The organism is Hydrotalea sp. (genome assembly GCF_049968455.1).
Taxonomy (GTDB): Bacteria; Bacteroidota; Bacteroidia; order Chitinophagales; family Chitinophagaceae; genus Hydrotalea.
On the sequence record NZ_JBMFQT010000003.1, the window covers coordinates 190,824 to 233,758 of the forward strand.

Here is a 42,935-nt window from a genome sequence, read left to right on the forward strand (position 1 = left end):
ATTTCTTTGTGAAGCCGAATACAAGGCCCGCACCAATCAGAACCTGAGAAATTTAATAGAATGAATTTGTGCTGTTTTTGAGCTAAAACTTTTGCTTCATTAAAATTATTTTGCCAGTGTATAGATAGTGACAATAAAATTATACCCGAAAGCAGAGAATTCCGAATCATATTGTTTCATTTTAACAGGTGATATAGTTTAATTATTTCATGAGAGATAAACATCTGTTTATTTTTGATGCTTGCATCATTCATTAAATTAAGCTTAAAGCACAATTACTTGCAATAAAAATTAAATGTGTAATAACGCAAACCTTTGCTTATTTCGGTAAAAAAATTAGTAAAGCTATAGGGCAACCCAACCAATAATCTTAATTTTATTGCCTAAACATTGATTGCCATGTCATATCCTTATCAAATTAAAACCTTTGAACAATACCAAGCCGATTACAAAAAAAGTGTAGAGAATCCGGAAGCATTTTGGGGTGCTATTGCTGAAAACTTTGCTTGGCGAAAGAAATGGGACAAAACCTTAGAATGGAATTTTACAGAACCCAAAATTGAATGGTTTAAAGGCGGAAAATTGAATATTACAGAAAATTGCTTAGACCGCCATTTAGAAAAAATGGGCAACATACCCGCCATTATTTGGGAACCCAATGATCCCGAAGAACATCACAGAGTGCTTACTTACAAAAGATTATATGAAAAAGTTTGTCAATTTGCCAATGTTTTAAGAAACAATGGTGTACAAAAGGGCGATAGAGTTTGTATTTACATGGGCATGATTCCTGAATTAGCCATTGCAGTGTTAGCCTGTGCACGAATTGGAGCCATTCACTCTGTAATTTTCGGCGGATTTTCTGCACAAAGTATTGCCGACCGTTTAGAAGATGCAAAAGCTACGTTCATTATTACCTGCGATGGGGCTTTTAGAGGTGCTAAAGATATTCCTTTAAAGAGTGTGATTGATGATGCACTAATTGGCAATAAAACAGTTAAAAGAGTAATTGTGGCTACCCGCACCCGGACTCCTATTTCTATGTTAAAAGGACGTGATGTTTGGTGGGAGGACGAAATTAAAAAAGTAGAAACCTTAGGTCTTACAGATTGCCCCGCTGAAGAAATGGATGCAGAAGATCCTTTATTCATCTTGTATACATCTGGTTCAACCGGAAAACCTAAGGGTGTTGTACATACCTGTGGGGGATACATGGTGTACACTAATTATAGTTTCGTAAATGTATTTCAATACCAACCCGGCCAAATTCATTTCTGCACAGCCGATATTGGTTGGGTTACCGGACATAGTTATATTGTATATGGTCCTCTTTCAGCCGGGGCAACTACTTTAATGTTTGAAGGTATTCCTACCTGGCCCGATGCGGGTAGGTTTTGGGAAATTGTAGACAAATACAAAGTAAATATTTTATATACCGCACCTACTGCTATAAGAAGTTTAATGGGATTTGGCTTGGGCCCCTTGGCAGGTAAAAATTTGTCATCCTTACAAGTGTTGGGCACGGTAGGCGAACCCATAAATGAGGAGGCCTGGCATTGGTATGATGAAAATATTGGAAAAAAGAAATGTCCTATTGTTGACACTTGGTGGCAAACAGAAACGGGGGGTATTTTAATTTCAAATTTAGCCGGTGTAACCCCATCAAAACCAGGATGGGCTACCCTGCCTTTGCCGGGAGTACAAGTTACATTGGTTGATGAAAATGGGAAAGAAATAGAGCAGGGTGATGCCGACATTATTTCCGGTAATTTATGTATTAAATCTCCTTGGCCGGGCATATTGCGCACAACTTATGGCGACCATGAACGATGCCGAACCAATTATTTTGCCACGTATCCGGGAATGTATTTTACAGGCGATGGAGCAATGCGAAATAAAGAAGGCATGTACCGCATTACCGGACGGGTGGATGATGTTTTGAATGTAAGTGGACACCGAATTGGTACTGCCGAAGTTGAAAATGCTATTAACATGCACGCCGGAGTTGTGGAAAGTGCAGTAGTTGGTTTTCCGCATGAAGTAAAAGGACAAGGCATTTATGCTTTTGTAATCTATCAGGGTTCGCATGGACAAGATACACATGGCACTGGCGATTTGGTTAGAAAAGATATTACCCAAACTGTAACCCGTATTATTGGCCCCATTGCCAAACCCGATAAAATTCAATTTGTGAGTGGTTTACCCAAAACAAGAAGCGGAAAAATTATGCGCAGAATTCTCAGAAAAATAGCAGAAGGCGAAACAGATAATTTAGGAGATACCACTACTTTATTGGATCCGGGAGTTGTTGAAGAAATTAAAAAAGGACGATTATAATTTTGAATTGAGTGTACTTAATTGTTTTGCAGGCATTAATCCCAATGCCTGCATTTTTTTGTGCACCAGGTAAAACCATATTGGCGGTATTAAACTTAAAAGCATCATACCCGGATAACCTGTTGGCATTTGTGGCGATTGTTGCTGATGTCGCAAAATTTGGTATTTACGAGATGCCAAATAATGATGATCGCTATGACGACTTAATTCAAACAACATCAATCGCCCAATTACATGATTACTATTCCAACTATGCCAAGGCATTGTTCTTTCAAACTGCCCATTGGTTTGTAATTTGCGAAGCAGACCATAATGTTCTATATAATTCACTGTTTCCAGCAACAAAAAACCAATTATGGCGGCAGCTATGTAGTATAATGTAACAATTCCACCAACCGTTACATACAAAAATGCCAGCCATAAAACTTGCATCAATTGCAACTGTAACATTTCGTTTTTATAGTGTATAATGGGCAATTCTTGCTTTTTCATTTGCTTGTTTACTATTCGCCAAGCATTTATATAAGTACCTGTTACACTTCTTAACCAAAACCGGTAAACTGAAGTATGCAAGGGGGCCGTGCTGGGATCATGTGGAGTAGCTACCCATTTATGATGTCCACGATTATGTTCAATAAAAAAATGGGTATATAAGCTGGTTAATAATGCAGCTTTTGCCAGCAATTGCTCATAACGATTAGAACGATGCCCCAATTCATGCGCCACATTTATACCGAACGTACCACATAATAAACCCATGGTAGCAATGCGAGCAATAATAACCTGTACAGGCAAATTGGGCATTTGCATACTTCGTAAAAATTGTACAAGTAACAAATAATGTAATACAACTGCTATGTACAATATAATATCGTACATACGGTTATTTTTAGCTACTTGCTCCTCTTGTTCTGAAAGATTGGTGATATCTGGCTTTAATGTAAGTTCTACCAAAGGAATTAATACCCAAGCATATAACAACGCACTCCAACACCAAAAATTGGTATGTGTGAATGCCATAAAAGCCCAAAAAAACAATACGAATGAGGTAGTATATTTAAGCCAATGCTTCATAACGAAGGTTAATTTACGAAAATTTGGTTCGTGAATACAGAATTCCAATATCTTTAAAACTTTAAAATTGCACTATGAGTGAATTAAAAGAAACGATTGCCCCTAAACCCCGAATGCCAAAATCGGTGCCCTACATTATAGGTAATGAAGCAGCCGAACGCTTTAGTTTTTATGGCATACGATCAATTTTAGCAACTTTTCTGGTTGCCCAATTTTTTAATCCTACCCACAATCCGGCATTAACCGCCACTGCAGAAGCACAGAGTAATGAGCTTACCCACATTTTCGTATCGCTTGCTTATGTTATGCCTTTAGTAGGCGGTATTGTTGCAGATTGGTTTTTTGGCAAATACCTGGTTATTTTCTATGTATCTATTTTGTATTCTTTAGGAAATTTAACATTAGCGCTTTCCACCCATAATCTTTCCTTATTCAATATTGGATTGGTAATTATTGCAGTAGCTGCAGGGGGAATAAAATCTTGTGTTTCAGCCAATGTTGGCGACCAATTTGACAAATCGAACCAGAGCCTAATGAGTAAAGTTTATGGCTGGTTTTATTTTAGCATTAATGCTGGATCGGTATTTTCAACCATGATAATTCCTATTCTTTATAAATCATTTGGGCCCTCGGTAGCCTTTGGTGTACCGGGCATTTTAATGATGTTAGCTACATTTATTTTTTGGTTAGGAAGGAAAAAATATGTTAGGGTTACTCCTTCCGGCATTAAAAAAGAAAATTATTTATTTATTATGGTTACCTATCTCATTAAAGCCCTCAGTAACAGAAAAGGCAAAACCGTTTGGGAAGCGGTAGGCGAAAAGTATAGCCCTGAAGCCATTGATGGTGTAAAAGCAGTAAACCGGGTATTGATGGTATTTGCCTTTGTGCCAATTTTTTGGGCAATGTGGGACCAAAGTCTTTCTGAATGGGTATTACAAGCCACAAAATTAGACCTGAATATATTCGGCAAAACTTTCTTGCCTGAGCAAATTCAAACTGTAAACCCTTTGTTTTTATTAATGATGATTCCCATTTTCACCTATGGTATTTATCCATTTGTTGAAAAAATTGGTATTAAAGTAACTCCACTTCGAAAAATTGGCGCAGGCTTATTTTTAACCGGTGCATCGTTCGTCATTATTGCATTAATTCAAACCAATATTGATCATGGTGGAAAGCCCAGTGTTTGGTGGCAAATATTAGCTTATGCGGTTCTATCCGCATCTGAAGTAATGGTTTCCATTACCGGTTTAGAATATGCCTATACCAATTCACCCAAATCAATGAAAAGCACCATGAGTGCTATTTGGCTGCTAACCGTTGCTGTAGGTAATTTATTTACTGCATTTGTGAATAGTAGTATCGCCTCCGGAGGTATTTTTTCTAAATTCACAGGAGCCAGTTATTTCTGGTTATTTATAGCCATCTTAGCAGGATTTTTAATTGTATTTATGGCGGTAGCTAAAATATTACCCGAAAAAAATTATGTATTGGAGGAAGCCAATTCAAATACATAAAATTATGAATTCAACTTAAAAAGCAGCCTTTCAGCTGCTTTTTTAATGCCTTGTTGTATGGCGGTGTTGAAGAATATTCAGCTACCTTTCACAGAACGCACTAAATTCGCAACCGATGGTAAAGAAGATTGAAAATTTTATCATTATTAATTAAATGAAGAAAGCTTAGCCAGCAAGCAATTTATCATTAGCAGTCCATAAAACAACAGTTTACATGAACATTTTATTATTAGGCAGTGGAGGTCGCGAACATGCATTAGCAGAAAAAATTGCAGAAAGTTACCATTGCCAACAATTATTTATAGCACCCGGTAATCCTGGTACACAACAAGTAGGTATTAATGTAAACATCAGTATCAATGATTTTGAAGCTATAAGAAATTTTTGCATTGAACAGAACATAGATATTTTAGTAGTTGGCCCAGAAGAACCTTTGGTAAATGGCATTTATGACTTTATGCAAGAAAATCAAATTGATGGCCAAAAATATTGGGATGGAATTGTGGTTGGACCTTCTAAAAAAGCCGCACAATTAGAAGGCAGTAAAGAGTTTTCAAAACAATTTATGCAGCGGCATAATATACCCACTGCTGCCTATGCCAGTTTTACTAACGAAAATTTTGCAGCAGGCAAACAATATATTCAACAACATAGCTTACCCATAGTATTAAAAGCTGATGGCCTTGCTGCTGGAAAAGGGGTAGTTATTTGCAATGATCATACCACTGCTTTACAAGTATTTGAAAACATGATTCAACATGCGCAATTTGGCAATGCCTCGAAAAAAGTGGTGATAGAAGAATTCCTCACAGGCATTGAATTGAGTGTGTTTGTACTTACCAATGGGGAAGATTACCAAATAATTGGTCATGCCAAAGATTACAAACGCATTGGTGAAGGCGATACGGGTTTAAATACCGGCGGCATGGGTTGCATTAGCCCTGTACCATTTGTAGATGATGCATTTATGAAAAAAATTGAAACCACTATTATTCAACCTACCATTAAAGGTTTACAAGAAGAAGAGCTGGTTTACAATGGCTTCATTTTTTTTGGTTTAATCAAAGTTGATAATAAACCCTTTGTAATTGAATACAATTGTCGAATGGGCGACCCAGAAACGGAGGTAGTAATGCCCCGTCTACAAACCGATTTGGTAGCTGTTTTTGCTGCTATGCACAATGGCACTTTAGGAGATGCTAATATTAACATTGATAGCAGAACAGCAGCAACCATTGTTGCGGTAAGTGGTGGTTATCCCGAAGCTTATGCTAAAAATGTTCCTATTTATGGCTTAGAAAACATACCCAAACAAGAAAACATTAAAGTGTTTCATGCCGGCACAACCTTTAATAACAGTCAATTGGTAACCAACGGTGGAAGGGTTTTGGCAATAACGGCATTAGCCCATCAATTACCGGAAGCTATTGATTTGTGTAAACAAACCTTACAAAACATTACATTTAAGGATATTTATTACAGAAAGGATATTGGTTTTGAATTTTTATAAAACTGGCATGATTATTCGTATTCTCAGAGCCAATAAAACAACAAAATTTGCGTTAGGTAGGTTAGAATTGTTTTGCCAATCAGCATTTTAACACTTACTTCTTTTTTTGTGAAAAAAACTTTTTTCAATAAAACAAAAAATGCTAGTAATAAAAATGCAAATGGCTTTGATAGTTCACTTTTTTTCACACACCTTTGCAACTAATTTATTCAACCATAGAGAATCACTATTTACATGGGAGTTTTTAACTTTTTAACCCAGGAAATTGCCATCGATTTGGGTACTGCTAATACCCTTATTATTCATAACGATGAAATTGTTGTGAATGAGCCTAGTATTGTTGCCTTAAACCGTAATAACCCCAAGGAGGTTTTAGCGGTTGGAAAAAAGGCCTTACTAATGCACGAAAAAACCCATGAAAGTATTAGAACCGTTAGGCCGCTAAAAGATGGTGTAATTGCCGACTTTAATGCTGCCGAATTAATGATTCGGGAATTAATAAAATTAGTATATCCCAAAAAGCCACTTTTTCCACCCAGTTGGCGCATGGTAATTTGCATACCTTCATCTATTACCGAGGTTGAAAAACGTGCGGTACGCGATAGTGCTGAACAAGCCGGAGCCAAAGAAGTGTATATGATTCACGAACCGATGGCTGCTGCACTTGGTATTGGTATTGATGTTGAAGAACCCGTAGGAAACATGATTATTGATATTGGTGGTGGCACTACTGGTATAACCGTTATTGCTTTAGCGGGTATTGTTTGCGACCAATCCATACGTATAGCAGGTGATGAATTTACTGCAGATATAATGGAAGCGCTTCGCCGTTACCACAGCCTACTTATAGGTGAACGTACTGCTGAACAAATTAAAATAAATGTGGGTGCCGCCATGAAAGACCTTGACAATCCACCGGATGATATGCCCGTAAATGGTCGTGACTTGGTAACCGGTATTCCCAAACAAATAATGGTAAGCTATCAAGAAATTGCAGAAGCATTAGATAAAAGTATTTTTAAAATTGAAGAGGCCATTTTAAAAGCATTAGAAACAACCCCTCCGGAATTGGCTGGCGATATTTACCGTCGCGGACTTTACTTAACAGGCGGTGGAGCGCTTTTACGTGGGCTAGATAAACGTTTAAGTGCAAAAATTAAATTACCAGTTCATGTAGCTGACGATCCTTTAAAAAGCGTTGTACGTGGCACAGGGCTGGCACTAAAAAACTATCAGCGTTTCCCATTCATCATGCGTTAGCCGTATAACTGAACATAGTAAGCACTTTAAATTTGTGTTGAAAATGTAATTTTATCGGTTTTTTAAAGTAGCTTCCACATTTCGGAAAATGAAAAATATTTTTCTTTTTATACGGCGCTTCTTCGTGTTTATCTGCTTTATCATTTTACAGATAATCAGCATGATATTTCTTTCAAAATATAGCCAAACGCACGAAGCTTTTTTTAGTGCCGTAACAGGCGATGTTACCGGAAAAATATATACAAAGTTTAATGATGTGAACAGCTATTTTTCTCTTCGCAAAATAAATCAGCAACTAGTAGAAGAAAATGCAGCTTTAAGAAACCGCCTCAAATCTGATTTCCAAATACCAGATACAGGAAAATTCATTTTTACTGATACTTTGAAAATTGATTCATTACAAAAAAATCGCAAATATTTATTTCTACCAGCTCGAGTTGTAGGTAATTCAGTTAGTTCACAAACCAACTATTTAACCTTACAAAGAGGAAGTAATGGTGGGGTAAAAAAAGGCATGGCTGTAATGGGCCCGCAAGGTATTGTTGGTGTTGTGGTTGATGTAAGCCCCAACTACAGTAGGGTTATGAGCTTACTACACCGCAATAGCCGCGTAAGTGCCATGCTAAAAAAAGATAATAGCTTTGGTAGCATTGAATGGGATGGCGATAGCCCTAATGAATTAACATTACGCAATATTTCTAAGGGTACTACCGTAAACAAAGGCGATACCGTTGTAACCAGCAGTTATTCGGCCAATTTCCCTCCCGGATTAATGATTGGAACAGTAAGTGGTACAGAAAATGAGGCCTCATCTAACTTTTACACTTTAAAAGTAAAACCGGCTACCAATTTCTTTACTCTTCAATTCGCGTATGTAATTGCCAATAAATACTATAATGAGCAAACCAGCTTGGAAAACAATAAACTGAAAAATGAGTAACCTCATCAGAAATATTATCCGTTTTATACTGTTTATTTTGGTGCAGGTATTTGTGCTGAATCGTATTCCGCCTATACACCAGTTTATTGTACCTTACGTTTATTTTTTATTTATTCTTTGGTTGCCATTTTCAATCAATCGCCTTTTCTTGCTGTTCACAGGTTTTGTTTTTGGCCTTTGCTTAGATTATTTTACCGGCACACCCGGGTTACATGCAGCTTGCTGCACTTTAATTGCTTATATACGCCCTTTTTTACTAAACATTTTAATACCACAGGAAACCACCGAGCAAAGCTATTTAGAACCATCCATCAAAAGCATGGGATGGGCACCTTATAGTTTATATGTATTGTTACTGACCTTCATACACAACACTTATCTAACCTTAATTGAATGGTTGCAATTTGGAAATCTATTGTATTTTTTAGGAAAAGTTATCGGTACTACAGCCATTAGTTTGTTACTCATTTTCATTACCGAAATGTTGTTTTTCCGAAAAGCCAAATACCGCACCAATGCTGCTTAAATTTCATTCAACACAGGTTTAGTTCCAAAAGTCAATTACACCTAAAATTAAATATGTTTTTAGGAAAAGATTATACAGCCATGTGTTGCTTTTGTGCATCTTTGTATTTCTTTATTTAAATTTCAAAATTTCAACAATCAATGCCGGTATTTAACCAAAGCAGAAGCAGGGTTATACAAATTTTATTTGGGGTGGTGTTTATTATCATTGCGGCGCAACTGGTGAATCTGCAAGTATTTTCAAAAAAATATAAACTGCAGGCAGAAAACAATGCTATTTACCGCAAAGTAATTTACCCCGACCGCGGCATTATTTTCGATAGAAAGAAAAGAAGTCTATTGGAAAATAGCATTATGTTTGATTTGGTTGTTACCCCCTCAGAAGCAAGAGGAATTGATACTTTAGCGCTTTGTAATTTATTAGAAATAGATACCGCAGAATACAAAAAAAGAATGCGGGATATTATTTTTAAGAACACTTCCGTAAGACCAAGTGTGTTTGAACCATTGCTTTCACAGGAATTGTATGCCCGACTAAGTGAAAACATATACAAATTCCCGGGCTTTGAGTTAAGTGAGCGTTCTGTTCGCAGTTATCCTTTACACATTGGTGCAAATTTTTTGGGTTATACGGCTGAAGTAAACCCTGCCTTTTTAGCAAAACATAAAGATGAAGGGTATGAAATGGGGGATTATACGGGTATGACCGGACTTGAACGCACTTATGAAAAGGTATTAATGGGTCAGAGAGGTATTAAGCGCTATATTAAAGACAACCGTAGCCGCATACAAGGCTCCTATGAAAATGGATTATTTGATACTGCTGCCATTGCCGGTAAAAACTTATATCTAAGCTTGGATGCTCAATTACAGGCATTGGGCGAAAAATTAATGACCAACAAGGTGGGAAGTATAGTAGCCATTGACCCCAAAACCGGTGGAATTTTGTGCATGGTAAGTGCCCCCAGTTATGATCCCAATTATTTAACAGGAAGTGAACGCAGCAAACATTTCAATAAATTATACAAAGACCCTCGCTTGCCATTACTCAATCGCGCTATTTATACTACTTATTCCCCGGGTTCAACTTTTAAAACTGTTGTAGGTATTATTGGTTTATCGGAAGGGGTTATCAATGAACGATTTTCTGTAGTTTGCAATGGTGCTTTTTGGGGTTGTGGCAATGGCAGGCCAAAATGTTTAGATAAGGGAACCTTTAACCTTACAACAGCTATTGCCCATAGTGACAACACCTATTTTGCTACGGTGTATAAACGCATTCTTGATCAACAACGTTATGGAGGTGCAGATAGTGCATTAAAAGTTTTTAATACCTATGCCTATACTTTTGGTCTCGGTCACAAGTTGGGAATTGACCTTCCCGGAGAGCAGCCGGGCAACTTACCTATTTCATCATACTACCGTAAAATTTTTGGCAAAAACTGGAATTCATGTAACGTTATTTCTAATGCCATTGGACAAGGGGAAGTAAGTACTACTGTTTTACAGTTGGCGAATGTAATGGCCACTATTGCCAACAAAGGATGGTATTATACGCCACACATGGTTGACTCGATTGAAGGCAATGAATTTGACGACTTATTGGCACGTTTTAAAGAAAAACACCTTACTGATCGTGAAATTCCCGACTCTGTATATGATGCTGTTCAAAATGGTATGCAAGGAGTAATGGAATATGGTACTGGCGCAGCTGCACAGGTACCGGGTATTGTTGTGTGTGGCAAAACAGGTACCGTGCAAAATTTTTATCATGGAGTTGCACAAAAAGACCATGCCTTTTTTGGTGCTTTCGCTCCGCGTAATAATCCTAAAATCGCCATTGCCGTATTATGTGAAAATGCCGGATTTGGAGCACAATCTGCCGCTCCTATTGCCAGTTTAATGATTGAACAATATTTAAAAGATTCAATACCAGAACCCGACAGAAAACAAAAGGTGGAAGACATTGCCAAGTTAAACTTAATACCTGCACGAATGCGGGCTGAAATGAATAGGCTTGATTCCATTAAAATGAAAAAAGAAGAGGAAGAACAAAACAGACAAAATATTCAAGAGCAAATTTTGGATTCTACATCAGCCGAAACATCAATGGATACTCAAGCTATTGTTGAACCAACTCAAAATTCACAATCCCCGCATGAGCTTCCTAACACCCATTCAAAATCATGGATGGCCAATTTGATTACAACCGAACATAAAAAAAAGAAAACCATTTATATCAATGCCTAAAAGATACACCGCTACACAAACCATAACACCTGGTATTGACTGGACAGTAGTAATACTTTACCTGATATTGGTATCGATAGGTATTCTTTGCATTTTTATGGTGGAATATAAACCTAATACAGACGTATTGGCAACCTTTATTAGTGGCAAAACCAATTATAGCAAACAACTCATTTTTGCGGGTGTCTGTATGGTTGCTGCTATCTTTATTCTGCTCACCGATAGTAAAATTTATACCGCCTTTGCCAATCTTTCATACACCTTTGGAATAATATTAATGCTGGCAACATTTGTTATTGGCAGAAGCATTAACGGTTCTAAAAGTTGGATTCCCATTGGTGGCGGCTTTAATTTACAACCGGCAGAATTATGCAAAATTTTTACTGCACTGGCTTTAGCCAAGTATTTATCTCGACAAGAAACAGACTTTTCAAAAATTAAATCGCAATTAATTGCAGGTGCCATAGCAATGGCCCCGGCAGTACTATCTGTTTTTCAAAATGAAACCGGGTTAGCACTCGTTTATCTTTCATTCTTCATTGTAATGTATCGGGAAGGATTACCACCAGGGTTATTAATATTTGGACTTTCATTTGGCGTGTTGGTAATTGCTACTTTAATTGTTGAGCCCAATATTTTGGCAATGGTATTAACCGCCATTGCTATTATTGCTATTTACATTTTGCGAAAACAATTTAAACGTAATAGAAAATTATTAACCATTATCATTGTTTTATGGGCATTAAGCGTAGGTATACAACGTTTTGCGGTTCCTTACATTTTCAATAATGTTTTTCAATGTTATCAAAGTACCCGCATTTACAGCATGGTTGGCAAGGATTACGATTGTAGCAAAAACCACCACCATACCAATGCTAACAAAGCCAATTATAAACCACCACGCAAACCAGATGATTACAATGTAAGGCAAAGTAAAATTGCCATAGGTTCAGGTGGTATATGGGGAAAAGGTTTTTTAAAAGGTACCCAAACACGTGGTAAATATGTTCCCGAACAACACACTGATTTTATTTTTACTTCGTTAGGTGAAGCATTTGGCTTAGTGGGTAGTATTATTTTCTTACTGATTTATCTTTTTTTACTGCTGCGAATTATAGTAATTGCCGAAAGACAAAGAAGTACATTTAGTAGAGTTTATGCATATAGCGTAGCCAGCATTCTATTTTTTCATATTGTGGTAAATGTATGTATGACTATTGGTTTATTTCCAATCATAGGGATACCGCTGCCCTTAATTAGCTATGGGGGTTCCTCATTACTTACCTTTACCATTTTAATTTTTATTATGCTTCGTCTTGATGCTGACCGACAAATGGTTTTACGCTAATTCATTTATAAGCAAGATATTTGCGGAATAATTATTACGACTACTTGCCAACTATATAATGCCATTTTATTGAATGAAAATTTAAACACGCATGCAAATTATACCATTATCCGAAGGCAGTTTTACAATAGATAAATCAAAAATTTTTGTTCCTTTTAACCTGAATTCAGATGAACTGCAAAGTAGGCCAGTAGGAAGTTTACTGGTAGAAGTACAACCTTTTGTTATTATTTCCGCAAACGATGTATTGTTGCTTGATACAGGATTGGGATTCAGTTATAACAATCAATTACAATTGGTTCAAAATTTAATAGCTCACAACATTCAACCCCAACAAGTTACCAAAGTATGGTTAAGTCATTTGCATAAAGATCATGCAGGAGGCATCAGCAAAAAAAATCATTTGGGTTTTTATGAATTAACTTTTCCCAATGCAAAATATTATGTACAAAAAAAAGAATACGATTTTGCCCTTAGTACCGGCTTCCCTTCATACATGACGGAAGAAATTGAAGTATTGCAAAACAATCCGCAGGTAGAATGGCTAAATGGCAATGGCAAGTTAGCTTTTACTGATTATAGTATTGAATATGAAATTACTGGTGCACATAGCCCCTATCATCAGGTATGTACCATTAAAACAGCACAGCAAACCATATTTTTTGGTGCAGATGATGCCCCACAATTACAGCAAATGAAAAGTAAGTTTATTGCCAAATATGATTTTGATGGCAAAAAAGCCATGCAATTAAGACAACAATGGTGGGAACAAGGAAAAAATGAAAAATGGGCATTCTTATTTTACCATGATATTAATACCCCCATTTTTCAATCCTAATAAATTTATTCAAACATGTTTTTTTTATTGCTGAGGAGGAGTACCTCTTTGTTGCCGACGTTTTTCCAATTCATTTCTCAAAACCATTCTGAAATTTCTTTCACATAAATAAACCTTATTGGCACGTTCATTTGAACCCAGGATTTGTTTAAACTGATTATAATAGTTTTTTCGAATATTCAAAGTAGCCTCATCTAATGCCAACACATTAGTGCTATGCATATTATTTTTTCTAGCCTCTTTTAATTCATCTAAGTACGAATAATATACCGGCCAAAATTGCTGCGCTTCTGTAGTTGATAAATTTAATTGCTTGGTTATATATGCCACTTTTAACCCCTGAATGTTCGCATACCTATTGTTATTAGCAGGTTGCGCAATTAATGTAAACCCGATAAATACAAACACCATGGTTAAACCTATAATAACAAACTTTTTCATCGCCGTAATTTCAATATATTTTAAAAATTAAATGCCACTCTCTTTTTTTGTTTCTGCCGCCGGGGGTACATTATTGTTCTCTTCGGTTGATTTTAAATATCCGCTTAATTCCTCATCACTAATATTTTGGAGCCCTTGTTGCACATCGGGCAAAGCTTCATCAGAATCAATGATAGAAGTATCATTAATGTAGTTTGAAGCAGTGACGTCATTATTCAAATAATTTTGAATAGCATCATCGCTAACATTGGTTATTTCTTTGTTTAAACTGAAAACATTTGAACTATAGGTAAAGCTTGAATTATTCCATAAAGCACCGGTAATGAGCACTCCGGCAATAATAGCTGCAGCAGCGTACGAAAACCATTTTCGGGTATTTCGTAGGCTAATTACTTTTGCGGTACCATTGCCATTGTTATTTTTTTCAGCACCTTTAGCAATTGCTGTAAAATTGATTTTTTCAAAATAATGAGCCGGAACACTAAAAACAGGCTTTTTTGAGATATTTAGTAATGCTGGGGCAATTTGTTCCAATTCTTCCGAAACAGACAATGACTTATCATGCGCTTTAATCTTATTAAGAATTTGCTGCGGTAAATTTTCAAAATAGCCATTAGGAACAGAAAACGGTTGTTGAATAGCCGGTAATGTTACAGATTCAACAGTAATATAAGGTATGTTTTCTAATAATTGTTCTGCAAATTTGTCAAAATAGCCATTGGGAACCTTATATACCTGAATTCTGAAAGCGGGCAACAAAGCCGGAAAATGTTCTTTCAATTCCTCCAATATCATATCACTTCGTAACATCATGGTGTAAAGACTAATTTTAAGCTGGTTCGTTTAATCTGTTACATATTTTTAATAATTTCCTCAATTTTTTTGGCAGCATGGTGATAACTGGCCTTTAAAGCCCCTTCACTGGTTTCTAATACCTTGCTCATTTCTTCATAGGGCATTTCATCAAAATAACGCAAATTAAACACCACTCGTTGTTTTTCCGGCAGTTGTTGAATAGCTAATTGTAATTTCCACTCTAATTGATTGGCATTAAAATTTTCATCCGCTTTAATTTTATTACTTAGCCCACTCTCCATTTCATCAAAACTTAAAGCACCTTTTCTTTTTTGTTGTTCTAAATAAGTAAGGCTTTCGTTAGTAGCAATGCGATATAACCAGGTGTATAATTGACTATCTTCTCTAAAATTTTCTAACCCTCGCCATGCTTTAATAAACACATTTTGCAGTACATCATTGGCATCTTCATGATTTACCACCATTCTTCGTATATGCCAATAAAGTTTTTCCTGATATTTTTTAACGATAGCGGTAAAAGCCCTTTCTTTTGTAGCAGGCTCTTTAAATTCATATAATAATAAAGCATCATCATTTTGCATGCAGGAAAATTAATAAAAATTACATTAAGTTGCTAAGACGTTACTTTATTTAAAAAGTTTATTTTAGCTATAAAACCAACCGAATTTTAAACTCTGAAATCGTATTTATATGAAGAAAAGATATTTTTTATTCCATTTACTTTTGCTTTTCATTACTTATTTGCCTGCACAAACTACTAAAGCAACTAAAGCCATTACCGAAATTTTGCAACGACAAGAGAATGCCTGGAACAATGGAAATTTAGATGATTTTATGTTGGGATATTGGCAGAACGACAGTCTTCAATTTATTGGCAAAAACGGACCTGTGTATGGATATAAAACTACTTTGAAAAATTATAAAAATCATTATAGTACAAAGGCCGCAATGGGACATTTCACAAGTACCATTTTACAAATGAAACCCCTTGGAAAAAAGTTTTACTATGTAACAGGCAAATGGCAGCTGGACAGAACTATAGGTAATGTAGAGGGTTATTATACACTTCTTTTTCAAAAAATAAATGGCCAATGGGTTATTATTTCCGATCACAGTTCTTAATAAGGTTGCCGTATTTTATTACGCCAAAGTCGCTTCACATAAACAATAACCACTATGCCCGTTATCAAAGCCCATATATAAAACAACCAATTTACCAACGAAATATGGGTATTAATTTCTGCCATTCTTAATTTTAAACCCAAGGCCACATTAATAAATAACCAAAGCAGAATAACTGCTATTGTATTCACGATTCTTAAAAAGAAAGCTTTAATTTCTTTATCCATCACCATTATTTTAAACATTAACCTTTGATGCTATGTCATCATTAATCTAAACTTTGGTTAGCAGTTGCAGCCAGTTTCAAAATTCTATCAAACTGAGCCGGGGTTAAATCATTATAAAAGTAATAAATGGGATCAACAGGCTTACCATTTTTATGCACTTCATAATGGCAATGAGGCCCCGTACTTTTACCTGTGCTTCCAACATAGCCAATTACTTCACCCCGCTTTATTAACTGACCCGGATGTGCCTTTACTTTAAACATGTGTCCGTATAAAGTTTGATACCCATACCCGTGATTAATGACTACCTCATTTCCATATCCACCGGTATTAAAACCAGCATTTTGCACCACCCCATCGGCTGTTGCATAAATGGGGGTTCCTAATGGAGCAGCAAAATCCAGCCCAGCGTGAAACTTTGTTACTTTATATACAGGATCAATTCTATATCCAAACCCACTGGCAATTCTGTCTAAATTTTTGTTACTTACAGGTTGTATGGCAGGAATAGCCAATAACAATTTTTCCTTGTTTTTAATCATGTTATTAATATCGTTATAGCTTTTACCCTGATAAGCTACCCGTAAGGTTAAATTGTTCAATTGGTTTTTTATATTATTCACCAGCTCTGTTTCCGTTTGCCCTTCAATTAATTTAATTTCATTTTTGGTTTCCATAATTTTTGTACGGGCACTATCCGGAATGGGAGTTGATTCGAAGATGGTACGATACACATTATTATCCCTATTCTCTAATTCTTGCATTTGTAATTCCAACTGTTTCACTCTTTCTTGAATTAAAGAATAATTTTCAGCCAAATCTTTATTTTGTTGCCTTAATAATTTTTCTTTCGGGCTATCTACAAATTGAAATACCAACAACATCAACAAAAGACCCGTTACTAATGAAGCTGCTATAAAACCAATTACTTGTAAAATTCTTACCCTTAATGGAACCTCAAGTTTTTCAAAACGTAAAGTATGTGTATTATAATAATATTTTATTTTTCGCATATCTAATTTGTTTTTAAACACTGCATTTGTTGCAGTTAGCTGGTTTATACAAGGTACAGCGCATAGAATATTGAATAAATTGTTAAATACTACCTTTCACCACATGAAACGTCTTGCCAAAAATCAATACTGAATTAATTGCAATACGCATTATAAAATGATTCATTAAATACATTAACAAAAAAATGTATTCATGCGCCTGCATATACCAAAAAATTTATTCGTTAAATTTTAGCTATTGGCTACGGTAAGGGTTATGGTTTATACTTACCTTTGACCACTGCCAAACAATTGGCAAAGGTAATTATAAAGATTGCTAAACTTTTAGTAAAATTTAAACGCAATATGTTAACATCGGCTGAAATACGTCAACAATTTTTAGATTTTTTTGCTTCAAAAGGGCACAAAATTGTGCCTTCGGCACCCATTGTTTTAAAAAACGACCCCACTTTATTGTTTACCAATGCGGGAATGAACCAATTTAAAGATGTATTTCTGGGTATTGCCCCCCCGGCAGCCCCTCGTGTGGCCGATACGCAAAAATGTTTACGTGTAAGTGGTAAACACAACGATTTGGAAGAAGTTGGGGTTGATACTTACCACCATACCATGTTTGAAATGCTGGGCAATTGGAGCTTTGGAGATTATTTTAAAACTGAAGCCATTGCCTGGAGTTGGGAATTATTAACTGAGGTTTATAAAATAGATAAAGATCGGCTATATGTTACTGTTTTCAAGGGCGATGAAGCAGAAGGACTACCGGAAGATGTGGAGGCCAAAGCAGAATGGAGTAAATGGATTAGCCCCGAAAGAATATTACCCGGAAATAAAAAAGACAATTTTTGGGAAATGGGCGATACCGGCCCTTGCGGTCCTTGTACAGAAATTCATATTGATTGCAGAAGCAATGAAGAACGCCAAACTACTGATGGTAAATTATTAGTGAATAAAGATCATCCGCAGGTAATTGAAATATGGAATAATGTATTTATACAATACAATCGCTTAAAAAATGGGAAGCTGGAACCTTTGCCGGCAAAACATGTAGATACCGGTATGGGCTTAGAAAGATTAGTGCGGGTTTTACAAAACAAAAACAGCAATTACGATACAGATTTATTTACACCCACTATTCAACTAACAGAAAAAATTACACACCAACAATATAACAATACACAATCTAAACAAGATATAGCTTTTAGAGTAATAGCCGACCATATTCGCGCTATTGGATTTACCATTGCTGATGGACAATTACCCTCGAACAACGGAGCCGGCTATGTTATACGACGTATTTTGCGCAGAGCTGTTCGTTATTATTTTTCGTATTTACAATACAAACAACCCTTACTATTCCAATTACTTCCTTCTTTGGCAAAACAGTTTGAAAATGTTTTTCCTGAATTACAACAACAAATTGACTTTGTAGTAAAAGTAATTAAAGAAGAAGAAGAGGCCTTTTTACGAACACTTGATAAGGGCTTGAAAAAAATGGATGAATTAATGCAGCAAGCCCAGAAAAACAATGCAGTTGTTGATGGGAAAAATGCATTTGAATTGTTTGATACCTATGGCTTCCCTATTGATTTAACTAAATTAATAGCTGCAGAAAATAATTTACAGGTTGATGATGCAGGGTTTGAAGCGGAAATGCAACAACAAAAAAATCGTTCTCGTGCAGCAGCAACTGTTGATGCAGATGATTGGGTAGTTTTACAACCTCAAGCATTTACCGAATTTGTGGGATATGATACATTCAATATTGAAACACAAATTGTACAATACAGAAAAATAAAAACAAAGGGCAAAAATGCTTACCAAATTGTATTAAATGCAACACCTTTTTATGCAGAAAGTGGTGGGCAAGTTGGTGATACAGGTTGGCTTCAATCAGAAAACGAAAGTATTGCTGTAATGGATACCCGTAAAGAAAATAACCAAATTATTCAATTTACAGAAACCTTACCTACTAACATTCATGCGAACTTTACAGCAAACATTGATGTTGAAAGAAGAAAAGCAATAATGGCACACCATACGGCTACCCATTTGTTGCATGCTGCTTTAAGAAAAGTGTTGGGTACGCATGTTGCACAAAAAGGTAGTTTGGTAAACGAACAAAATTTGCGTTTCGACTTTTCGCATTTTGCTAAAGTTACCCCCGAAGAATTAAATACAATAGCCGCTTTGGTAAATGAAAAAATTAGAAGTAATATTCCTGTAGTAATTAAAACACTTCCTAAAGAGGAAGCACTGCAATTGGGCGCTATGGCTTTATTCGGAGAAAAATATGGCGATTTGGTTAGGGTAGTAATTATTGACCCTAATTACTCCATTGAATTGTGTGGAGGAACCCATGTAGCCAATACAGGAGAATTGGGATTATTTACTATTCAGCACGAAACTGCCGTTGCCGCCGGCGTTCGACGCATTGAAGCGGCCTGTGGTATTGCATCTGAAAAATGGGTAATGAATCAATTAGAGCAGCTACAGCAGGCAAAAACATTGCTTAAAAATCCAAAAGATTTATCCAAAGCTATTGAACAGCACATTGAAGAGAATACACAACTAAAAAAACAACTCTCATATTTAGAACAAAAAAATATAGACCAAATAGAAGCAAGTTTACTTCAGCAAGCCATTACCGTAAACGGAACAACATTTATTGGTCAACAAGTAGAAGTGCTACAACCCGACATGTTGAAAAAAATATGTCTTCAGTTAAAAAACAAACTAACCGATTTATATGTAGTTGTTTTAGCTGCTAATATCGCAGGGAAGCCATTTGTAGGGATTCTTGTTTCAGAGAGTTGGATACAGCAGAAACAAATGGATGCTAACCATTTAATTAAAATCCAAATTGCACCCATTATAAAAGGAAGCGGCGGAGGACAAAAAACTTTAGCTACCGCCGGAGGACAAGATGCTAGTAATATTCCCAACATTTTTACTGCAGTTCAGGCCGTTTTATAATTACCAAAATTATTTACTTAGTTAAACCGGTATGCCTTACAGGTCATTACCGGTTTTTTTTATAGGATAGAAGATCTTTTTTTAACATTTCCGAAGCTTTTCGTAATTCAGAAATTGCATTACTTTTGGTCTACTAAATTTTTCGTACACTTAAAATTAGCCGTTATGAATAAAAAAATGTTCATTCTACCCTTATTATTAATGGGAACAACATTTTGTTTGCAAGCACAAACACAACAAAATGAAGACATTGTTATTCACAGAAAAGGGAATCCACAACAAAAAACAACCATTGTTATTGATGGTAAAAACATTACCGTAAACGGCAAACCCGTTGATCAATGGAAAGATGGTTCAGTAGAAATAATGAAAACAGATAGCAGCTACAATATCTTTAATTTAAATAATCTTCAATCAGGATTGGAAAAAATGTTTGGCCAAACAATGCCAAAAGGTGGTGTACAGTTTTTTAGAAGAATGGGGCCAGGTATTAATAATATTACAACCAACAAAGCTAAATTAGGTGTATACACTAACAAAGCTGAAAATACAAAAGGAGTCGTAATTAAAGAGGTAAGTGAAAATTCTCCCGCAGATAAAGCTGGTTTAAAACAAGGCGATATTATTTTGAAAGTAAACAATACAGATATAGAAACCAGCGAAGATTTATATAAAACCATAGGGAAATATAATGCCGGAGATACAATTAATATTACGTATTTACGCGATGGCAAAACCAGCAACACCCAGGCAGTTTTAGAAAAAAATAATTCATTTCAACTCGATAATGAAAATCAATGGGGTATGAGAAATTTTAATTTTTCCATGCCGCCCATGCCCATGAACCCCGATTTTAATTTTATGCCGAACAACAAACCGATGCTTGGCGTACAGATTGAAGAATTAAATGATAATTCAGGTGTGAAAATAAATGAAGTGAACAGCAATTCACCTGCTGAAAAAGCCGGATTGGAAAAGGGCGATATTTTAACACAAATGGATGGTAATGCCGTAAAAAGTATTGAAGATTTAAAACAAGCTTTGAGCAACAAAAACGTAGGTGATTCTGTAGAAATTAGTTATTTACGTAACGGTAAAAAACACAATGCTACTGTAGTTTTCCCTAAACCCATTAAAAAAGCAACTTTATAACAATAACATTCATGCACCCCCAACATAGTAGCTTACAGCCATGCCTTTAAAAGCATGGCTGCGCTATTTTTATGAGTTAACCGATCAATACCCGATAAAATGATACCTTTACGGCAACAATTTTGATGTGTAATTTTTTAAAAGCGAATGGATTATTCAAAATATGAATCTGTAATTGGCCTTGAAGTACATGTGCAATTACAAACTAAAAGTAAGCTATTTTCAAGTGATGCCAACCAATTTGGCCGACATCCCAACACTCAAGTAAATGCTATTACTTTAGCACATCCGGGTACTTTACCTAAAATAAACAAAAAGGCTGTTGAATATGCAGTTAAAATGGGCATAGCTTGCAATTGTAACATTGAATCACTGAACTGCTTTGCCCGAAAAAATTATTTTTATCCAGATTTACCCAAAGGTTATCAAATTTCACAACACACAACACCAATTTGTGTGGGTGGTTATGTTACTATCATTGTTAATGGGGAAGAAAAGCAAATACAATTAAACCGAATTCATTTAGAAGAAGATGCGGGTAAAAGCATTCACGATGCGGTAGATGGATTTACTTGTTTGGATTATAACCGAGCTGGAACTCCACTTATTGAAATTGTTACAGAACCATGCATTCACTCTGCTGAAGAAGCATTTCAATACTTAACTGAAATAAGAAAATTAGTTCGCTGGATTGAAATTAGTGACGGCAATATGGAAGAAGGCAGTTTACGATGCGATGCCAATATTTCAATTCGACCAACAGGTTCTTCAGAATTGGGAACAAAAGTGGAAGTAAAAAATCTAAACTCAATTCGGAATGTTAAAAAAGCCATAGAGCATGAAATAGAGCGAATGATAAAGCTGGTTGAAGAGGGGGGAATGGTTACACAACAAACGCGCAGTTTTGATGCTACTAACGATACCACCTTTGCGATACGTGAAAAAGAAGAGGCAAACGATTATCGCTATTTCCCTGATCCTGATTTAGTTCCCTTTTTCATCAATCAATCGTATATACGGGCTATTGAAAAAAGTTTGCCGGCACTACCTCATGCATTAAAAAGTTCATTTCAAACAAACTATGGCTTAAGTACTTACGATGCGCATCAGTTATGTGAGGATAAGCACACCGCTTTTTATTTCATGGCTACCACTAATTATAGCCGTAATTATAAAGCCATTGCCAACTTTATACTTGGGCCTCTGAAACAACATGTAAATGAACTAGGTATTGATTTTGAAAAACTATCGTTATTTCCTGAAACTTTAGCGGGTGTTATTGCTTTAATTGATGATGGGAAAATTAATTTTTCTACTGCAGCCAATAAACTTTTACCTGCAATTATCAACAACAATAACAATCCAGCACTAACAGCAGAAAAATTAAACTTAATACAAGTTTCTAGCGAGGATGCAATTATTACTTGGGTACAACAAGTAATTAATGCCATGCCGGACAAAGTGAATGAGTACAAAAAAGGGAAAAAGGGTTTAATGGGTTTATTTGTAGGTGAAGTAAAAAAAATTAGTAAAGGCAAAGCAGATCCAAAATTAACCACCAGCACTTTCGAAAAAATTTTAAATCAGCAATAGTGTATCATTCAAACACAGCAATCACTAAACAATTATTTATGAAACAATTTTTATCCGTTGTTATTTTGGGTATGGCGTTAATAGCTTGCCAACAAAAAAAATATGGTGCTTTTATTGTAAGTGGTAGAATTCAAAATTCACCTTCCAATAAAATTTTATTGGAATCATTGCCTTTTGGAGCCCAACAACCGGTTGTGGTTGATTCAACTACGTTGGCATCAAACGGCAATTTTGAATTAAGAGGAACCGCAAGTGCAGAAGGTTTATATTTATTAGCCATTGATAATGGTCCACAAATTCTATTTATCAATGATAGTAAGGATATTAAAGTTGAGATGGATGCACACAATTACAAAGCTTATACCACTAAAGGTTCAGCCGCATCAACTGCATTACATCAATTTTTAGAAGCATACAGCAACAAATTTGGCCCATTAGCAGATGCCTATTTACAAGCAGATTCTTTGCAAAATATCCCTCATCCTGACAGTGCCTTAATAGCTTCTGTTAATTTACGAAAAGAAACGCTCTTAAATAATTTCAACAACTTTTTAGCACAAACCATTAAAGAATCTAACAGTGCTGCCTTTACGTATTATGTAATTGGTAAAGCATTTAAAACTATGCAACCGGATGCTATTAAACAATTGGTAGATGCATCTGCTAATAAATTTAAAGATAATGCAGGCATACAAAGGTTGCAGGAAATCATCAATGCACAAATGGCCTCCGATCCAAAAGTTGCTTTATTAAACAAACCGGCTCCCAACTTTACTATAGCAGATACTTCCGGCAAAATGGTATCACTCAATAATTTTAAAGGCAAGTATGTTTTAGTTGATTTTTGGGCCAGCTGGTGCAGTCCTTGCAGACATGAGAATCCTAATGTAGTTGCTGCTTATAATAAGTTTAAAGATAAGAATTTTACCATATTAGGTGTTTCATTAGATAATGATAAATCAGCGTGGTTAAAAGCCATACACGATGATAAGTTAACTTGGACACAGGTAAGTGATTTAAAGCAATGGCAAAGCAGTGTGGTTGATTTGTATAAAATAAGCGGTATACCTTTTAATGTGTTGGTGAATCCTCAAGGAATAATAATTGGTGTGGAATTAAGGGGTCAAGAATTACAAGATAAGTTAGCTGAGGTGTTGAAGTAGTATTAAATATTGAGATAAAGCAATGAAAGTTTATGCTTCGAAAAATTACAGCTAGAATAAATTCAACAAATATAAATTTAAGATTTAAATGAAGAAGCTAGCATAAAGAATAAACCAGTTATAACCCTGCAAAATATTCAATTTAAGACTGCATTTTTGATGTACAAACAAAGCTTTAATCCATCATATAAAAAATGCATAAATAAAATAAAAGGGAGGTTTTCGTATTAAAGAAAACCTCCTTTGCTTATTAAATAAGTTGTTAAACTATCGTGCTAACACAGTGGTAAAGTTACCAAAGCTACCTGCACTTACCGTCAACTTATATTGGAAAGTAAAGGTATTGTCACAAGAAGAAAATGTTCCAGTTCCATTAGGAGCTACTGATAATGCACCGTACCCATAAAAGTTTGAATTAGAGATAACCTGTGTCGGAACGGTAGTTTTAAAGTTAGCAGGATCAGTCCAATCCAAATTAACGGTAATATTATTAATGGGATAAGGAGCAATTTCCTCATAAGAGAAATTTGCAATAACCATAGTTGCAGTAGTCGCAGAAGTTGGTGTAATACTTAATATTTGCGCTGTATAAGGACCATAAGATCCGGTATTATCAATATCCTGGCTATTATTGTAGTTACCTAAGAATGAATTAGGTACAACAGTACAATATTTACGCATTACTAACTTGTAAGTATTATTATAATCAGAAGGAGGAATATCCCCACCTGAAATTTTAAATACCAAAGTATCTACCCTATTTCCTGAAAATCCAGAAAATAATCCATAAACAGGTAAAGAATCTAATGCTTTACCTGGGCCAATTTGTACTGAAGTAGAGGGTAAATTATATTGTACACCTGCTGCTGCATTGGTTGGAGAAGTAACACTTACTGTAATGGTACGAGTTGTATTAGTAACATTCGTGGTTCCTACCGGTATTTTGAATACAGAGTTTGGATCATTCATAACAAAATAAGAACCATCTGTTTTGTTACTAAAAGTAGCTTGCGCCGGAGGTGTAATAGTAGGGTAAGGATTATTTTTATTGCATGCTACAAATGAAGCACTTGCAAACAAAATACCCATAAACAATTGAATTTTATGATTGATTTTCATACTAAATTATTTTAATTTTTCAATTAATTATAGCCTGGGTTTTGCTTCATGTTAGGATTCGCCAATAATTCATATTGAGGGATTGGCCAAGTAAAACGATAATCACCATTAGGTAAAGTTTGCCAAGTAGTACTGGTTACATCAGTAGCACCGCGTTGTACAGGTAAGTTATTACGTTTCAAATCAAAAAATCTGAAGCCTTCAAAACAAAGCTCTTTAAATCGTTCATCTAAAACGGCATTCACCAAATCAGAAGCTGATGTAAAAGTTTGATTAGTATACCCTGTAATACGCTGAGCACGAAGTGCATTTAAATCAGCAGCACCCAAAACCAAATTAGGGGTAGCTTGTCTAGCATAAGCTTCTGCACGAATTAAATACATTTCTGAAATACGACAAGGTTTCATATCTACAGCGCGACCACCACGAGACGAAGTGTAGTATTTATTTAAGTAAGTTTTACCTGAACCCGTAGCTATATATGCAGCTTTACGAATATCTGAACTAAGATATGAATTCACTAATTTGTCTGAAGGAGATATGTACACTAATCCACCTGTAGTAGTCCATAAACCACCCACAGCAGTGCTATTAGCATAACGAATTCTAAATAATGTTTCATTGTTATTCGCATCAGTCCAAATACCGGAAAAGGCTGTACCTGTTACTAATGGCTTTACATTTGAATTAATTACAGAAGTGGCATATGATATTGCATTAGCATAATCACCCTTAAACAAAGCTACTCTTGCTCTATATGCATTAATATTCACCTGATTCATTACTGTATCAGTAAATGTAGAAGAAGTAACTGCAGGTAAAAGTGCATAAGCATCACTTAAATCCTTCTCAATTTGAGCAATTGATTCTGCAACGGTATTACGTGCAGGCCTTGCTGTAGGATCAGAAACCAACATCAATGCAATGCCCATGGGATCAGTTGGATCATAGGCTTTGCAATAGGCTTGTAATAAACTAAAATGTGAAATACCACGTAATGCCAATAACTGACCCTTTAAAATATTACGGCGAGGTTCTTCGGCTGGAGTTGCAATTACATTAGGTAGTTTTGCTAATGTTCTGTTTACTTGATCAATTAAGTAATAAAATCCACCATATGCAGCAGTAACATCACCACCGGTAGTTCCATCGGCACTAAATTGGTAGCGAAAAGTTAAGGCACCTTGCCCTGAGTTATCTACACCTAATTTCGCCTCATCGGAAACTAAAGCATTTGCATAAATTATGTTCAAATAAGTACCGTATCGACCATACGCTTCATTGGTAGCCAATTGTGCATCGTTAATAGTTCTAAATGCATTAACATCAGTAAATTGGTCGGTCGGTAACAGATTTAACTGTTTGGAGCAGCTACTAAATAAAATAGCAGCTATTGCAAACAACGTTAATATATTTATTTTTTTCATATTAAATTCATTTTTCAATTAAAAAGTTACATTCAAACCTGCAGTAAGAGCACGGGGATTGGGATATTCACTTAGGTTTATATTAGACGGTCCAGCTTCTGGATCCATTCCTCTCCAATGAGTCCAAATGAATAAGTTACTACCTTGCACATAAAAGGTAGCTTTAGAGATAAACTTAATTTTTTGAACAGTTGACTCCGGTAGTTTATAAGTAATCATTAAATCACGGAAGCGAAGGAATGATGCATCGTGAATAATTTTAGATGAAAAATTTGTTGAATATAAAGGACTAGGAGTAGTAGCAATGTCTCCGGGTTTTTTCCAAAAATTCAAACTGCTAGATTGATTATATCCACCAGATAAAAATCCAACCGGATTTTCAACAAAATATTCTAAGTTATCTACTTTAGTTGCGCCTTGTTGCCAACTAAACAATATAGAAACACCAAAATTTTTATAATTTAAATTAGTGCCAAAACCTCCTTTCCAAGGTGCTTCCCATGTTCCAAATTCCTGTACTTTGTTATTGGCGCTATAAACGGGTGTAATCTTACCACTTAAATCATAGTATAAAGGTGCACCACTTGAAGCGTCAACTCCTGCCCATTTAACTTCAAAATGAGAGCCTAAAGGTTTACCTACTGTAACTAAGGATGTACCTACAGTATAAGAATTTAATCCTCCTAAGCTTAACACATTATTTTTGTTATAAGCAGCTTTACCATTAATAGTCCATGTAAAATCTTTACTTTTAACTACGTCATAACTAATGTCAAGTTCAATTCCTTTGTTTTGTAATACGCCCCCATTTACTAAAATACTGTAACCCCCCGCTTCAGCACTTAATTGTTTTTGCACAAATAAGTTTTTGGTTCTTTTATCATACACATCAATACTACCATATAAACGTTTATTAAATAAAGAGAAATCTGTACCAATATTTAGCTGATAGGTGGTTTCCCAAGTTAATAAAGGATTTCCTACATTACTTACATATAAAGTAGTTAAACCGGCATAGTTGCCATTTGCTGCATAAGTTGGGAAATAACCATAATCACCATATCCTGATGGGAAGTTATCGTTATCACCAGAACCTCCATAGCTGGCACGGAGCCTCCATTCATTCAGCCAACGAGTATTCATTAAAAAGTTTTCTTTACCTATATTCCAAATACCACTAACAGAATAGAATGAAGTCCATCTGTTATTTGAAGGTAATTTGGAAGAACCATCATAACGGAATGAACCTGAAACAGTATATTTATCATTTAAAGTATAAGTACCCATAGCCAAACCAGAGGTTAAGGCATTTTGAGATTTTCCACCACCAACATTCGCATATAGTTGATTATCGGCATTGCCTTGAGTAATAGCAGCAGGGGTATTTGGTGTTCTGGGGTCAATACCATATCCGGTTAAACTAAATGATTTCACAGCCTGTGTTAAATATTCACCATACACACCAAAACTCACTTTATGCTTATCTCTAAAAATGTTGGAATAATTGATAGATGGACGAACATCTGCCTGGAAGAACCTAGCTAAACTTTCACTTTGAAATCCAGCCTTGCCAGTAGGGGTAGTAGAAGTTAATCTAATAAAGGCCAATTGGCTACCATAATTCGTGCCCTGAGTTTCTCTAAAGTCAATACCAGTGGTTAATGATGCTACTACATTCTTCATAATTTTATAGGATGTAGTAGTCCCTAATACTGCTTTTAATTGGTCATTATAATTTCTATCCCAATATGTTAAATCTAACTGATTGGCTCCAACAAAACTAGTTCCAACCCCTGTTGCGTAAGTACCATCAGGCTTATAAACTAGTGCATATGGAGTAGTGATATTTACAGCCAAAAAAGGATTTCCCGTGCTATTTGTAACAGTGCTTTGTTGAAAATTACGACGAACATAAGATAAGCTACTTGATAAAGAGAAAGATAATTTGTCATCAGCATAATCAACATTATTCCTTAATGAAACTCTCTTCATGTCAGTACGCGGGGTTGTACCAGTTTCATTGTACAATTCTAAACTGCTATAAATACGAGTTTTACCTGCACCACCTGATAAAACCAACTGATGATTGCTGAATGGACCATTTCTAAACATATAATCAGCCCAGTTGGTGTTGATTTTAGATATGGAATCTAAAGTTTGATTTGCGGCCGCTTGTTGTGCGGGTGTTAATGTTGCATAACGAGGATTAACAGGAGAATAATACCATCCTGGTATTGCAATTCCGCCACCTGCAATTTTTCCATAATCTTCCTGAGCTTTCAATAACTCTGCAGTTGTCATAGGTCTAAAACCAAATTCAGGCTTTGATTTAATACCCATTTGAGCATTATATGACAATCTCATTTTTCCGGCCACGCCTCTTTTAGTGGTAATTACAATTACACCGGCAGAACCTCTAGAACCATACAAAGCTGCGGCTGCTGCATCTTTCAAAATGTCTACTGTTAAGAAGTCGTTCGGATTTAGACCCTGAAACACACTTGCTTCAACAGGTATACCATCTACTATGTATAAAGGAGTTGACCCACCCGCAATTGAAGTGGTACCTCTAATAATTACATTAGTGGCATTACCCGGCTGTCCACTTTGTGTTAATGCTAATAAACCAGGTACTTGTCCTTGAAACAATTGGTCGAAAGAACCAACAGGTCTATCTTCTATATTTTTTTGAGTAATGCTGGATACAGCTCCTGCGTATTCAGATTTCTTTTGTTTAGCGATACCAGTTGATACGACTACCTCATTCAATTCATCGTTTTTACTTTCTAACCTAACATCAATAGTATTTTTGTTTGAGATGTTAATTTCCCTAGAAAGAAAATTTAAAGAGGAAATGACAATAAACTTAGTAGTAGGAGCAACATTGGTCAAGGTAAAATTACCTTCCGCATCGGTAGTAGTTCCTTTTGTAGTTCCTTTTACCACAACAGAAGCTCGTTCAATGGGTTTACCATTTTCATCTAACACCGTGCCATGTATGGTACGATTTTGTGCCCACAATTGACCCACAGTCAACAATGCACACATGAGAAGCATTAGCAGTTTTCTCATAATTCCCTGTGTTTTAGTTTTAAAAAAGTTAAAAAGGATTTCAAATATAAGTTAATGAAACATTAAAGACATAAATTTTTAATAAAAAGTTGCAATAAAATTTATTTTACATTAAAAAATTGTTCTTAAAATTAATTTTAAATAAAAAAGCTTGATTTTTTTTGAAATTTTCAAAAAAATCAAGCTTTAACTATTGTATTATTCAGGATATTCTTAAAAAATTTTCACCCAAATTAATTATCGGTACATAAGTTGTTTAATGCCAATTCATTAGCTGAAATTGGCCAAATGTATCCAACATCATTGGGGCCTTTAGATTGTGCACTACCTTTAGCAGGAATAGTTTGTAACAAACGCATTAAATCATTATTACGTAACCCTTCCCCTAAAAACTCAATTCTTCTTTCTTTCAAAATGGCATTAATTAAATCATTAGCAGAAGCAAAGCTGGCAACTGTATAAGTAGTAGCAGCATCTGATCGGTTACGCACTGCATTTAACAATGCAACTGCTTGAGGATCAATAGTATTATTACTGCGTACCCTTGCCTCAGCAAGATTTAATAGTACTTCAGAATATCGAATTACGGGCACATAATCGGTATAGGGGCTTGGCGCTTTATACTTATTTAACCAATATTTCACTGATGCGCCAGAGCCAGATTGAAGTATAAATGTTCTTCTTGCATCAGTGGGTAACCAAGTCGGATCGGCAATAATCCCATTTACATTTAATGAATATTCTCCATTACCAACTCCACCTGATGCAGCAACAGGGGTATAATAATATGCCAATTGATTTTGGGTACCAGGATTATCACCGGCAGTAGATGTCATGGGCATAGACAATATAGATTCTGTTGTTGTGTAAGGCGTTTTAAAAACTTGGGTAATGTCAGCTTGTAATGCATTAGCTACTCCTGAAGTGGCAGTAAATGGGGCATTGGCTGAAACAATTTTATTGGCTTCTGTAATAACAGCGGAATAGTTTTGCATGCTTAAATAAACCCTAGTTTTCAAAGCAATAGCAGTATTGCGGTGGGCACGGGTCGTGTTGTTATAAGCACTACTGTAGCTCAATGGTAAACCGGCTTCAGCATCATTCAAATCTTTTATCACTTGTGCATAAACATCAGCAACTGTGCTACGGGCCAGGTTTGACTGACCGGCACCTTTAATACCTGTTAACCTAAGTGGCAAACCGGGTTTGCTGCCATTACCATCTGCATAAGGACGAGCATAATATTGTAATAATGAATAATAACAAAGCGCCCTAATTAATTTAGCCTCAGCTATATAATTTGCTGATAGTGTTGGCCCGGCAATAGTGGAACCGCCTGCATTCATTCCATCAATAAATATATTACAACTATTAATGGTATAATAAGCTTGTGCCCATAAGTTAACTACAGCTGTAGCGCTATTGGTTGGGTTTAAAGCCCACACATCGGAACCGGTAACCAGGTTACTGGTTTGGTTTATAAAATCCTCACCACGTATGTCTCCATAAATTACATAGCGACCTCCATATAAATTACCATTTTTTAAAGCACCATATAGCCCCAATACAGAAGCCTGAATACGGCTCAAAGTACTAAAAGCTGAGGCATCGGAAATAGAGGTTTGAGGAACAGGATTTAATAAATTACGTTGGCAGGAAGCAAACAGTAAGCTTGCTCCAAGTGCCATAACTGATAGATATTTATATTTTTTCATTGCAAATTCAATTTTGTTGTGAATGAAATTAGAAACCAACATTTAACCCTACAGTAATAGTGCGTGCATTACCCGCTGTATTTCTGTCAACACCTTGTGCTGTAGCAGAGTTTCCATTTGAAGATACCTCTGGATCAGGACCAGGATATTTAGTAATAATGGCTAAATTCTGACCACTTACATATACTCTTAATCTGCTAATTTTTGCACGAGATAATACACTCTGAGGAATATTATATCCTACAGAAAGGTTTCTCAATTTTACAAAGTTTCCTTTGAAAACATTGATATCTAATGGTATAGCTGATCCATTAGAAACATTATCGCCGAATACAGGTTTAGCATATAGTTTATTAGCATCACCTTTGTTCTGCCATGCTTGAGTTAACATGTCAGTTGCATTATTCCAAAAGCGTTGGTCATGTAATCCGGCATTGGTTCCATAATACACGTAAAAACCAAGTTGGTAAGTAAACATCACATTTAAATCGAAGTTTTTGTAACGGAAATCGTTATTCCAACCTCCATATTGCTTAGGTTGAACATTGCCATACATTACAGCATCATTAGCCTGAGAAATAGAGGTAGCACCGGTTGGCCCAACATATTTTGTACCATCTGCATTAGAATAGTTAAATTGTCCGGAAGGAGCATAGTATTGATAATATACTTTATTGCCTTGAGCATTTAAGAAAATTCTTCTACCAGTTTGAGGATCAACACCGGCAGTTCTTACTACCCACAAATAACCAGCTGCATAACCGGGGGCAGTTCTGTTTACTGTTTCTAAGCTAGAAGTTGAGGTTTGAATATTCGTTAAACCAGGTGCCAAAGCTGTAACTTGATTCGTATTGAAACTAATATTAAAGTTAGAATTCCAACTGAAATTTTTAGTTTCAATAATACGAGCATTCAAATCAATCTCCAGTCCTTTATTGAACATAGAACCAATGTTTTGCGGAGGATTAGAGGGCAATCCTGCAGAAGGTGCTTGAGCCACATTTAATATTAAACCATCTATATTATTGCGATAATAGGCTACTTCAGCACTCAAGCGATCTCTTAACACAGAAAATGAAACCCCAACATCGGTTTTTTTGCTGGTTTCCCATTGTAATGTTGGGTTTCCAACCGTATTAAAGGTTAAAGTAGAAGCTCCTCCATATAAACCTGAAGCGAAAGTAGAATATGGCGTATAATCGCCAATGCCCGCAATATTTCCTACTTTACCATAGCTTCCTCTAATACTAAAGCTGTTGAAAATATGATCTAGCTTGGCTGCACTCCAAAAATTTTCTTTAGAAATATCCCATCTACCGGATACACCCCAGAAAGTACCTTTTTTAACTCCTAAGGCTGAGTATTCATCTTGACGTAAGTTACCGCTGATAAAATACTTCTTATTATAATCATAATTTAAACGACTGAATTTAGACAGTAGGTAATTTTCACCGTAACCCATTGCGGTAGCATTATTATTTATCCAGCCAGCTTGAATTAAATTATAGTTAGGGTCTGATAGACCTTGACGATTAATTCCATAGGATAATGAAGTTCTACGAGTTTGCTCTGTACCAGCCAATAAACTTACATTATGCTTTTTAGCAAATGTATAATCAAATTGAGCGGTATTGGTCCATACCCAGGTTTTATACTTTCCAAAGATTGCTGTGGCATATCCATTATAGCTATAACCATCGCCAGTAACCGGTGACCAGAATAAATCGTTATCAATATTCAAATAATCAATACCATATGTGCTACGTAAAGTAATCCAGCTAAGTGGCTTTAGTTGTAAATAAGCATTTGATTGAATGTGGTTAATTTCATTATTGGAACGATTCAAATCTAATAATGGTACCGGGTTATAATAAGGTACAGAAGTTCCAACAATGTTAGCATAGCCAATACTTGCTCCATTAATGTTGTATGAACCATCAGTATTATAAGGAGAAATACTTGGGGGTAATACCAATGCTAAACGACCTAAACCACCTGTATTAAAAGCTTCGCCACTCAAAGAACCAGAAGAGGTAGCTGCTAGATTTTTTTCATCAGAATAAGATATTTTACCACCTACAGTAATTACTTTATTCACGCGGCTATCTACGTTAAATAATACATTCAAGCGATCAAAATTATTTTTACGGATAATACCTTGTTGTGCGGTATATCCTGCAGAAAAATAATAAGTAGTATTTTCTGATCCGCCGGACACACTTACATTGTGATTTTGTGAAATACCCTGACGGTAAACATAATCATTCCAATTGGTGTTTACTGGTGCACCATTTGCTCCATTGGCAATATTAAACTGAACAGCAGATTGTGTTGGGTTATTGGCTACAGCTGCATTTTTAAAGTTGGTGTATTGCTGAGCATTCATCATGGAGGGTAAGCGGAAAGGGTTGCTAAAACCAACCCAACCATCATAGTTTACTTTGGCTTTTCCTGCTTTCCCTTTTTTGGTAGTGATAAATACTACTCCATTCGCAGCGCGGCTTCCGTAAATAGCAGTTGCAGCCGCATCTTTAGCAACATCAATACTTTCAATATCATTTGGGTTAATGCTAGCTAATGGATTTGCAGCAGCATTTGTTGAACTATAATCACCTGTAAAACTAGGCACACCGTCAACTACAATTAAAGGATAGGAACTCAAGGAAATAGAATTGGTTCCTCTAATTCTAAATACTGGAGGTGCATTCAATACGCCATTTGGTACAGTAATTTGTACCCCTGGAGCACGACCGGCAATACCTGCTTCAAAACTCTGAATAGGTTTGTCAGCTACTACTGCCCCTTTAATAACGGCAAGGTTACCAGTTACTTCTTTCTTCTTCTGAACACCATAACCAACTACTACCACTTCAGAAAGATCGCGACTAGTGGAAGATAGGGAAACATTGATTTGCGTTTTGTTTCCAAGTGGAACAAATTGCTCGTCCAACCCCACGTGGCTAAATTGCAATCCACGAGTTTTTTCGGGAACATGGATGGTAAAATGGCCGGAAGCATCAGAAACAGTAGAGGCTAAAACTTTCCTGTCGGGGCCAAGAGCATTAATAGAAACTCCGGCTATGGAAGCCCCTTTATCGTCAGTAACAGTACCGGTAATTGTGCGAGTTTGTGCCAATAATTGGAGGGAAACCATTATTAAGCACAAGAGCAACCAGAATGATTTTCTCATGAACGTTTAGTTTTGGGTTAAAAAAATAAAAAATTAAGTAGCAATTTAACTAAAAAGTATTATTGGCAATATTTTTCATTAAAAAGTTGCATAAAAAATAAAAAAAGGCCAAAATTTAATTTGACCTTTTAAAAAATAAATTAAAACCCATTAATACCCATTATTTTGAGCAATGTTTGGATTTACTAAAACCTCATCTTTAGGAATTGGAAAGATTATATTTAAAGTTGTAGGTGTAACTGTAATACTTTGAATAATGGCATTGGAAGCGTCTTGCGCTTGCGGTTTTACAAAAGAACGCTGTAAACGATAGAAATCCCAAAATCGATATCCTTCCCAAGCCAATTCTTTTCCTCTTTCAGTTAAAATATCCTCTAAAATTTGGGGTCCTGTCGAATTATATCCTGCGAAAACAGGATCACGTTGCATAGCAACCATATTCAAGTATTTCAATGCATTGATAGGATCGTTTAAGTTATAATAAGCCTCTGATAAAATTAAAAGTACTTCTGCATAACGTACAATTTTCACATCATCATAATTTATAGGATCAATGGGATATTTTGTGATATAGTATGCAATACCTAATTGACCGGAACGAGTACTAGGGTTATATAACTGACGCCTTACATCAGTGAGACTATGCGAATTATAAAAATCTTGTGTAGCTAATATATCTCCATAACTTCCAATGGGTTTAGGCACATACAAATTTGCAAGTGTACCGTCTGCTACACTATTATTTGCGTCTGAAGTAACTTCAAACATGGTTTCAACTCTGTCCGTTCTAGGTGTAGTTCCTTTCCAGTAGTTAACCAAGCCGGTGCTAGGAACTAATGTAAAACCTCCATTATTTACCACATCTAAAGCTGCATTTTTGGCATTTGCCCAGTCGCCCATATGCTGATATACTTTCGCTAACAACCCGGAAATAGCATATTTAGAGCAAAAGGAGGAATTAACTGAACGAGACTGACCCGTACTTTGAAAAGTCATGGTTGTTCCTTGATTAAACTTGGCTAATGAATAAGCTTTATTTAAATCGGCAATTGCCTGAGCATATACATCTTTAATTGAACTTCTGGCAGGTTTTGCGTTTTGATCAAAAGATAATACAATAGGCACTCCCGGTCCATTAGGGTCTTTTGCATAAGGTAAAGCATAATTTCTGCATAAATCAAAATATACCATTCCTCTTATAGCATAGGCTTCTGAAAATAACTGGCTAATATTATCATTAGTTATGGCTAAACCGGAATTAATAATAAGATTGGCGTTTTTAATTGCTTGATAGGCATTAAACCAAATATTACTTGCATAACCATCTGTAACAACCATGTTGTACAAATTGAAGCCGGTATAACGTCCAGAGTTTTGACTGGAAAGAAAGGCATGGTCTGCCATCAAGTCACCTTTCACGGCAAAAGTTCTACCGTAAAAATCTGTAGCTCTTAAAGAAGCATACAAACCATTTACAGCTGCATTCAAATCGGCCTCCGATTTTATAGCATCACTTAAAACAGAAGCATTATAAGGTTTTAAATCTAAAAAACTTTTTTGGCATGATGCGAAAAGTAAAATGCCAAATAAAAGACCAAGTTTATGAGATTGATGATTTATAAAATATTTTTTCATTGCGTAAAATTTTAAAATAAATAGAATTTAGAATGTAACATTTAAACCAACTGTTACAGATTTTGAAGGAGCAACTGCTTGGTTATTAAAACCCTGTACGCCTTGTTCAGGATCACTTGTTAAATTGTTATCGTAGATTTTTGTCCATAGATTACTTCCACGAACATAAAAGGCTAAAGCACTTAAGTGAAGCTTGGTTAACACTGTTTTATTTGTAAGTTTATAGCCCACTTGAACATTACGCAAACGTATATAATCTCCTTTATAAATAATTCTATCTGATCCGCTAGCTCCATTAGTAGCATCACCATATACATATTTGGGAACGTTAGTAACATCGCCTTTTTTCTGCCAACGATTCATCATAAAGGCATATTTACCTCGGGTTGGGAAACTGCCGTCAGTAAAGAATCGTGCATAATTATCAATAATGTAGTTTCCATAATTGTAATAAAAATCAATTCCGAATGTAAAATTCTTGTAATTGAAAACATTACCTAACCCGCCAAAATCAGTTGGAGAAGCAGATTTCCCTACTAAGAATAATTTTGCAGAAGCATAGGAAGTAGTAGTAGCTGATTTTGTGCTATCCTTATACCAAAGTGGACTCCCAGTGTTGGGGTCTACACCTGCCCAACCACGTGTATAAAAAGAATAAAAAGGCTGGCCAACACGCATTAAAAATGCGCTACTTTGAGGGTTATACTGATCACCGGTTGGTAAACTACTAACATAATTTTTGTTATGCGCATAATTAAAGTTGATTTGCCAGCTAAAATCTCTTGTTTGGATAGGTGTAACTGAAATGGTTAATTCAATTCCTTTATTTTCTAAACCACCTAAATTGCTAATTACCCCCGTAAACCCGGTTGTTCTTGATATTTGCTGGCTTAGCAATGAACCATCTGTTTGTCTTACATAATAATCAGCAATTACATTGATTCTATTTTTCAGTAAACTCAAATCGAATCCTACATCAAATTGTTTATTTTTTTCCCATGTTAAATTGATATTCCCAATATTATTGAATGTTCCGCCGGCCACACCATTATAATTATATCCAAATCCATATGATGGACGCCATTGATAGTTCCCTATCTCTGCATTTCCATTTGTACCATAAGATGCTCTCAATTTTAAATTATTTATCAATTCAATGCGTTTCATAAAGTTTTCGTTCATAACATTCCATGCAAACCCTACCGAATAAAAATTTCCAAAGGGGTTACTACTTCCAAATCTTGAAGATCCATCCCTCCGAAAACTTCCATATAGTGAAAACCGATCATCATAAGTTATATTAGCATTTGAATAAGCACCTGTAAATGCATAATCAGAAGAAATTTGTATTCCTAAAGTTGAAGTGGCTGCATTTTGTGACGAATATAAATCAAGTTTTGGGGGGAAGCTTTGTGCAGATCCTTGTTGTTGCAAATAAGCATTTCTGGTAGCTTCATACCCTACTTTTACATCAGCAGAAAATTTTTTGTTTCTATTAATGTCAAAGTGATAATCAAATTGATTATACCAATTCCATAAAAAATTTCGCGTATAAATAGATAAAGCATATCCTGCAGTACCAGAACCATCACCATGAAATTGATTATTGAACTGATATTCCTCATTCCCGTTATATTGCAATCCTAAATTGCTTGTGAATTTTAATGATTTCCAAATTTTATATTCTATGTTTTCTGAACCAAGAATAGTTAAAGCTTTCAACCATCGTTTATCATTAGCAGCAATGTATAGTGGGTTATAATGTGCCGGGAATCCGAGATTATTATTTGATATATTAAGTGTTCCATCTGGATTGAATGGGTTTTGAGTAGGCCTTAACACCAGTGCTACATAACCGGGATTGCCAAAATATCCACCACCTCCAGAAATGCCGCTCGATGCTAAAGCTGAATTTTGAACTACATCACCAACAGTTACTTTCGTTGTAAATGTAAGTCTATCAGTTGCTGCATGAGACACTTTGATATTCCCACTATACCTTGTTAAATCGGTCCCTATTGTTGTTCCTTGTTGTTTAAAATATCCACCTGATATAAAGTATTTTGTTTTTCCATCACCACCTGATGCACTTAGATTATATTGGTTTTGCACACCTGTTCTTGTTACTAAATCAAACCAATGAATATCAACCCCATTTCCATAACCGTACGAAGCCAAAGTATTATTAATAGTAGTTTGACTTGCATTTGCATTTACTAATCCTTCTTTCAATAAAGTAAACCAATCATTCGCCTGAAGAGGTCGCCCTGCAGGAGGAGGTAGTATTACATTGTTGCTACCATATTCTGCACTAAAATTAAATTGTGTTTTACCGTTTTTACCGCTTTTAGTAGTAATAATTACAACACCATTTCCTCCACGAGAACCATAGATTGAGGTTGCAGCAGCATCTTTTAAAATGGTAACACTTTCTATATCATCTGCATTTAAAGTAGCTAAAACGTTGGTACTAGGATTGATATTGAATCCGCCTCCATTTCCATTCGACAAATCACCCCCGTTCATTACAACTCCATCAATTACATATAAAGGCTGTGATGCACCTAGAGAGAAGGATCCAACACCTCGAATCCTAACTTGCTGGTTAGCGCCCGGTTGACCAGTAGTAGCAACAGCTTGAACACCTGCTGCTGCCCCTTGTAACATTTGATCAATAGATGCAAAAGGTTTATCGGCTAATTGTTCTCCACCTACCTTTACAATTGCAGCAGTAGTATTTGATTTTTTTTGCAAACCATATCCAGTAACCACCACTTCTGACAAATCTTTACTAGAAGCAGATAAACTTAAGTTTATAACGCCTTTATTTCCAATTGGTATATACTGTTCATCTAAACCAATATGGCTAAATTGCAATCCTTTTACTTTTTCGCCAATATGAATTGAGTATTCTCCATTACTTCCAGAAACAGCTGTAGCAATTACTTTCTTATCACTACCTAATGCATTAATAGATACCCCGGCCAGTGGCTGTCCTTTTTCATCAGTAATTTTGCCAACAATTGTGCGGGTTTGTGCAAATATTTGTGTGACTGAAATAAAAAGAAATAAAAGCAACAAAATGAATGTTTTTCTCATTAGTGCAGGGTTTAATTTTAATTAATAAAACAATATTATTAATAAAATTTTAACAACCCAAAAAAAATTTGGTACTTTTTAATGAAAAAGAAATAAACTTAATTTGGCATTAAGGCAAAAAACAGCAAAAAAATGAAAGTTGGCGTTGAAAAACAATCAAAAAAAAGCAAAAGTTACTATTTAGAACCTAGTACACCTTAATTTTTCCAGTGTACTATTGGTTACTTTTAAAAATCCATGATAGGAGGCTGTGAGTTCAAATCCGCCACGAAAGTTTGAAACAGTTTTTAATTTGGACACATTAACATCGTAACTCATGCCAATGGTCATATGTTTAAAATCCATTTTTATTACAGGTACAAAGGCATCGCCCCAACGCAAAAAACTTCCGAAGTAAATGGTGTAGGGATCATCATTATAAAACTTTTGAAAATCGAACCCATATAAAAAGCCTCCTAAAAGTTGACGGTATCCGTTTTGTGTAAAATAATCTGCAAAAGCTATAATTCGGTTTCTATCAGTTATTGGGGTATTCAGCCCAATGTTAAAAGTAATTTTTGGATATAAAAAATTTTCAATAGTTCCTGTTACACTGTGAATAATGGGCTTATTAAAATGCGCATAACCGGCACCAAAATAAAATCGGCCTGCATCACCATATGAGCTACTATAACTAATGCCGGTTGCTAAATCCCAATAATTATATCCGTTGTTTGTAAACATTTGTGAGGATGGTGCATTAGGGTTGTAGCTACCACCCTGAAATTGGTCAGCGGTTCTTACTAATGTGGGATCGAATTGACTATATACCGGACCTCCCATGAAAGCAATGGATAAATAAGAATCTTTATCATCGCTTAAAGATTTGCTATAATTCACTACAGGTAAAAATTGAGTTCTTTTCAGTTGAATATCGCCTGCCTGATCTAGTGTCATTTGAGAACCTAAAGTTAAAACGTCATTACTTCCCTGCATAGGTCTTTTATATTCTATACTCATGGCTTCCGTTCTGAATGGCACCGTAATACTAGACCATTGGTCGCGATAAACGGTTGACACTCTCAAATCCCCGGTAAAAACCCCGGCTAAAGCAGGATTTCTCAATAAGGGTTGTTCATAAAATTGAGAAAAAGTAAGATCTTGTGCTTTTACATTTTGTAAAAGCAATAAGAATAGCAGGCAATAAAAAATTGGCGAGTAGTATTTTTTCATACCCATTGGATTTTCGGGCTTGGTTGCCCATGACACAATTTAACCAAATCCTTTCATTTTTTTATATTTTTTATTTTAGTATTGCAACATTTCCTTTATAAATATTCGGTAATCCTTTTTCGCATAAAACTTCACATACATAAACAAACACATCGGGTGTAGCTGGTTTCCCTCTAACTTTTCCATCCCATCCATAAGCAGGATCGCCAGGCATAAAATTGCTTCTTTCAAATAGCAACTCACCCCATCTATTAAATATCATAAAATGTTTTACCACTTTAATGCCTTTGCCTTGTACCATTAAAATATCATTGATTCCATCTCCATCAGGAGTAAATACATTAGGAATAAATACTTCAGTTGTAGGACAGAACGTTTTGATACAAATTGTATCAGCACTTTGACAACCATAGACATTGGTAGCAACACAACTAATACAAGCATCATCAATAATCTTTCCTTGAGGTTCCGCACAATTGTAGCATGACAAATTATTTGCACCACTCCATGCCCACTGCTTAATATCTTGTTTATCAGCCACAGCCCTAAAATTATAAATGTCTCCTGCCTGCATAATTGTGTCTTTACCCACACTTATTTGTGTAGGATTACCCACCATAATACTTACTGCTCCTGTGTCAGTAAAACAATTATAATTATCTTTTGCAATTACACGATAAGTAGTACTACTTAATGGACTAACATTTAAAGATGAACTTGTTCCTAAGCTGCTTCCATCAGGAGCAATCCATTGATAATTTCCTGCCCCAACTGCAATAATTTGTTTTTGCTGACCAACACAAATAGTATCGTTTGGAGAAACTAACAATGTAAATGGCTGTACCACTGTAACATTTGTAGCACTCATTTGGCTACATCCAAATTCGTTGTATCCAACCACATAATATTGAGTATTCTTAACTGGCATAACAGTAGGTGTGGCACAGTTTTCACATATAATATTGTTGTTCTGATCTTTCCATATATATCGATCTGCTCCTGTTACATTTAACTTTATAGAATCACCTTTACAAATACGTTGCGGTGCCATTGCTGCTACTTTAGGCAAAGCATGCACAGTAATTTGCTGTAGTGCAGAATCAGCACATCTATTAATAGTACTTACTGTATATTTAACTTTATAATCGCCAGAATTATTATAAATAACCGCTGTTACTGAATCTTGTGATTTTGTTCCATTCCCTAAATCCCATTGACGATAGACAATAGAATCTTGAGATGAAGCCACTCCGGTAAAATTTAACAAGGCAGTTCTGCATACATCTTGAACCGATTGTATACTTGCTTTAGGATATTGATATATTTTAACAGTATATGTAGCTTGTGTAGTATCGCTACAACCGGATTTGCCTTTCACAATTAATGTAATATTTTGACTACCGGCTGTTGTATAGATTTGAGATAATGCTGGTTGTGTACCTAAGATATTATTATTGGCCACCCAGCTCCATTGTTGTATACCAAACATTGAACTACTAGAATCAATAAATTGATAAGTAGCTTTTCCACAATCAAAAATGGCATGTAAACTAAAATCAGCTCTTAATACATCAACTTTAATAGTATCTTTTACAGGAATTGACATGGTACAACCAGAAGCTGCAATTAGTTGTACTGAAGGTACAAACGTACCTCCCCTTGTGTAAGCATGTTGAAGTTGTTTATTTGCAGAAGTTAAAATATTGCCATCACCAAAATTCCAACGCAATGAATCTCCAGGCAAAATATTTGCATTAAATGTAACAGCGTTATTAACGCAATTGTAACCATTAGTGAATGAAACTGAGCGTGAAGGTACATTTATATTTAATGGTATGCTATCTGCATAGGTACACCCTTGTACTGTTTGTGCCACCAATTTTACTAAGTATTGACCATTGTTTTTAACTGAATAACGAATACTGTCGCCCATCTGAGTGGTTCCATCACTAAAATACCAAATTGACTTTACAGCAGGAACGGTTTTATTAATTAAAGTAACGGTGTATGGCAAACAAGTACTACCGGTATCTTTTAATAAAATAGTGGCTTTTTGTGTTCCTATTATTGTGATAGGTGCGCTCACACTTGTGCTACATCCACTCGCATTGGTTACGGTGTAAGTTATGGTTGTTGTGCCTGCACTAATCGCTGTGATCTTGCCATTATTGTCTATGGTTGCTAAATTGGTATTGCTGCTGCTCCATACTCCTCCAGTTGTTGCATTACTTACAGTTAAACTGCTGCCTGCACATACTTGACCGCCATTGGTGTTAATGGGTTGTACTGTCGGTAATGCATTTACGGTAATCGGTGCGCTCACACTTGTAGTACATCCACTTGCATTGGTTACGGTGTAAGTGA

At 35.7% G+C, this 42,935-nt stretch carries 30 protein-coding genes (1 of these 30 only partly in view); 14 read left to right on the forward strand and 16 right to left on the reverse strand.

All coding sequences use genetic code 11. The features are described 5' to 3' along the window. A protein-coding gene (locus tag ACP5P5_RS03475; protein ID WP_428284721.1) for a thioredoxin family protein crosses the window boundary here: on the reverse strand, nt 1–170 show its 5' portion. The gene continues 121 nt to the left of window position 1, outside the view; 170 of the gene's 291 nt are visible here — the first part of the coding sequence; it begins with the start codon at nt 168–170; its stop codon lies beyond the left edge, outside the window. 229 nt (nt 171–399) lie between these two features. Between ACP5P5_RS03475 and acs the strand changes: the two genes are divergently transcribed. Then, a complete protein-coding gene (gene acs, locus ACP5P5_RS03480) occupies nt 400–2,337 on the forward strand; it encodes an acetate--CoA ligase (RefSeq protein ID WP_428284722.1) in 1,938 nt (645 codons plus the stop codon). Here the strand turns inward: acs and ACP5P5_RS03485 are convergent. Continuing rightward, nucleotides 2,332–3,411 carry an alkane 1-monooxygenase gene (locus ACP5P5_RS03485; RefSeq protein ID WP_428284723.1) on the reverse strand — a complete coding sequence of 360 codons (1,080 nt, stop codon included), beginning with the start codon at nt 3,409–3,411 and terminating at the stop codon, nt 2,332–2,334. The genes acs and ACP5P5_RS03485 overlap by 6 nt on opposite strands. Nucleotides 3,412–3,485: 74 nt before the next feature. Here ACP5P5_RS03485 and ACP5P5_RS03490 point away from each other — a divergent pair, with 74 nt between their 5' ends. From ACP5P5_RS03490 to ACP5P5_RS03525, 8 genes are all read left to right on the forward strand, one after another. After that, entirely contained in the window at nt 3,486–4,931 is a 1,446-nt protein-coding gene (locus tag ACP5P5_RS03490; protein ID WP_428284724.1) for a POT family MFS transporter, read from the forward strand. A 214-nt stretch (nt 4,932–5,145) separates the two neighbouring features. Next, nucleotides 5,146–6,441, forward strand: a complete 1,296-nt coding sequence (purD, locus tag ACP5P5_RS03495) for a phosphoribosylamine--glycine ligase (protein WP_428284725.1) — start codon at nt 5,146–5,148, stop codon at nt 6,439–6,441. A 234-nt stretch (nt 6,442–6,675) separates the two neighbouring features. Further along, the gene (locus ACP5P5_RS03500) at nt 6,676–7,701 is read left to right on the forward strand and encodes a rod shape-determining protein (protein WP_068245144.1); all 1,026 of its coding nucleotides are present in this window, start codon (nt 6,676–6,678) and stop codon (nt 7,699–7,701) included. A gap of 88 nt (nt 7,702–7,789) precedes the next feature. Then, nucleotides 7,790–8,641: a rod shape-determining protein MreC gene (mreC, locus tag ACP5P5_RS03505; RefSeq protein WP_428284726.1), complete on the forward strand. Its 852-nt coding sequence runs from the start codon at nt 7,790–7,792 to the stop codon at nt 8,639–8,641. Further along, nucleotides 8,634–9,167 carry a rod shape-determining protein MreD gene (locus ACP5P5_RS03510; RefSeq protein ID WP_428284727.1) on the forward strand — a complete coding sequence of 178 codons (534 nt, stop codon included), beginning with the start codon at nt 8,634–8,636 and terminating at the stop codon, nt 9,165–9,167. The genes mreC and ACP5P5_RS03510 overlap by 8 nt, the downstream gene beginning before the upstream one ends. 140 nt (nt 9,168–9,307) lie before the next feature. Continuing rightward, complete coding sequence (gene mrdA, locus ACP5P5_RS03515; protein ID WP_428284728.1) at nt 9,308–11,416, forward strand: penicillin-binding protein 2; 2,109 nt, start codon at nt 9,308–9,310, stop codon at nt 11,414–11,416. Then, entirely contained in the window at nt 11,409–12,764 is a 1,356-nt protein-coding gene (gene rodA / locus ACP5P5_RS03520) for a rod shape-determining protein RodA (protein WP_428284729.1), read from the forward strand. Before mrdA ends, rodA begins: the two co-directional genes overlap by 8 nt. 91 nt (nt 12,765–12,855) lie before the next feature. Continuing rightward, nucleotides 12,856–13,602 (forward strand): MBL fold metallo-hydrolase, encoded by a 747-nt coding sequence (locus ACP5P5_RS03525; RefSeq protein WP_428284730.1) that lies wholly within the window; start codon nt 12,856–12,858, stop codon nt 13,600–13,602. A 24-nt stretch (nt 13,603–13,626) separates the two neighbouring features. Here ACP5P5_RS03525 and ACP5P5_RS03530 read toward each other — a convergent pair whose 3' ends face one another. From ACP5P5_RS03530 to ACP5P5_RS03540, 3 genes are read right to left on the reverse strand one after another with little or no spacing between them, the layout of a single operon-like run. Then, complete coding sequence (locus ACP5P5_RS03530) at nt 13,627–14,043, reverse strand: hypothetical protein (RefSeq protein ID WP_428284731.1); 417 nt, start codon at nt 14,041–14,043, stop codon at nt 13,627–13,629. A 27-nt stretch (nt 14,044–14,070) separates the two neighbouring features. After that, nucleotides 14,071–14,856, reverse strand: coding sequence for a hypothetical protein (locus ACP5P5_RS03535; RefSeq protein ID WP_428284732.1), 786 nt, complete (start codon nt 14,854–14,856; stop codon nt 14,071–14,073). 38 nt (nt 14,857–14,894) lie between these two features. Continuing rightward, nucleotides 14,895–15,440, reverse strand: a complete 546-nt coding sequence (locus ACP5P5_RS03540; RefSeq protein WP_428284733.1) for an RNA polymerase sigma factor — start codon at nt 15,438–15,440, stop codon at nt 14,895–14,897. A 109-nt stretch (nt 15,441–15,549) separates the two neighbouring features. On the opposite strand from ACP5P5_RS03540, the gene ACP5P5_RS03545 reads away from it, so the two are divergent. Further along, on the forward strand, nt 15,550–15,981 hold the full coding sequence (locus ACP5P5_RS03545; RefSeq protein WP_428284734.1) for a YybH family protein: 432 nt from the start codon (nt 15,550–15,552) through the stop codon (nt 15,979–15,981). Here ACP5P5_RS03545 and ACP5P5_RS03550 read toward each other — a convergent pair. Together ACP5P5_RS03550 and ACP5P5_RS03555 are read right to left on the reverse strand one after the other, a co-directional pair. Next, the gene (locus tag ACP5P5_RS03550) at nt 15,978–16,208 is read right to left on the reverse strand and encodes a hypothetical protein (protein WP_428284735.1); all 231 of its coding nucleotides are present in this window, start codon (nt 16,206–16,208) and stop codon (nt 15,978–15,980) included. The genes ACP5P5_RS03545 and ACP5P5_RS03550 overlap by 4 nt on opposite strands. 41 nt (nt 16,209–16,249) lie before the next feature. Beyond that, nucleotides 16,250–17,221, reverse strand: coding sequence for a peptidoglycan DD-metalloendopeptidase family protein (locus tag ACP5P5_RS03555; RefSeq protein WP_428284736.1), 972 nt, complete (start codon nt 17,219–17,221; stop codon nt 16,250–16,252). Between the two features lie 345 nt (nt 17,222–17,566). On the opposite strand from ACP5P5_RS03555, the gene alaS reads away from it, so the two are divergent. From alaS to ACP5P5_RS03575, 4 genes are all read left to right on the forward strand, one after another. Beyond that, complete coding sequence (gene alaS, locus ACP5P5_RS03560; protein WP_428284737.1) at nt 17,567–20,194, forward strand: alanine--tRNA ligase; 2,628 nt, start codon at nt 17,567–17,569, stop codon at nt 20,192–20,194. Between the two features lie 165 nt (nt 20,195–20,359). Then, nucleotides 20,360–21,346 (forward strand): PDZ domain-containing protein, encoded by a 987-nt coding sequence (locus tag ACP5P5_RS03565; RefSeq protein WP_428284738.1) that lies wholly within the window; start codon nt 20,360–20,362, stop codon nt 21,344–21,346. 147 nt (nt 21,347–21,493) lie between these two features. Further along, a complete protein-coding gene (gatB, locus tag ACP5P5_RS03570; RefSeq protein ID WP_428284739.1) occupies nt 21,494–22,939 on the forward strand; it encodes an Asp-tRNA(Asn)/Glu-tRNA(Gln) amidotransferase subunit GatB in 1,446 nt (481 codons plus the stop codon). Nucleotides 22,940–22,977: 38 nt separating this feature from the next. After that, nucleotides 22,978–24,102 carry a redoxin domain-containing protein gene (locus tag ACP5P5_RS03575; RefSeq protein WP_428284740.1) on the forward strand — a complete coding sequence of 375 codons (1,125 nt, stop codon included), beginning with the start codon at nt 22,978–22,980 and terminating at the stop codon, nt 24,100–24,102. A gap of 267 nt (nt 24,103–24,369) precedes the next feature. On the opposite strand, the gene ACP5P5_RS03580 is transcribed toward ACP5P5_RS03575, so the two are convergent. The 9 genes from ACP5P5_RS03580 to ACP5P5_RS03620 all read right to left on the reverse strand — a co-directional run. Beyond that, a complete protein-coding gene (locus tag ACP5P5_RS03580; RefSeq protein ID WP_428284741.1) occupies nt 24,370–25,221 on the reverse strand; it encodes a hypothetical protein in 852 nt (283 codons plus the stop codon). Between the two features lie 23 nt (nt 25,222–25,244). Next, a complete protein-coding gene (locus tag ACP5P5_RS03585; RefSeq protein WP_428284742.1) occupies nt 25,245–26,648 on the reverse strand; it encodes a RagB/SusD family nutrient uptake outer membrane protein in 1,404 nt (467 codons plus the stop codon). Nucleotides 26,649–26,666: 18 nt separating this feature from the next. Beyond that, nucleotides 26,667–29,720: a SusC/RagA family TonB-linked outer membrane protein gene (locus tag ACP5P5_RS03590; protein WP_428284743.1), complete on the reverse strand. Its 3,054-nt coding sequence runs from the start codon at nt 29,718–29,720 to the stop codon at nt 26,667–26,669. 233 nt (nt 29,721–29,953) lie between these two features. Next, nucleotides 29,954–31,435: a RagB/SusD family nutrient uptake outer membrane protein gene (locus tag ACP5P5_RS03595; protein WP_428284744.1), complete on the reverse strand. Its 1,482-nt coding sequence runs from the start codon at nt 31,433–31,435 to the stop codon at nt 29,954–29,956. Between the two features lie 28 nt (nt 31,436–31,463). Beyond that, the gene (locus ACP5P5_RS03600) at nt 31,464–34,625 is read right to left on the reverse strand and encodes a SusC/RagA family TonB-linked outer membrane protein (protein ID WP_428284745.1); all 3,162 of its coding nucleotides are present in this window, start codon (nt 34,623–34,625) and stop codon (nt 31,464–31,466) included. A gap of 150 nt (nt 34,626–34,775) precedes the next feature. Further along, nucleotides 34,776–36,260, reverse strand: a complete 1,485-nt coding sequence (locus ACP5P5_RS03605; RefSeq protein ID WP_428284746.1) for a RagB/SusD family nutrient uptake outer membrane protein — start codon at nt 36,258–36,260, stop codon at nt 34,776–34,778. Nucleotides 36,261–36,287: 27 nt separating this feature from the next. Further along, nucleotides 36,288–39,359, reverse strand: coding sequence for a SusC/RagA family TonB-linked outer membrane protein (locus ACP5P5_RS03610; RefSeq protein WP_428284747.1), 3,072 nt, complete (start codon nt 39,357–39,359; stop codon nt 36,288–36,290). 180 nt (nt 39,360–39,539) lie between these two features. After that, nucleotides 39,540–40,571: a PorP/SprF family type IX secretion system membrane protein gene (locus ACP5P5_RS03615; protein ID WP_428284748.1), complete on the reverse strand. Its 1,032-nt coding sequence runs from the start codon at nt 40,569–40,571 to the stop codon at nt 39,540–39,542. A 70-nt stretch (nt 40,572–40,641) separates the two neighbouring features. Continuing rightward, nucleotides 40,642–42,935: PKD domain-containing protein (locus ACP5P5_RS03620; RefSeq protein ID WP_428284749.1), on the reverse strand; the 2,294-nt coding region annotated here is incomplete at its 5' end.

Coding starts and splice junctions, on each gene's coding strand:
- acs (WP_428284722.1), top strand. CDS start 400: ATGTCATATCCTTATCAAATTAAAACCTTTGAACAATACCAAGCCGAT.
- ACP5P5_RS03485 (WP_428284723.1), bottom strand. CDS start 3,411: ATGAAGCATTGGCTTAAATATACTACCTCATTCGTATTGTTTTTTTGG.
- ACP5P5_RS03490 (WP_428284724.1), top strand. CDS start 3,486: ATGAGTGAATTAAAAGAAACGATTGCCCCTAAACCCCGAATGCCAAAA.
- purD (WP_428284725.1), top strand. CDS start 5,146: ATGAACATTTTATTATTAGGCAGTGGAGGTCGCGAACATGCATTAGCA.
- ACP5P5_RS03500 (WP_068245144.1), top strand. CDS start 6,676: ATGGGAGTTTTTAACTTTTTAACCCAGGAAATTGCCATCGATTTGGGT.
- mreC (WP_428284726.1), top strand. CDS start 7,790: ATGAAAAATATTTTTCTTTTTATACGGCGCTTCTTCGTGTTTATCTGC.
- ACP5P5_RS03510 (WP_428284727.1), top strand. CDS start 8,634: ATGAGTAACCTCATCAGAAATATTATCCGTTTTATACTGTTTATTTTG.
- mrdA (WP_428284728.1), top strand. CDS start 9,308: ATGCCGGTATTTAACCAAAGCAGAAGCAGGGTTATACAAATTTTATTT.
- rodA (WP_428284729.1), top strand. CDS start 11,409: ATGCCTAAAAGATACACCGCTACACAAACCATAACACCTGGTATTGAC.
- ACP5P5_RS03525 (WP_428284730.1), top strand. CDS start 12,856: ATGCAAATTATACCATTATCCGAAGGCAGTTTTACAATAGATAAATCA.
- ACP5P5_RS03530 (WP_428284731.1), bottom strand. CDS start 14,043: ATGAAAAAGTTTGTTATTATAGGTTTAACCATGGTGTTTGTATTTATC.
- ACP5P5_RS03535 (WP_428284732.1), bottom strand. CDS start 14,856: ATGATGTTACGAAGTGATATGATATTGGAGGAATTGAAAGAACATTTT.
- ACP5P5_RS03540 (WP_428284733.1), bottom strand. CDS start 15,440: ATGCAAAATGATGATGCTTTATTATTATATGAATTTAAAGAGCCTGCT.
- ACP5P5_RS03545 (WP_428284734.1), top strand. CDS start 15,550: ATGAAGAAAAGATATTTTTTATTCCATTTACTTTTGCTTTTCATTACT.
- ACP5P5_RS03550 (WP_428284735.1), bottom strand. CDS start 16,208: ATGGATAAAGAAATTAAAGCTTTCTTTTTAAGAATCGTGAATACAATA.
- ACP5P5_RS03555 (WP_428284736.1), bottom strand. CDS start 17,221: ATGCGAAAAATAAAATATTATTATAATACACATACTTTACGTTTTGAA.
- alaS (WP_428284737.1), top strand. CDS start 17,567: ATGTTAACATCGGCTGAAATACGTCAACAATTTTTAGATTTTTTTGCT.
- ACP5P5_RS03565 (WP_428284738.1), top strand. CDS start 20,360: ATGAATAAAAAAATGTTCATTCTACCCTTATTATTAATGGGAACAACA.
- gatB (WP_428284739.1), top strand. CDS start 21,494: ATGGATTATTCAAAATATGAATCTGTAATTGGCCTTGAAGTACATGTG.
- ACP5P5_RS03575 (WP_428284740.1), top strand. CDS start 22,978: ATGAAACAATTTTTATCCGTTGTTATTTTGGGTATGGCGTTAATAGCT.
- ACP5P5_RS03580 (WP_428284741.1), bottom strand. CDS start 25,221: ATGAAAATCAATCATAAAATTCAATTGTTTATGGGTATTTTGTTTGCA.
- ACP5P5_RS03585 (WP_428284742.1), bottom strand. CDS start 26,648: ATGAAAAAAATAAATATATTAACGTTGTTTGCAATAGCTGCTATTTTA.
- ACP5P5_RS03590 (WP_428284743.1), bottom strand. CDS start 29,720: ATGAGAAAACTGCTAATGCTTCTCATGTGTGCATTGTTGACTGTGGGT.
- ACP5P5_RS03595 (WP_428284744.1), bottom strand. CDS start 31,435: ATGAAAAAATATAAATATCTATCAGTTATGGCACTTGGAGCAAGCTTA.
- ACP5P5_RS03600 (WP_428284745.1), bottom strand. CDS start 34,625: ATGAGAAAATCATTCTGGTTGCTCTTGTGCTTAATAATGGTTTCCCTC.
- ACP5P5_RS03605 (WP_428284746.1), bottom strand. CDS start 36,260: ATGAAAAAATATTTTATAAATCATCAATCTCATAAACTTGGTCTTTTA.
- ACP5P5_RS03610 (WP_428284747.1), bottom strand. CDS start 39,359: ATGAGAAAAACATTCATTTTGTTGCTTTTATTTCTTTTTATTTCAGTC.
- ACP5P5_RS03615 (WP_428284748.1), bottom strand. CDS start 40,571: ATGAAAAAATACTACTCGCCAATTTTTTATTGCCTGCTATTCTTATTG.